Genomic DNA, 57,671 nt, shown 5'->3' with positions numbered 1-57,671 from the left:
GTGATCACGGATCACGAGGCCCGGGCCCGCGCCCTGGCGGGCAAGGATCCCATCGGTTTTGGCGTCGTGTTGCGGTTGTTGCCCCAACCCCGTCAGAATTTTTTTCGTGCCCTGGATGCGGCCCGTCGCGGGGATGCGACGTTGGTCACGCTGCTGGCCGGCATGACCCTGACTGCGACCGAATCCCGGGAGGTATGGCGGGAGCGGTTCGACCTGTTGCAAAAACAAGGAGCCCAGACCCGCCTGCTGGAGATGCTTACCGGTCGCGAGGGGGGGGAACTGGCCCCGGAGGAGCGTCACAAGCTGCGCTATTGGCTCGGGCGGCAACTGGTCTTTTCCAAGCAGGATTATCAGACCGCGTCCCGACTGCTGGAAGAAAACGTGCGGGAAAAGGGCGGGGCTTTGGAGGATTCCGCGTGGCTGGCGGGCTGGAGTGCCCTGAACCTGGGTAACCGGGCGCGGGCCGGAGAGATTTTCCAGATCATGGCCAACGAGGGGGCGACTTCCGCGGGTCGCGCCCAGGGGGGGTATTGGCTGGCGCGTCTCACCACGGATCCGCAACGCCGTCAACAGGGACTGGAGACCGCCTCCCGTCATCTGGATACCCTGCACGGTCTGTTGGCCCGGGAAGAGTTGAGCGGATCTTTGCCCCGTCTGGATGATCCAGATCCCACCTGCCCGGATCAAGGCCCACAACCCAAGATCACCGCGGAGGATCTGGAGGGGTTGCGGCTGTTGCAACAGGTGGGACGGGATTGGTACGCCGGTCCGGAGATCATCAAGCTCGGGGACAAGGCGGGGCTTTCTTCCGAGGAGCGGCTTTGTCTGGCGTTGCGTTTTGGGGCGGCGGATCTGGCGCTGAAATTGGCTGCGGAGTTGCAACGCAAGGATCGGATTTTCTGGCGGGGTTTGTTTCCCATTCCCCGCTGGGTGCCGGATGGCGGCTGGCAGCTTACCCAGGCTCTGATCTGGGGAACCTCGCGGCAGGAGAGCCAATTTTTTCCCCGTGCCGAGTCTTCGGCCAAGGCCTTTGGGGTGATGCAGTTGATGCCTGAGACCGCCCGCATGGAAGCGCGTCTCTCCCAGTTCCCCGAATCCACCCGGATGCGTCTTCAGACTCCGGGCTACAACATCTCCCTGGGACAGGCCTACATGCGACGCATGCTCAAGCAGTTCGATGGCGATGTGGTGCTGGCCCTGTCGGGTTACAACGCCGGGCCGGGCCGGGCCAAACAGTGGCGGGAAAAACGACTGCGGGAAGATCCCATGACCTTCATCGAGGGGATTCCCATTTCCGAAACCCGCAATTATGTCAAGCGGGTGCTGACCGGAATGGGTATCTATCAGTTGTTGCTGACAGGAACCGCTTCGATCAAGGCCGACATGGCGGTGGGAGGACCGGGTGAGGCGGTGTTGGCGCCGTTGGCCATCAAGAGTACAGGGGGGGTGGAGGGGAATGCGCCCTGACCGACACAGCAAAGATGGGCATCCCGGGGAATCCGATCGACTTCCGCGGGTTGTGGGTTGTGATCTTTCCGGTGTGTGAAAGGGTTGCGTATTCAAAGAACATGGCACAGAATCGTCTTCAATTCATGGATGGCGCACTATGACTGGCGAAAGGATTGGGTGAGCATGAAAAACGAATTCCACAACAAGTTGCTTTCCAGCATGGTGGATGTTGGCGAGCCGCGCTTCAATCTGTCTCATGAGAAGCTGTTTCAGATCATTGTGGATGCGGACGAAATCCTGGGTCTGGCCGCCACGGGTGAACGGATGCTCAGTCAGAATGAGTGGGAATCCCTGTCATCGGTGTGTGACGAGTTGATCGCGTATGCGAAGGTCCATTTCGCCGAGGAGGAGGAGACTCTCATTGCCCGCAATTATCCGGAGCTCGTACGTCACAGGACCATTCACAACACGCTGATCGAACAGTTGAACGAGTTCCAGAAGAAGGTGTCGGAAGGCAATGAGAAAGACTTGAAGGAGTTGCGCCGCTGGATGTTGGAATGGCTGTTGAACCATGTCAATCACGAAGATTACGCGTATGCTCAGTATTTCGCCGCATTGAAGAGTGGGTGATCCGATCCGTCGACTCCTCCTCCTCTGGCTTGTCTCCAGGTCACCCGGCAACGGGGCATGGGGCTGGGTGCAAGCCGGGGAGCGTCTTGTGCCAAGAAACGGTGAGGTTTGTTGTTTTCAGGCGGATTCTATCTGTCTTCTGATTCGATTTTTTAATTCGGCAATCGATAGATGGTCGGGGCGGTCTGCACCACCGGCACTTTCAGATTGTTGAGGGTCTCGGAGTGGCCCACGAAGAGATATCCCCCGGGGGAGAGATAACGGCAGAACTTGTTGATCAACCGTTCCTGAGTGGGGCGGTCGAAATAGATGATCACATTGCGACAGAAAATGATATCCATTTTCTCCCGCAATCCGAAGTCCGCATCCATGAAGTTCAGACGGCGGAAATTGACCATGGCGCGGATATCCGGGGCGATGCGCACCAGTTTTTTGGTGGGATCCTTGCTCTTGAGCAGATATTTGCGTTTGAGTCCCAAAGGCACCGGACCCACCTTGTCCATGTCGTAAACCGCATCTGAAGCGGTGCGCAATACCCGGCTGGAGATGTCGGTGGCCAGGATGCGTGCGCGGAAATTGATCCCCGGATAGTGCTGGGCAAACTCCCGCAACACCATGGCCAGGGTATACGGCTCCTCGCCGGTGGAACAGCCCGCGCTCCAGATCATCAGTTCCCGCCGCACCCCGGCCCCGGAGGTCTTGATCAACTCCGGAAGGGCGGTTTGGGCCATGAACTCGAAATGGGTGGGTTCCCGGAAGAAGTCGGTCTTGTTGGTGGTGACGATGTCGATGAACTGAATCAACTCCTCCCCCGAATGGGCCGGATCCAGCACCCAGTCGATGTACTCCTTGAAGGAGTGCATGCCCACCTGTCGCAACCGTTTCTGGATGCGGGCGGTGAGCATGGTTTTTTTGCTCGGGGGCATCATGATGCCGCACTGGGCATAGATGAACTCGCTCAACCGTTGGAAATCCTTGTCGGAAATTCCCGAGTGGTGATCCTGGTCGGCGGAGAAAGAGGTGTTCATGCGCTCCCATCCTTAGATGCAGACAATTGATTTCCAGCTTTTTGAGTTATCCACACAGACGCAACACCTCGGCGGCGATTTTGTCGAGGGGTTTGATCAGGTCGACCCCGCCGTGTTTGATCGCCTCTTTCGGCATGCCGAAGACCACGCAGGATTGTTCGTCCTGGGCGATGGTGGCGGCTCCGGCGTTTTTCATTTCCAGCATGCCCCGGGCGCCGTCATCCCCCATGCCGGTCATGATCACGCCGACACAGTTTTTGCCGCCATAGCGGGCCGCGGAACGAAACAGCACATCCACCGAGGGGCGGTGACGGCTGACCAGGGGGCCATCCCGTACCTCCACATAATAGCGCGCGCCGCTGCGTTTGAGCATGGTATGTTTGTTGCCAGGGGCGATCAGGGCCCGTCCGCGTACCACCGAATCGTTGTCCGCCGCCTCTTTGACCGTGATCTGGCACAAGGTGTTGAGCCGGTCGGCGAAGGCGCGGGTGAAGTTTTCCGGCATGTGCTGCACGATTACGATGCCGGGGGCGTTGGCGGGCAACGCCTCCAGAAAGACCCGCAGCGCCTCGGTTCCGCCGGTGGAAGCCCCCACGATGATGAGTTTTTCCGTGGTCTGGCTCATGGCGCGGGAGCCGGGATCCAGGGGAGGCAGCATGGCGTCGGCGGTCAGTTTGGGGGCCACCTTGTGGATCAGGGGATTGCCGCCACCCGCAGTCGGGGAGGACGAAGCCGGGGCGCCAGTCGCAGCCGATGGGGTCGTTGCAATCGGACGCACGAACGTGCGGTTGCGGACGTTGGTGAAGGCCGCCGCCTTGACCGCGTCGCAGATGCGGATGCGGGACTCTTCCAGAAACTCTTTGGTGCCCATGCGCGGCTTGGTGATGATTTCGACGGCGCCGTATTCCAAGGCGCGCAAGGCGGTTTCGGTCCCCTCGCCGGTGAGCGAGGAACACATGACCACAGGAATGGGGTGTTGGGTCATGAGTTTCCGGAGAAAGGTGATCCCATCCATCCTGGGCATTTCGACATCCAGGGTGATGACATCCGGAATCAAGGTTTTGAGCTTCTCGGCGGCGACAAACGGATCCTGGGCTTGGCCGACAACGCGTATATTCGGATCGGATTCCAGAATGGAGGTCAGGGTCTGACGCACGACAGCGGAATCATCCACGATCAGGACAGTCACGGGTTTGGAGGAATGGCTCATGAGTGTGGCATCCAATAAATGTGATAAACCTCACCAGTATGCCTTGATTCAAGGCTCCACGTCAATGCGGGGTTGAAAAGAGGAATGCGCATTTTGAAAACGGATGAGAAATGACTTGACGTGGAAAAGGTGAACGGTTAATAATGTAGACTGTACAGTACAGTCTATTTTTTTGGATTTTACACAATGTCAGAATCGTCACCACAGGCCGCACGTCGCGCGGAGATGCTTCAGGTGGCCCGTCGGGTCTTTCTGGAGCGGGGTATGGGGGCCAGCATGGAGCAGTTGGCCTGCGAAATGGGCATGGCCCGTCAGACCCTCTACAACCATTTCGAGAGCAAGGATCGGCTCTATGCCGAGATGATCCGGGCCACGGGGGAAGGGTTTCTTTTCTCGTTGCGGGAAGATGACACGGATTTTCGCGAATACCTGATCCAGTTCGGTTTGAACATTCGCAAGACCCTGTTGGCGGACGAGGGGTTGGGATTGTATCGCCTGATGGTCGCCGAGACGGGACGCAGGCCGGAGTTGGCCGGGATTGTGTTTCACTCCGGACCGGGCAACACCTTGACTCAACTGACCCAGGTGATGGAGTCGGCCATGGCCAAGGGGACCATCCGGGTCGTGGAACCGGATTTCGCCGCGGAGATGCTGCTTTCCATGGTGCTGGGCGTCGAGCAGGTGTTGCGGTTGCTGGGGCGTCCGGAGCGTTCCGCCGAGGCGGAACGTCGGCGGGTGGTGGAAATTGTGGAGAGTTTCTTGCGTGCCTTTGCCCCGGATGACGGATCCGGGATCCCTGTTGGCGAGGAGTGATCATGAACGTTCGAGGATGGGTTGCTTGGATCGTTGTGCCTGTGGTTTTGGTTCTGGCGGGTTGCGAACGGGGAGAGACTCCGGCTGGACCGGCCAAGGCCCCGGAGGCCAAGGCGCCACCTCCCATGGAGGTGGAACGGGTGGCGGCGGTCCGCAAGACCCTGTCGCTGCGCCAGGAGGTGCCGGGACGGTTGCAGGCGGTCCGCACCGCCGAGATTCGCGCCCGGGTGGAAGGGATCGTCGAGCAACGTTTGTTCTCCGAAGGCAGCGAGGTGAGTGCCGGGGCGCCCTTGTATCGGCTGGATGCCCGCGCCCTGGAGGCACGGGTCAAGTCGGCTCGCGCCGCGCTGGATCGAGCCGGGGCGGAACGCCTGTTGGCCAAACAGACCGCGGATCGTCTGAAAGGTCTGGTGGAAAGCGATGCGGTCAGCCGTCAAGAGTATGATCAGGCCGAAGCCCAACTCAAAAAGAGCGGAGCCGAAACCCTCGCCGCCGAGGCGGAGTTGACCCGCGCCCGCATTGATCTCGAATACGCCTCCATTGCCGCCCCCATCGCCGGTCGGGTGGGCCGCACCCGGGTTACCGAAGGGGCGTTGGTGGGCAAGGGCGAAGCCACCCATTTGACCACGGTGGAACAACTCGATCCCATCTGGGTCAACTTCACCCAGTCGGGACCGGATCTGTTCCGCATGCGCCGTTCCATTCGTCAGGGGGGAGCCAAGCCCATCGAGGAGGTCGAAGTCCATCTGATCCTGGAAGACGACGTGGAATATACCTTGCCGGGCAAATTGCAGTTCACCGACATGGCTGTAGATCCCCAGACCGGTTCCGTGGCGTTGCGCGCCGAATTTCCCAATCCGGACCGGATCTTGTTGCCGGGACAGTTCGTGCGGGTGCGTCTGGCCATGGTCACCTCCGAGGGGGTCACCATTCCGCAACGCACGGTGCAGACCTCGCCCCAGGGACAGATCGTGTTGATGGTGGACGAAAACAACAAGGTGGTGCCCCGTCCCATCAAGACCGGCGGCTTTTCCGGTCAGGACTGGATCGTGCTGGAAGGGCTGAAAGAGGGGGAAAAGGTGATCGGCAACGGCGCGCAGAAGGTGCGTCCGGGATCCGTGGTCACCCCCAAGGATGCCGAAACCCCGGCGGCGGCCCCCGGCGCCAGTGGCTCGACGGCTCCCAAATCCGCCTCCTGATCTCTCCTGCACCCTTGGAATCGTGCCATGTTGCCGAGATTCTTCATTGATCGACCGATTTTCGCCTGGGTGATCGCCCTGGTGATTCTGCTTGCCGGCGGGCTTTCGTTCAACAAATTGCCGGTGGCCCAATATCCGGATGTGGCCCCCCCCGCCATCACCGTCAGCGCCGTCTATCCGGGCGCTTCGGCCCAGGTGGTGGAGGATACCGTCACCGCCCTGATCGAACAGGAGATGAATGGCCTGGAACGTCTGCTCTATATGGAGTCTTCCAGCGACTCCCAGGGAGCCATGACCCTGACTTTGACCTTCGAGACCGGGACCAACCTGGATATCGCCTCGGTGGAGGCGCAAAACCGCATCAAGCGGGTCGAGGCCCGTCTGCCCGAAGAGGTGCGCCGTCAGGGGGTCACGGTGGCCAAGTCCCGGCGCAACTTCCTGATGTTCATCACCATCTTCTCCCCGGATCAAAGCCAGGACCACATCGCCCTGGGCAGTTACACGGCGGCTTCGGTGCTGGAGCATCTGCGTCGGGTGCAAGGGGTGGGTGAGGCCATGCTGTTCGGTACCGAATACGCCATGCGCATCTGGCTGGATCCGGTGCGGCTGACCGAGTTCGGCATCTCCCCCGGCGAGGCTTTGCGGGCGGTACGTGCCCGCAATACCCAACTGGTCACCGGCGAGTTGGGTCAACTGCCCGCCCTGCCGGGTCAGGAGATCAATGCCCCGATTCTGGTGCGTACCCGTTTGTCCAGCGCCGAGGAGTTCGGCGACATCATTTTGCGCTCCGATCCCAATGGCGCCACCGTGCGCTTGAAAGATGTGGCCAAAGTGGAGTGGGGTGCCCAGGAGTACACCATCCGGGCACGGCTCAACGGTCAACCCACCGCCGCGGTGGGCATCAAGGTGGCGCCGGGGGCCAATGCCCTGGAAACCGCCGACCGGGTGCGGACCCGCATGGCGGAGTTGGCGAAATTCTTTCCCGCCGGCACCGCGTGGGATATCCCCTATGACACCTCCACCTTCATCAAGATTTCCATCCATGAGGTGCTGGTCACCCTGGGCGAGGCCATGGTGCTGGTCTTTTTCGTGATGTACATCTTTTTGGGCAATCTGCGGGCCACCTTCATTCCCGCCATCGTGGTGCCGGTGGCTTTGACCGGCGCCCTGGTGGGGATTTATCTGCTGGGCTACTCCATCAATGTGCTGACCCTGTTTGCCATGGTGCTTTCCATCGGCATCGTGGTGGATGATGCCATCGTGGTGGTGGAAAACGTCGAACGGGTCATGTCCGAAGACCATCTGCCCCCCCGCGAGGCCACCCAGAAGGCCATGACCCAGATCTTCGGGGCCATCATCGGCATCACGCTGGTGCTGTGCGCCGTGTTCATCCCCATGGCCTTCTTCAGCGGCAGCGTGGGGGCCATCTATCGTCAGTTTGCCGTGACGCTGGTTTTGACCATGCTCTTTTCGGTGCTTATGGCCCTGACTTTGACCCCGGCCCTGTGCGCCACCCTGCTCAAAAGTGTGCATGGCGAGGGGGGAACGTCGGCGCTGGGTTGGGGACCCATCGCCCTTTTCACCCGTCTGTTCGCCCGTTCCACGGTGGGTTATCGGGGGTCGGTGGGATTCATTCTGCGTCGTCCATTTTTTTTCATCGTGCTGTATCTGGCCGTGGCCGGGGTGGCCGGTTGGCTGTTCGTGAAGTTGCCCAACGGCTTTTTGCCCGAGGAGGACCAGGGCTATTTCGTCACCATCATGCAATTGCCCCCCGGCGCCACCCAGGAACGCACCCTGGAGGTGCTCTCCGAAGTGGAGAAACACTATCTGCAACAACCGGGTGTGGCCAAAGTGGTGGGTGTGGCGGGCTTCAGCTTTTTCGGACGCGGCCAGAACGCCGCCATTGCCTTTGTGCGTTTGAAGAGTTGGGATGAGCGGGTCACCCCGGAGTTGGGAGCTACATCGCTGGTCATGCAGGCCAACATGGCCCTGTTCCGTATCAAGCAGGCACTGATTTTTGCCATCAACGTGCCCCCCATCCCCGAATTGGCCGCGGTCGGCGGGTTTGACCTGCGGTTGCAGGATCGGGCCGGTCTGGGTCGGGATCGTCTGCTCGATGCCCGCAACCAGTTGATCGGCATGGCCTCCCAGGATGCCACCCTGGCCGGGGTCCGACCCGAAGGCCTGGAGGCCGGCCCCCAATTGCTGTTGACCGTGGATCATCCCAAGGCCAACGCCCTGGGGATCGATCCCTCCGAACTCAACGAAACCCTTCAGGTCACCCTGGGTTCGGCCTACATCAACGACTTCACCAAGGATGGCCGCATCCTGCGGGTGCAGATGCAGGCCAATGCCGCCTCTCGCGCCCAGAAGGAGGAGATTCTGTCGGTGCGGGTGCGCAATCGGGCCGGCAAGCTGATTCCTTTGTCGGAGTTTATCGATACCGAGTGGATCACCGGTTCTCCCAAGCTGGACCGCTACAACGGCATGCCCGCCATGAAGCTTTCGGGCAATCCCGCACCCGGTCGCAGCACGGGTGAGGCCATGGCCGCCATGGAACGCTTGACCCAACAACTCCCGCCGGGCTTTGGTTTCGAGTGGTCCGCCACCTCTTTCGAGGAGTCCTTGTCCGGCGCCCAGGTGCCCATGCTGTTCGGATTGTCGCTGCTGGTGGTGTTTCTGTGTCTGGCGGCGCTTTACGAAAGCTGGTCCATTCCGTTTGCGGTGATGTTGATCGTGCCGGTGGGTCTGTTCGGCGCGGTGCTGGCGGTGTTGTCCATCGGCATGCCCAACGATGTCTATTTCAAGGTGGGTTTGGTGGCCATCATCGGACTGTCGGCGAAAAATGCCATTTTGATCGTGGAGTTCGCCCGTACTCTCGCCGCCGATGGCAAAACCTCCCTGATCGATGCCACCCTGGAGGCGTGTCGCATGCGGTTTCGGCCCATTGTCATGACTTCGGCGGCCTTCATTCTCGGGGTGATGCCCTTGGCTGTGTCCACCGGCGCCGGAGCGGCCAGTCGGCGCGCCATCGGCACCGGGGTGATGGGGGGCATGTTGTCGGCCACGGTGCTGGGACTGTTTTTCATCCCGGTGTTGTTTGTGGTCATCCGTCGTCTGTTTCCGGAATCCCCCTCGGTCCAGGCCGTGGTCGCAGAGTCCCGCGAGGAGAGTCGTCATGTTTGATCGTCGTTTGACCTGGATGGTGGTGTTGCCCTGGCTGGTCGGCTGCTCTTTGAATGCTGAGCTGTCCAAACCCGCTCCCGGCATTCCCGGACAATGGCCGGGAGAGTCGGCGGCGCAGGCCGGAAGCGCAACCATCGAACCCCACCCGGTACCCTGGCGGGAATTTTACACCCATCCCCTGCTGCGACGGATGATCGATGCTTCGTTGGAAAACAACCGGGATCTCCGGGCGGCGGCGGCCCGCATGGAAAAGGCGGCGGCCCTGCTGGGTCTGGCGGGATCCGCCGGTCTGCCCACTTTGCAAGCCGATGGCGGTCATCAGGCCTCCCGCACCCCGGCGGATCTCTCCTCCACCGGTCAGGCGGCGATCTCCCATCGGGAGGATATGGGGCTGTCGTTGCCCGCCTTCGAGCTGGACTTGCGGGGCAGACTGGCGAGTCTGGAGGAGTCGGCCCGGGCCAATTATCTGGCCAGCAGTGAGGCCGCCTATGCGGTGCGGGTGGTGTTGATCTCCCAGGTGGTGGAGACCTACATCAGTTGGCGGGAGATGGTGGAGCGGAGCGTTTTGGCTCAGGCCGCGTTGTCGATTCAGCAGGAGTCCCGGGATTTGGCCCGGAAGCGGGTGGGGGCGGGTGTGACCCAGGCCCAGACCGATTTGCGCGCCGCCATGGTGCTGGAAGGGATGAGGGCCGATCTGGCCGAGTCCCGCCGTCAGGAATCTTTGGCCTTCAACGCGCTGCGGCTGTTGACCGGAACCGAACCCGATCCCTCCTGGACCTGGCCGACCCTGGCGGAGTTGGATTTGATGGGACGGATGCGTCTGGCGTTGCCGGATCGGGTATTGACCTTGCGTCCCGACGTGCGCGCCGCCGAACAGCGTCTGCTGGGGGCCAACGCCAACATCGACGCCGCCCGCGCCGCCTTCTGGCCCCGCATTTTGTTGACCACCTCGGTGGGCAGCGCCAGTCAGGCCTTGGGCGGCCTGTTCGGATCCGGTTCCATGGCCTGGAGTTTCGTGCCCCGGATCGATCTGCCGATTTTCGATTTTTCCCGCCGCCAGAACGAACTGGCCGCTGCCGAGGCGGAACGCAAGGCCTTGTTGGCCGAATACGAAAAAGTGGTGCAACAATCCTTCCGGGAAGTGGCGGACGCTTTGACCTCCCGTGGCGTGCTGGAGGAGCGTCTGAAGGCGCTCACCGCCACCCGCGACGCCCAGAAAGGACGGGTGGTGTTGATCGACAAGCGTTATCGCGCCGGTCTGGACAGCCGCCAGTCCCTTCTGGATGCCCAGCAGGAGTTGCACGCCAACGAACAGCAGTTGTGCATGGCCCGGGCGCGGTTGTTGATCAATCAGATTCAGTTCTTCAAGGCGTTGGGGGGTGGGGTGTCATAACCGGGACCAACGTTCCTGAATCCCCTCACATTGAGGGGGCAAGATCATTGAGGCCAGTGGCGGCCCCGGTCTTTAAGAGGCGAACACCTCATCCGCCGAATTGGCAAAGACGAAGTTGTCGCTCCACACCTCGATCTGCTCCAGGCTGGCAGACTTTACCGTTTCGGTCACCCAGTCTGGGGTGGAGCCGAATTTGCGATACATCTGTTTGAGAATCATGGACGCGGCTTCTTCCTGCCGACCTTTCTGCCGGCCTTCCTGCCGGCTGTCCAGTTACGCCTTCATGAACAACGGTCGCAGCACGTCGTTTTCCATCACATTGAATGTCAGTGACATTTCTTCAGCCTCCGCAGTCTGGACAAAAGGATCAACTTGGTCAGAGCATCGGCTTTGATTTTGGGCGTAGGACATCAGCATTCGCCAGTCCATGAGTTCGGAGGAACTTTGCAATTCCAGGTGAAGAATCGAGCCGTCATCCAGCCGGAATACCAGATCGGGAATTCTTTTTTGGGTTGACGCGAACTCCACGGGAAGCAATGCGACAGCCCGGCGTCCAATCAGAATCTGCAGAAGCGTTTGCGGGGGTTGTTCAAACAGATCCTTCAGGGTGGTATCGTATTTTTCTTCCGTCTCACTCCGGTTGGGCGGGGATCCGGTAGATTTCGGTCAGTTTGTCGATGCCCTGGTTGACCGTGGATGGGTCGGCGACCAGTTTTTTGATCTCTTTCAATTTTTTGAAGGCCTCACAATCCTTGCCTTTGCATTTTTCGCATTTTTTGGGCTTGAATTCGTGATGGTGCATATTGGGGAGATTGTCGAAAATCCAGAACACGTTGTGGCTGAATTTTGATTCGCCCGAAACCTGGGTCAGGAGTGAAACCTTGATGGCAAGCAAGGTGTCGTGTTCATTCTTGCACAGCATGCCGTGTCGTTTCGGTTCCTTGGCCATTTTCCTTACCCCCTCCAGGGATTGTTTTTCCATTCGTGGTGTGTATGATAACCAACTGATTCAATGATAGATCAGGATGATTGGTTTTGCAAATAAGTTGGTGCAAATTGAGGACCGGAATCATCATCCGGTGGGGTCGGAGACTTGACGCCAGATGGCTGCGATCCCTTCGGCGCCTCCCATGGCCAAGGCCACGTGGGGGGTGCCTGGAACCGTGTGGTCTTGTGGATTGATGCGGATCAGGGTGGCGGCGTGGCGGTTGGCGAGGGATTCGGAGCTGTGGCGGATGGTGGGGACTGCGTGACCGGCACCGATTTCGATGATGGTCAGTTGTGCGCGGGAGGCTCGCAGCCCGGACAGCCAGTGGTTGAGCCGTGTTTCCTGAAGGGCGCTGCGTTGTTCCAGCCAGTGGCCGTCGGAAAACATCAAGATGTTGGGACGGGCCAGGGCGCCGCAGTCGGGACAGGTGGGCAGAGCGCCCACGGCGCGAAAGGTTTTCGGATCGACGGAGACTGCGGTCTGTTCCGCGCTCCAGATTTTTTCGGAGCAGGGATGGGTACATTGCAGGTGATGGATCGAACCATGGCATTCGACAACCCGATCGGGATTCCATCCGGTCCGCTGGAAATGGCCATCCACGTTGGAGGTGAGGACAAATCCGCCTGCCGGTTTGTCTTGTGTGAGTGCCAGCAGTTGGGAAAAGCCCGCATGGGGGGGAATGCGTCGGTACAGTTCCAGCCGATGGCCATAAAAGGCCCAGGCCAGCCGGGGATCCCGGTGGAACCAGGCGGGATTGGCCATCTGGGGGAAGGAGAGACCCAGTTTGGCAATGGCCGGATAGGCCCGCCAGAATCCGTTTTGTCCCCGGAAGTCCGGCAGTCCCGAATCCACCCCCATCCCGGCCCCCGCCGTGACCAGCAGGGCGTCCGCCGCGCGGATCGCATCCGCGGCCTGGATCACGGCAGGGGGGGATGAAGGGGGCATGGGTCGGGACTTCAGCCTTGGGACTCTTCGGCGAGCAGGGCGTGCAAGCGGGCGATCATGGTGGCCACGGCTTCGCCGACCGGGGCCTGAATGGGATCTCCTCCCTTGCGCACCTGGATTTCCACCTTGCCCTCTTTCAGGGCGCGGCCACCCGCCACCACCCGCAGGGGACAGCCCAGCAGGTCGGCATCCTTGAACTTGATGCCGAGCCGTTCATCCCGGTCATCGAGCAGCACTCCGATTCCCTTGGCGCGCAGGTCGGCATAGAGGGTTTCGGCGGTCTCTTTGGCCAGGGGATCGTTGGGGTTGGCCAGCAGGATCTCCACTTCAAAGGGGGCCAGGGCCACGGGCCAGATGATGCCGTTGTCGTCGTGGTTTTGCTCGATGGCCGCGGCCACGATGCGGGATACCCCGATGCCGTAACATCCCATGATCGGGGTGCGCTCCTTGCCTTCCTGATCCAGCACCGCCACACCCAGGGCCTTGGAGTATTTCTCCCCGAGTTTGAAGACATGTCCTACCTCGATGCCCCGGTCCAGGGCGAGCCGTCCTGCGGTGCAGCGGGGGCAGGGATCGTTCGGGACTACGTTGCGCAGATCCGCGAAACGGGGACGGGGCAGATCCCGATCCCAGGTGACGCCGGTGAGGTGGTGATCCAGGATGTTGGCGCCGCAGATGAAAGCGTTGGAGCCTTCCAGGGCGCTGTCGGCCAGCACCGGCAGGGCGGTACCCACCGGCCCGAGGAATCCCACCGGCAGACCTCCGGTCAATTCGGCGATGCGTCCCGGTTCCGGCACCCCCAGTTGATGCACCCCCAGAGCGGCGGCGGCCTTGATGGGGTTGAGTTCGTGGTCGCCGCGCACCAGCAACAGATAAGGTTGACCATCCCCTTCCACCACCAGGGTCTTGACCAGTCGTTCGATGCCCACCTGCAAGAAGGCGCTGACATCCTGGATGGTCTTTTTGCCCGGAGTGGCCACCTGGAGCAGGGGTTGGGGATCGGGCGTGGTCGTCTGAGCCGTCAGGGGTCCACTGGCGGCTTTTTCCAGGTTGGCGGCGTAGTCGCAGTGGGAGCAGGAGGCGATGACATCTTCTCCCGAGGAGGCCAGGACATGGAATTCATGGGAGGCGGAACCGCCGATGCTGCCGGTATCCGCTTCCACGGGGCGGAAGCGCAGGCCGCAACGCCGGAAGATTCGTCCATAGGTTTCGTACATGCCCCGATAGGTGACTTCCAGTCCGGCGGCGTCCATGTCGAAGGAGTAGGCGTCCTTCATCAGGAACTCCCGACCCCGCATGATGCCGAAACGGGGACGGATCTCGTCGCGGAACTTGGTCTGGATCTGATAGAAATTGATCGGCAGTTGCCGATAGGATTTGAGTTCGCGCCGGGCCAGATCGGTGATCACCTCTTCGTGGGTGGGGCCGAAACAGAACTCCCGTTCGTGGCGGTCGATCAGGCGCAACAGTTCCTTGCCATAGAAATCCCAGCGTCCCGATTCCCGCCACAGTTCCGCGGGCTGGACCGCGGGCATGAGCACCTCCTGGGCGCCGGCGGCATCCATCTCTTCCCGGACGATGCCTTCGACCTTGCGCAGAGATTTCAGTCCTAACGGCAACCAGGTGTAGATCCCGGAACCCAACGGACGGATCAGACCGGCGCGCAACATCAGGCGATGGGAGGCGGTATGGGCCTCCACCGGGGCTTCTTTGAGGGTGGGAATCAAACTGACGCTGAATCTCATGGTGAGTCGCTCTCCGGGCCGCTTTGAATGAAGGCATAGGCCGAATGGTTGTGAATGGATTCAAAATTCTCCGCCGCCACCGAAAACCAGGAGATGCGGGGATCGTTTTCCAAGTCTGCGGCCACCGAACGCACCATGTCCTCGACGAAGCGGGGGTTGTCGTAGGCCATTTCGGTGACATATTTCTCGTCCGGTCGTTTGAGTACCGGATAAAGCTGACAAGAGGCGTTGGCTTCCACCCGTTCGATGATCTCTTCGACCCAGACGAAGCGGTTGAAACGTACCCGCACCGTCACGTGGGAACGTTGATTGTGGGCGCCGCGTTCCGAGATTTCTTTCGAGCAGGGGCACAGGGTGGTCACCGGAACCATCACTTCCAGGATCATCTGGTAGTTTTCTCCCTGCATGGTGCCGACGAAGCGTACCCGGTAGTCCATCAACGCCGCCGCTCCCGATACCGGGGCGGACTTGCGCAGGAAATAGGGAAATTCCAGTTCGATGTGGGCCTCTTCGGCGGTCAACCGCTTCCGTACCTTTTGCAGCAAATCCGGCAGGCTGTCCACGGAGATGGCTTCATCGTGTTCGGCCAGCACCTCCAGGAAACGGGACATGTGGGTGCCCTTGAAGTGGTGCGGGAGATTGACATACATATTGATCGATGCCACCGTGCGTTGTTTGCCCCGGCTGCGATCCTTGACCACGATGGGATAACGGATCCCTTTGACACCCACCTGATCGATATCCAAACGTCGATCATCGGGTTGTGACTGCACATCCAGTAAAGGTTCCATTCACGACTCCGTTCAAGTGAACCATGGCCCCACTCCGGCTCTTTTGCCTGGGGTGATAACGGCGTAAATTATCAGTGTAAGACGAACCTCCGGGCCTGAGCAAGAGTTGGGAACCGGATTGGGGCTGTCCTGGGTTCAACCTTAATCTTCTCGCCACAATGCAATGGACATGCGACATATTGGCATCATCACCAAACGATCCGAGCCTCGTGCCCTGGAGGCCACCCGACTGCTTGCCGAATGGCTGGTGGAACGGGAACGCACCGTGACCGTGGTGAATGAAATCGCCTCGGCAGCGTCGATACCAGAGGGGTGCGCCGCACGACGGTCACAAGAGCGTCTTCCGGAAGGACAGGATCTGGTGGTGGTGATCGGCGGAGATGGCACGTTCATCGCGGCGGCCAGAGCCGTGGAAGAGGTGGATGTGCCATTGATGGGGGTCAACATGGGACGGCTGGGATTTCTCACCGATACCTCCCGGGATAGCATGTTGGCGGCCATGGAGCGGGTGTTGGCCGGAGAGTATCGCATCGAAGAACGGATGCGTCTGTCGGTGCAGGTGGTGCGTGACGGCAGGATTCCGTTGATCTGTCGGGTTCTCAACGATGTGGTGGTCCACAAGGGGGAGTTGGCCCGCATGATGGAGTTCGACGTGGCCATGGACGATCAATTCGTTTTTTCCAGCCGGGCCGATGGCCTGATCGTCGCGACTCCCACCGGTTCCACGGCCTATGCCTTGTCGGCGGGAGGCCCTATCGTGCATCCGGCCTTGAACGCCATTCTGCTGGTGCCGATCTGCCCCCACACCCTGACCAACCGCCCCATCGTGGTGCCGGGAACCGGTACCGTGCGGATCACCGTGACCGCCAATGGGGTGGACCGTCTGTTGACCCTGGATGGTCAGGCGGGTTTTCCCTTGACCGACGGCGATCAGATCCTGGTGCGTCGTTCCAGCCACACGTTGCGGGTGATGCATGCGCCGGATCGCAATCATTATACGGTGTTGCGGGAAAAATTGCGGTGGGGGGAGTAGGGCTTGCCGGACTGGCTGGATGTTCCCGGTCCGTCGGATGACGGGTTGAGACCCACTACGACCCGTTGGAAGGTCCGTTCCGAGGCTGCTCCGATCCCCGTTCCGAGGCCCGTCGTTTTGACAGGCGGGTTGAACGGAGGGGTTGTTCGTTGGCTTTCCCCAGCAGGGTGACAAACGGCTCCACCCGACATTCGGTGCCATGGGCCTGGATCCGTCCTGCCGACGGGGTACGGGTCGGCGGAATGGGCGAGGGGTTCCCTATCGGCTCCACGGGCCGCGTTGCGGTGGAGAGGATGTCGAAGAGGGTAGTCATAATGGAATAATTATGCATTTTGTATGCCATATTGCAAGAATGATCTTTTTTGTCATGGCACGGTTATTGATTGGGCCTGGATATTGGTCTGTTTGACATCTCCTTTGGCATCGCTTCGGCAGGGGCGAAACACCATGAAAATCGTGACTTGTCTTGGGGTTGGCGTTGGAGTGATCGGTTTTTTCTTCTCCTCGTGGACCTGGGGGGAGTCCCGTTTTTTCCCTTCTCTCGGGGAGTTGACGCAGCGTTCCGACGCCAAAGGGGCAAATGTTTCCACACCTCCCGAACCCGCGATTGGATCCCGCAGCGAAGTGTCTTCATCCTTGAAGTTGCAAGAGGGGGTTGCGCTGACCGGATGGATCGATTCCGAGGATCGATCCGCGGCCCGGTCCTGTACTCCCCAGAGCGAACCGGATAAAAACAACAAGTACATGATCGGCCTCCGCATGTCCTGGTAGGGATGCGAGGCCTGGACCAGCAGGGGTTCCGATCGGGGTTTCCCACGCTCACGGGGTGGCCGGGTGGTCCATCAGGTGGGGGCTTGGTCAGGAGAGCGGCCCGTTTTTCTTGTCGTGTGACCAGTGTGTCGCGACAGGGAAAACGGGCCGTTTTGTATGGCGGATCCGAGGATGGCCTTATCGGGTGTGTGTGGCCATGGCTCTGAGAGCCTCGGGCTTGCAGCACTCTGTGAGTTGCACGTAGACCTTGTCCACAATGGCCAGTAGGCGGCGCAGTTCGGATTCCGCCAGTCGATGCAGGGCGGCCATCTGTTCCAGCAACGCCAGTTCCGTGTCGCTCAGGCGGCCCAGAATCCGTTTGAATTCGTTTTCGGTCAATCCCAGTTGTTCGATTTTGCTCATGGTCTCATGGATGCGTTGTCTCATTGGAGGCTCCGAGGCGGATGGTTCATGGCCTGTGTTAAAAGATTCGGGTGGTGCGGGGGGCACCGTTGAACGAAGATAAGCAAGAAGCAGACCATCCGCGATGTGGGGCGTTGGCAGTCTATGGCGGGCTTGAATCAAATGACACCTTATCGATCTTATCGGCGGCTTGTTCCTTTGAGATGAGTTGAAAATCATCCTGGGATGAAATTTTCTTCGCATGGGCTGCGATGGGGGCGTTGTGGGGTGGTGTGGGCCGGTTGCCGAATCTGGCGGGGGGAGGTGGGCGGTTGTTGCGGTGTTAATTTGTTGAAAATGAAGAAAATATTTTTTTACAAAACAAGGTAAAAATTAAACCTTATCGGTATTATCGGTTGAACCTGATTTGGACTTGAGAGAAAAGAAATACTATGCATTATACTGAAAAAATCAACCAACCTGGAAGAAATCAACCCTGTCAAGTTGATTTCTTCTGATAAAATTGTCGAAGATGTGCATTTTTTACTTAAGATCGTCTTGTTCTGTGTCGATGATGATGGCAACAGGAACGGGACCGGGGTGGGAGTGGTCTGAAGAAATCAACTCGCCCCGTGCGCATCTTTGATCTATTATGTCGTATCAGCTTTCATGGGAGTCTTGTGTCATGACCATTTCCATCAATACCAATATCGCCGCGTTGCTGGCCGCCCGTAGCGTGCAGTCCTCCAGCAGTGCGTTGAGTCAGAACATTCAGAGATTGTCCAGCGGGTTGAAAATCAATTCGGCCAAGGACGATGTTGGGGGATTGGCTGTGGCCACCCGGATGATGACCCAGATCCGCAGTTTGAACGTGGTCAAACAGAATGCCAATGAGGGGGTGTCGGTGACCGATCTGGCCTACACCGCTTTGGAAGAGACCACCAATGCCATCCAGAGCATCCGGGACATCGCCGTGGAAGCCCGCAGCGACAGTCGGTCGAGTTCCGACCGGGAGGCGTTGCAACTGACCGTTTCCGAGTTGCTCTCCGAGATCCAAAGAATCGCCACCGCGACCGAATACAACAACATGACCCTGCTGGATGGCGACTTTACCAACAAGTCGTTCCAGATTGGACCCAATGCCGGTGAGGTCATCACGATCACCATCGCCACCGCCAGTCTGGCGGGATTGGCCATGGGCACCAATGGCGTATCGGTGAATGTCAGCACCGCCGCATCCGCCAGCCACACCATCGACATCGCCGACAGCGCCTTGGATGCGGTCAATACCATCCGCGCGCAACTGAGCGGCATCCAGAGACGGTTCGAGTCGATCTACAACACCTCGACCGCCACCGCCGACGCTTATACCACCGCCCGTTCCGGCATCATGGATACCGATGTGGCCATGGAAACCACCTATATGGCTCAGAACTCCATTATCCAGCAGGCAGGCATTTCGGTTCTGGCGCAGGCCAATCTGCAACCACAAATGTTATTGAAACTTCTGGAACGATAAGGGGAGCGTCGCATCCGTGCCGGGGCAGGCGGCTCCGGCACGGATGGATTCAATCGGCAGAGGGAACGGCGAGGGGATCCTGGGCGCGGACGCGGGCCAAAGCCTCTTCGGCTTCGTTTTCTTGGGCCTCGATGGTCAGGGAAAGCTCTTCCCATTGGGTCATGGCGGCGTGCAGTTTGCTTTCCAGTTGACCCAGGCGGGCCACGTTGGTTTTCAGGGTGTCCCGGGAGTCGCTGGCATAGGCGTCGGGTGCGGCCAGGATGGCTTGCAACTGCTCCCGTTCCGCTTCCAGGGTGGAAATGGAGTGTTCCACCCGATTGAGTCGCTGGCGGGTTTGTTGGGTCTCCTGGCGCAACCGGTCCCGGATCTGGGCCGTGAGACGTCGGATCTCTTTGGGATCCCGGGGGGATGGGGAGGTGGTCGGGGTGGCTGTGGAGGGCGAAGGGGTGGGGCCGGAGGAGTCCTCCCGCACCGCCTGCTCCAGATAACTTTCCAGGGTGCCTTCCCAGGACACCACATTTTTGTTGGCCACCACCCAGAGACCATCACAACTGGCTTCCATCAGATCCCGGTCGTGGGTGACCAGGATCACGGCCCCCGGATAGTCGCTCAACGCCTCTTCCAGGGCGGCGCGGGCCGCCATGTCCAGATGGTTGGCCGGTTCGTCCAGCAATAGCAGGTTGGCCCCGGAAAGAAACAGATGGGCCAGGGCCAACCGGACCCGTTCGCCTCCAGACAGATCCGCCACCCGGGTTTTCACCGCCTCTCCGGTAAAAAGCAATCCCCCCAGAAGCGCCCGCAACGCGGTGTCGCCAAAATGTTCCGGAGCCGCCGAGGCGGCGGATTCCAGCACGGTTTGACCGGGTTGCAGGGTCTCCAGGGCGTGTTGGGCAAAACGGGCCACCCGTACCCGTTCGCCGATGGCCACACTGCCGGAGTCGGGTTGCAGATCCCCGGCGATCAGTTTCAGCAAGGTGCTTTTGCCCGCGCCGTTGATGCCCACCAGTCCGGTTTTCTGACCCCTTTTGAGTTCCAGGTTGACCTCGGAAAGGATGGTTTTGCCCTCGTAGCTTTTGGAGAGGCGTTTGGTCTTGATCACCTCCTGGGCGCAGGTGGGTGGCGTGGGAAAACGGATCCGGGGGGGGCGACCCGATGGGGCGGATTGGGGAACCGGTTCCATCCGTTCCAGGGCCTTGACCCGGCTTTGCACCTGTTTGGCCTTGGTGGCCTTGGCGCGAAACCGGCGGATGAAACACTCCAGTTCCTCCCGCTTGCGACTCAGGACCGCCGCGGTTTTTTCCTGGCTTTGCAGATTGGCGGCTTTTTGTTCCAGCCAGGCGTCGAACGGCCCGGAGTAGCGGGTGAGCCGTCCGTTTTCCAGCTCCACCGTGACGTTGGTGGTGCGGTTGAGAAAGGATCGGTCGTGGGAGACGATGATCAACGCCTGGGCACCGGCGTTTTTCTTCAAATGGCCCTCCAGCCAGGCGGCGGACTCCAGATCCAGATGGTTGGTGGGTTCGTCCAGCAACAGCAGATCGGGTTGGGAAAAGAGCAGTCGGGCCAACTGGGAGCGCATGCGCCATCCCCCCGAAAAGGTGCTCAAGGGCCGTTCCAGGTCGTCGGAGGCGAAACCCAGTCCCGTGAGAATGGTCGCGGCCCGTCCTTCCGCGGAATAGGCGTTGATGGTGGTCAGACGCAGATCGATTTCCCCCATGCGGGCCACCTGGGCGTCGTGATGAGGGTCGGGCACGTTGGACAGCAGACGGGTTTCGATGGCCGTCCGTTCCTGGCGCAAGGCGGTCAGTTCCGCGTCGCCGGCCAGGGTTTCGGCCATCAGGGTCTGTCCGCTGTCGCGAATCTCCTGGCGCAGCAGTCCGGCCCTGGCCCCGCCCCGCAATAAAATCGCACCTGCGTCGCTGTCCACCTCCCCCAGAATCATGCGCAACAGCGTGGTCTTTCCCGAACCGTTGGCACCGATCAGACCCACCCGTTCACCGGGATGAATCATCAGTTCCGCCTGGTCCAAAAGACGTTTCCCTCCAAGGTTTTTGCTTATTTTATCAAGTGTCAACACCAGTCCGGTCCCTGTTGGACAAAAGTTGCGGATTCATTTTTTTGTTCTGTACAGGTTATATCATTTATGGGATGCTTGAATCCTCTCTACCACAGCGAAGCTACACTGCTCGATCTTCATAAAAGTCCAGTCAAGATCGTTTCCGACAAGGCGTGCGTGTGCCAGACTCTTTTTGGCATGCCTTGAGGCGCGGATGCAAGGGTGAGTCGTTCCGGGGGGGGAATGGGGGATGAAAATCGATCGATGGATACGGCAACGGTATCCCATGGTCCGATCCGCTGCCGAGCGGCTCGTTGCGGCCAAGGAGATGTCGGAACACGGTTTCGTGGTGGTATTCCGGCAGGAGGGATTCGCCGGCATCCTGACCACCGCGGACGTGAAGGCTGGGCGCGGCTTGGCGGCGGGACCACCGGTCCATCCGGGGGAGGAGGTGGAGGCGGTCCTGGAACGGATGACCCAAAATCAACGTCCGGTGTTGCCCGTCCATGAAGGCGACCGGTTTGTCGGGGTGGTGATTCGCACCGACCTGGAAAATCATACCCTTGCTGCCGTCGGGAACGCTCCCCAATCCCGCAGCAAGGGTGGCAGGTCCAAGGGCCACCACGGGGCTGCCCCCGAGCCGGAACCACACCATCGGGATCTTCTGGCTGAAGTGGAGGCGTTGCGTCGTCAGATGCAACGCCACGAACGCACCGCCCAATCCCGTCTGGCCATCAATACCCTGCTGCAAACCGCTCTGGAAGCCCTCTCCCTGGAAGAACAGCTTCACAAGGCCCTGGAAATCATACTCAACATCCCGTGGCTGGCGGTGCAGGCCCGGGGGGCGATTTTTCTGGCGGAGCCCCCCACCGGTCGGTTGATCCTGCTGGCGCAAAAGGGGCTTTCCGAGGGGTTGTTGTCCCATTGCGCGGTGGTGGAACCGGGTTATTGTCTGTGTGGTCGGTCGGCGCAGCAGGGCAGGCTCATCTTCGCGGATCGGGTCGGCCCGGATCACGAGGTGCGTTATCCGGGCATGCAGCCTCATGGCCACTATTGCGTGCCGATCATCTCCCGGGGGGTGGTGTTGGGGGTGTACAATCTGTATCTGGGGGTGGGGCATGTGCGGGCGCCGGAAGAAGAGGCCTTCCTGGAAGCGGTGGCCAACACCTTGGCGGGTCTCATCGAGCGCAAACGGGTGGAGGCGGATCTGCGTCAGGCCAAGGAGGATGCGGAAAGCGCCAATCGGGCCAAGACCGCCTTTTTGGCCAACATCAGCCATGAAATTCGTACCCCGCTGAACGCCATCGTCGGGTTTTCCCGGATTTTGCTCAAACATCAAAGCCAGATCTCCCCCCGTTTCATGCGCTACCTGGAAAACATCCGGGTCAGCGGCGACAATCTCACCGAAATCATCAGCAATGTCCTGGATCTGGCCAAGATCGAGGCGGGCAAGGTCGAACTCGACAAAGAGGACATCGACATCACCTTGCTGGTGCAAAGCCTGTATCAGGTCTCCAAGGACCGGGCGGCGGAAAAAGGGGTTTTGCTGCATTACGCCATCGATCCGGAACTGCCCAGACAGGTCCACTCGGACCGGACCCGCATCAATCAGATCCTGATGAATCTGGTGGCCAACGCCATCAAGTTCACCCCCAGGGGCAAGGAGGTCTCCATCCGGGCTGCCCGGGATGGGGGATTCATGATGTTCGTGGTGGAGGATCAGGGCATCGGCATTCCCCGGGATCGTCTCAACGCCATTTTTGAGCCTTTCGAGCAGGCCGACGGCTCCACCACCCGCCGCCATGGGGGGACCGGATTGGGTCTGTCGATTGTGCGCAGTCTGACCGGCATTCTGGAAGGGAGTGTCTCGGTGGACAGCCGGGAGGGGGAGGGATCCACCTTCCGGGTGCGTCTGCCCCTGGAGGAGGCGGCTTTGCCGGCCAGTACCGACGATGGTTGCAGCTGGCGGAATATGCGCTTCGATCCCCAGGCGCGTCTGCTGCTGGTCGAAGACAACGCCATGAACCGGGAGATGCTGTTGGCGGTGTTCGACGAGGTGGGCTTGACCGCCCTGGTGGCCGAAGACGGACGCCAGGGGGTGGAGATGGCCAAAGCCACCCGGCCCGACATTATTCTGATGGATCTGCACATGCCGGTCATGGATGGATTGACCGCCACCCGGTTGTTGCGCAAACATCCCGAAACCGCCGCCATTCCGGTGATCGGGCTGTCCGCGGACGCTTTCGTGGAGCGGGAACGGGAGGCCAGGGAGGCGGGAGTGGACGATTTTCTCACCAAGCCGGTGGATCTGGCCCGGTTGATTCCGCTGCTGGCCAATCATCTGGCCCACCATCAGGGGCAGGCCGCCCCGGCTGCCATGGGGGGGAAACGGCCTTTCCTGCCTGACGAACTGGCCGAACAGGTGCGCGCCGGCATCGTCGAGATCGCCGCCATGCCCTTGTATGAATCGGGTCGGATCATCGGCCTGTGCGACTCGTTGACCGCTTTGTGCCATGCGTATGACTCCCCTTGCGAAGGGGTGTTGACTCGCATCCGGGAGGCGGTTTTTTCCAGGAACTCGAAACGGATTCCGGGGATCGTGCGCGAAGCGGAAAAGGATTGGTCCGCGGGCATGAAAGAGACGGCGAAATGATCCGGGCTTTGAAAGGATCATGCCCCCCGGTTTTCAGCGTCTGCCGAAGAGCTTTTCCAGATCCTTGAGGTCGAGTTCCACATAGGTGGGGCGACCGTGACCACACAGGCCCGCGTGCAGGGTGGATTCGATCTGACGCAACAAGGCGTTCATCTCGTCCAGGCTTAAGTGGCGGTTGGCCCGCACCGAGCCATGACAGGCCATGGTGGCCAGCAGGGGTTCCAGACGGGCGGTCAACGCTTCGCTGGAGCCGTAACGCTCCAACTCCGTGGCCAGATCCAGCACCAGGGCGCGGGCCGGGACGTGGGCGATCATGGCCGGCAGTTCACGCACCGCGAAATCGTTGCCACCGAAAGGCTCCACCCCCACCCCCAGACTTTCCATCGCCTCCAGATGGGCCGTCACCAGCCGGGCCTCCCCGGGCGCGAAGCTCACCACCTCGGGCACCAGCAGCATTTGACGGGGCAGATTCTGCTGCAATATCGCCTTTTTCAATGCCTCGTAGACAATGCGTTCATGGGCCGCGTGTTGATCCACCAGCACCATGCCACCCGGAGTCTGGGCCAGGATGTAGGTGCCGTGCAGTTGTCCCACCGCCTCCCCCAGACAGACCGGAGCGGGTTGGGGAATGGAGATGGGTGCGTCATTGTCGTCGTGGAGGGGCGGCAGGGGGGATGCGGGGGTCTGAAGAGGATCCAGAGCCAGAGCGGAGGACGACGGCCAGGCCGATCCTTCCCGCACGCCGGTGAAAGCTGCCGGGGTCGATCCGCCGGGACGCCGATAACCGCTGTTGGTCGGATAGGGGGTTGATGGGGTGCGGGGCAGGGGGGCGGAGCGTTCCCAGTGGACCGGCTGGGAGACCGCCTCGGGCAGGCGCACGCTGTCGGGTGGGACATCATCGCTCATCCAGGCCGGGGGAGTGGGTCCGGAGGGTGGCGCGAAGGGAAGCGCGGCCCGGACCGTGCGTGCGCCCATGGAGTCCAGGGCGTTGCCCAGGGTGTTGCGCACCAAAGAGTGGATGAAATCCCGTTGGTTGAAGCGCACCTCCTCCTTGGTGGGGTGGACGTTGACATCCAATTCGTCCGGGGGCAGATCCAGAAACAAGGCGATGGCCGGATAGCTCTCCTTGGGCAGCAGATCCCGATAGGACTCCCGCACCGCGTGGGTGATGAGCTTGTCCCGCACCCAGCGTCCGTTGACGAACAGATGAATGGAGTTGGCGTTGGAGCGGTGCAGCGCGGGCAGTCCCAACCAGCCGGTCAGGGTGGCCTGATCGTGCTGGCCATCGAATTGTACGCAGTTTTCGACGAAATCCCGACCCAGCAGGGCGTTCAGTCGGGCTTCGAGATGGCGCGACTCATCGCCGGCGCGCAGATCCAGGGTTTCGCTGCCGTTGACCAGTAGTTTGAAGCCCACATCGGGACGGGCCAGGGCCAGTCGTTGCATCAGATCCGTGACGTGACCGTTCTCGGTGCGTTCCGCGCGCATGAATTTCAGGCGTGCCGGGGTGTTGAAAAACAGATGACGAATGGTGATGCGGGTGCCGGGAGCGGTCACGACGCGGCTTTCCTGCCAGTCGGCGCCACCGGTCAACCGCAGACGTACCCCATCCACCTCTTCGGCCACCCGGCTTTCCATCTCCAGATGAGATACCGACGCGATGGCCGCCAACGCCTCGCCGCGAAATCCCAACGTGCGAATGGCGAACAGATCCGCCTCGGTGGCGATTTTGGAGGTGGCGTGCCGTTCCAGGCTCAAGCGGGCCTGTTCGGCCACCATGCCGCAACCGTTGTCAACCACCTGGATCAACCGTTTCCCCCCCGCCTCGATGCGCACTTCGATGCGGGTGGCTCCGGCGTCCAGACTGTTTTCCACCAACTCCTTGACCACCGACGCGGGACGTTCCACCACCTCCCCGGCGGCGATCTGATTGGCCAGTACTTCGGGAAGACGGCGGATCAGGCGGGGAGGGGTCTGTTTGGGAGATGGGATCAATGCCATGGCTTTATTCATGAAAAGCGGTTGAAAGGGGGAAGGGATGGGATCCATGGCGGGCGGGTTCCGGGTTGCGTCCGCAGGGTTGGGGATTGTGGCGGTTTCCCCTGTGTGGCATGGGGGAAACCGCCTGCCCCGGGCAGATTGCCCACTAAGATGCCTATGGCAGCGCCTTGCGGACACTGATGGCACCCCGGATTTGTCCTTCGGAGTAGCCGGTGGCCTTGTCGTTGGGATAGTGCTGGCTCAAGGCCGCTTTGACTTCGGGCGTGAGTTGATCGGGCTGACCGTGACATCCCAGGCACACCGCCTGCACCGGAAGGGCCTTGACGTAGCGGTACTCCGAGCCGATCTGCGCCCCTTTTTCCAGCTTGGCCGGGGATTCTCCGGCGGCGGCGCGTTGGTCGAACTCCACCAGAGCCGCTTTTTCCCACTCGTCCGGAATCGCACGGGATTCGTTGCGGGTTTTCAGGCTCACCCGTTTGATTTTCCAGCCGGTCTGTTTGGAGACCTCCCCCGCGACTTTGGGCGCCATCTCTTTGCAAACCGGAATCGACCCGGCAAACCCGGATTTGCCGATCTCTTCTTGCAAGGTGGCCAGCAGCTTGGGTGGCAAGGTCATGGCCACCTTGCGGGCCTCATCCAGCAGCGCGGCCTCGTCGGCTACGGCCAGGGGAACGGCCAACGGGGCGATCAACAGCGTGGCGGCAATCCAGGTTCTTTTCATGCGAGATTCCTTTGACGGGTTGGGTGGGTGGTGGAGCAGGGGCGCATCGTGTGTGTCTCTTCGCTGGTTGCAGGGGTGTTGTGGAGGCCGATAGTGAGGCATGGACCCACCGGGCACCCCGCGCACCGGGGTTGGGCGCGGCAGTAGGTTTTGGCGTGTTCCACCAGCAGGGCGTGCATCTCTCCCAGGATGTGGGGATCCGGGGGCAGGGCGGACATGACGAGTCGTTGCAGGTCGTCGTATCCCGCCTGGTCGTCACACCAGCCCAGACGGCTGAAAATGCGGCGGGTGTAGGCGTCCACCACGAAGATCGGGCGTTGGGCCGCGTAACACAGAATCGAGTCGGCGGTCTCCTTGCCCACGCCATGCACCCCCAGCAAGGCGGCCCGCAACGGGGGGGTCTCCTGTTGGAACAGGCGGGTGTGATCGTGGTCGAATCCGGCCATGAACCCGGCCAGCGCCTTGAGCCGCCGGGTCTTGACCCGGAAATAACCCGCCGGACGGATCAACGCCCCGAGGGTTTCATCCGGGGTTTGCAGCAGTTTGGACCAGGAGTCCAGCAGTCCCGCCTCTTCCAGCCGCGCCACCGCCTGAGACGCGCCGGTCCAGGTGGTGTTTTGCACCAGCATCGCTCCCACCATCATCTCCGGCACGGTACGCGCCGGCCACCAGTGGCGGGGACCGTAGGCGTGCAGCAGGGTGTCGAACAATCTTCGCACCGCGCCGGGATGCTTTTCTTTTACCATCAGCGGGGATGGAGTTCCACCCGGTTGTTTTTGGTCTGAGCCGCCGCGTTCTTGGGGTTGACCGCCGGTTTGGTGGCGCCGAAACCCAGCACGATCAGGGATTCGGGCTTCACGCCCCGATAGATCAGATAATTCGCCACCGCCTGGGCTCGGCGTTTGTCCAATCCCGGATAGACCGACTCGCTGGCCAGATGGTCCGTATGGCCCTGAATCTCCATTTTCGCGGATCCCTGACGCAGCAGACAGGCCACCCGATCCAGTTGGGTATGGGGGGTGGGTTTGAGTTCCGATTTGCCGGCCTCGAAGGGAATGGAGAGTTTCAGAATCCAGCACCCTTTGGCATCCACCTTCACCCCCGGGGGTGTGCCCGGACAGCGGTCCAGGTAGTCCGGCACCCGGTCTTGATCCTCGTCCAGCGGACATCCCAGGGCATCCACCGCCACCCATTTGGGGGTGTTGGGACAGCGATCCCGATCATCCGCCACCCCATCCACATCCCGATCCGGCGGGCAGACGATGCCGTTGATGGTTCCCCCGGTGGGCAGACCGGCGCAGATCTCCTTGGGCTGGGGGGGGAGATCCCGGGTGGGATTCGATGCGTTTTGTTTCGGCGCGCAAATGTCTTCCGCCAGCGCCGGAACCGTGACAACCATCCACAGGATCATCAAACAACCGGAAACGATGTGATTCACGGGAATACTCCCTGATGGCGGTGGAAAGCCATCCATCTGAAATGTGAATTATCGAACCAAAACCCAGTTCATCAATCGCGCCACTTCGCTGCGTGCCAAATAGCGCCAAGCTCCCGAGGGGGTCTCTCCCAGTTCGATGCCGCCGTAGGAGATCCGGATCAGCCGGGCCACATCCATATCCACGGTGGCGAAAATGCGGCGGATGATGCGGTTGCGTCCCTCTTTCAAGGTGATGTTCAACCAACTGTTGGCCCCCACCACCCGTTCCAGCACCACTTCCAAAGGTCCGGTGGGGCCGTCGTCCAGCATCACCCCGGCCCGCAATTTCGCCAGCAGGGTGTCACCCACCCGGCCATGCACCCGTACCCGGTAAATCCGCGGCACCTCGTTGCGGGGATGGCTGAGACGATTGGCCAGATCCCCGTCGGAGGTGAACAACAGCAACCCTTCGGAGTTGTAGTCCAGCCGTCCCACGCTCACCAGTCGCGCCCCCGAGCCTTCCACCAGGGGGTAGACCGAAGGCCGACCTTCCGGATCGTGGCGGGAACAGATCACCCCGACCGGCTTGTTGAGGGCCACCACCACCCGCAACGTGCTTTTCTTGAACTCCACGGGTTGGCCATCCACCGCCACCACCGCGTCCGGGCCCACCTGCACCCCTTGTTGGGTGACGATCACGCCGTTCACGCTCACCCGACCGGCTTCGATCCAGCGTTCCCCTTCGCGGCGGGAACACAATCCCGCTTCGGCCAGCCATTTTTGTAGACGCATGGCGCTCATGAGCGCCCCTGGGTCGGTCCGAAACGGCGTGGATTCAAGGGCAGTCCCAAAGCGGACAGCACCCGTTTCATCGTGGTTTCGGCCCGCTCCATGGCCTGCTCCGCGCCTCGGGTCAACACCCCTTCGAGTTCAGCCGGATCGGATCTCAGCTCCGCGAAACGCTGGCGCACCGGATCCAGCAAGTCGATGACCGCTTCGGCGGTTTCGACCTTCAGGCGACCGTATTGATTGTGGGAAAAATGGGTCAACGCCTCCTCCATCGAAGCCCCACGGGCCGCACGCCAGATGTTGAGCAGATTGACCACGCCGGGTTGGTTGGCCTCGTCGTTGCGGATGCTCCCCAGTCCGTCGGTCACCGCTTTTTTGAATTTTTTCAAGATGGCGTCGGGTTCGTCCAGGATCATCACCTTGGCCAGATCCGCTTCGGCGCTTTTGGACATTTTCTTGAGGGGATCTTGCAGATCCTTGATGCGCGCCGCTCCGCCTCCGGTGACCAGGGGTTCCGGCACCACGAAAATCGGACCGTGCAATCCGTTGAAACGCACCGCCACATCCCGGGACAGCTCCAGGTGTTGTTTTTGGTCTTCGCCCACCGGCACCTTGTGGGTGCCATACAGCAGGATGTCGGCGGCCATCAACACCGGATAGGTGAACAGTCCCGCGTTGACGTTGTGGGCATGGCTGCGGGCCTTGTCCTTGAACTGGGTCATGCGGTCCAACTCGCCCATCATCGTGAAGGTGGACAGCAGCCAAGCCAACTCCGCATGGGCCGGGACATGGCTTTGAATGAAGATCACGCTTCTTCCCGGATCGATGCCGCAGGCCAGATAGAGAGCCGCCAGATCCAGGATCCGTTCCCGGAAGGCGGCGGGATCCTGGCGCACGGTCAGGGCGTGCAGATCCACCACGCAAAAGATGCAGGTGTGGTCGTGTTGCATGGCGGTCCACTGCCGCAATGCGCCCAGATAGTTGCCCAGGGTCAACTGACCGGTGGGTTGGGCGCCGCTGAAGACAATCGGTTGATTCATGGTTGTTTTGTTCACCAATTTTTAAAGAAGATGCCGGATCAGGCGAGTCCCGCCACCTGAAGATAGAATTGATTCAAGAGATTCATGGCCGGGATCAGGAGGTGGTTCATCATACCCGAAAAGGCCAGCACCAGCACGATCGGCATGCCGAACCGTTCCACACCCGCCAGATAGCCGTCCCAGGGATGGGGCAGCAGGGCGCCGGCCATGCGTCCGCCGTCCAAAGGTGGAATGGGCAGCAGATTGAAGACCGCCAGCAAGACATTCATCTGAATGGCCGCCACCAGCATGTTGGCCATCGGCACCATGAAATAGCTCGGCAGCAAGGTCACGGCCCGAAAGGCCAGAGCGCACAGCAAAGCCAGAAACAGGTTCATCAGCGGTCCGGCGGCGGAAACCCAGAACATGCTCACCCGGAACGACTGGCCCTTGCGGATGAAATAGCGGGGATCGATGGGCACCGGCTTGGCCCCGCCGAAGACGAACGGACTGCCGGTGGTGAGCAGCGAGGCCAGCAGCATCACGCCGGGAATGACGATGGTCCAGGCCAGATCGATATGGGGAATGGGATTGAGGGTCAGGCGTCCCATGAGTTTGGGCGTGGGGTCACCAAAATGGGTGGCCATGCGCCCGTGTGCCCATTCGTGCAGGGTGATGGCAAACAGAATGCCCGGCGCCCAGATGATGATGCTTTGCAGGATTTCGTTCACGCCAGGGACTCTCCCCCGTGAGGCTCTTCGGTCAGCACCCCTTCCACCAGATGCAGACGTCGATCCAGGTCCACGGCCAACTCCGGGTTGTGGGTCACCATCAGGCAGGCCAGCCCCCGTTTGGTATTCAAGGCGCGCAGAATGCGGAACACCTCCAACGCGGTCTTGCGGTCCAGATTGCCGGTGGGTTCATCGGCCAGCAGCAGTCCCGGATCCGTCACCAAAGCGCGGGCGATGGCCACCCGCTGCTGTTCGCCACCGGAGAGTTGTCCGGGGCGATGGTCGATCCGGTGGGCCAATCCCACCTCCTCCAGCAATACCGCCGCTTGCGCCGCCGCCTGTTTGCGGGGGGTGCGGGCGATCAGCAGGGGCATCATGACGTTTTCCAAGGCGGAAAACTCGGGCAGCAACCGGTGGGATTGATAGACAAAGCCAATGCGCCGGTTGCGAAACTCGGCGGCCCGGTTGGCCGACAACGCGAACAGATCCTCCCCATCCACGCAGACCGTTCCTTCGCTGGGCCGGTCCAGTCCGCCCATGATCTGCAACAAGGTGCTTTTGCCCGATCCGGAGACCCCCAGCAGCGCGGCCATCTCGCCACGAAACAAGGTGAACTCCACCCCCTTGAGCACCTCGACCCGTTGGGAGTCGGGGCCGAAATATTTGCGGAGGCCCTTGGCTTCCAGCAGTGGCGCGGGATTATTCATAGCGCAACGCCTCCACCGGATCGACCCGCGCCGCCCGCCAGGCCGGATAGAGGGTGGCCATCAGGGTGATCACCAGACTCATGCCCGTGATCCACAACACGTCGGAGGTCAACACCTTGGCCGGGACATGATCGATGAAATAGACCTCCCCGGAGATCAGTTGAATGCCGAAGATCTTTTCGATGGCGCGCAAGGCCCGTTCCAGGTTCAAGGAGAGCAGCAGCCCCAGTCCGGTGCCCAGCGAGGTTCCCACCACCCCGATCACCCCGCCGTTGATGATGAAAATGGCCATGATCCCCCCGGAGCGGGCGCCCATGGTTTTGAGAATGGCAATCTCCCGTCCTTTCTCCATCACCACCATGATCAGGCTGGAGATGATGTTGAACGCCGCCACCAGCACCACCAGCAGCAGAATCACGAACATGACCGCTTTTTCCATTTGCAGCGCGCGGAAGAAGTTGCGATTCATCTCCATCCAGTCTTGCACCCAGAATCCCTTGCCCAGACGTTGCCGCAGATCCTTGCCCACGGTCAGGGCGGTTTCGGGGGTGACGGTCATCACCTCGACCCCGGTGACGGTCTCTTCCATGCGCAGCAGCCGTTGGGCGTCTTCGAGCCGGATGTAGGCCAGGGCGTTGTCGTATTCGTACATGCCGGAGTCGAAGATGCCCACCACCTTGAAGCGTTTCATGCGGGGCAGGGTGCCCACGGCGGTCACCGAACCCACGGCCACCATCACGGTCACGGTGTCGTCAAGCTCCACATACAGATGCTGGGCCAATCGTTTGCCCAGGATGATGCCGAACTCCGGCATGCCCGCCAGCTTGCCTTGTTTGATGTTGGTGGCCAGGGAGGAGACCTTGGGTTCCAACTCCGGATCGATTCCCCGGAGCATCACCCCGGCGGAACGGGCCTGCACCGACACCATGGCCTGAATGGCGATGTAGGGAGCCACCGCCGTGACTCCGGGCACCTTGGCGGTCTGGTCCATCACCTTGGCATAGTTTTCCAGGTTGCCGGAGACGGAACGCACCGTCACATAACTGGTCACCCCGAGGATCTGGCGTTGCAACTCCTCGCGGAAACCGGTCATGACCGCCAACACGGTGATCAGCGCCGCCACTCCCAGGGCCACGCCCCCCATGGACAAGAAAGTGATCACGCTGATGAAAAATTCGGAACGCTTGGCCCGCAGATACCGCAAGCCGATGATCCATTCGTATCGCTCACCCCACAACATCGAAACCCGGCCCTCCCGGCGGCAAGATGGATGATGAAAATCGACTATGAGCGCAATACCGGAAACAGTATCACATCACGAATGGCCGCCGAATTGGTCAGCAGCATGGTCAACCGGTCGATGCCGATCCCTTCTCCGGCGGTGGGGGGCATGCCGTATTCCAAGGCCTGGATATAATCGGCGTCGAAGTGCATGGCCTCCAGGTCACCGCGTTCCTTGGCCGCCACCTGGGCGCGGAACCGTTCCGCCTGATCCGCCGGATCGTTCAACTCGGAGAAGGCGTTGGCGATCTCCCAGCCGCCGATGAAGAGTTCAAAGCGTTCCGCGATGTCGGGATTGTGGTCCGAGCGCCGCGACAGAGGCGACACCGAAACCGGATAATCCACCACAAACGTGGGCCGGATCAGTTGGGACTCCACCAAAGCCTCGAACAGCTCCAGTTGCCGTTTGCCCACATCCCACGCCGGATTGGACTTGACGTGGTGTTTTTGGGCCAGTTCTTCCAGGTATTCCGGATCGGTGATGCGCTCCGGATCGGCTCCGGCGTGTTGCACCAGGGTTTCGGCGGGGGTCAGGCGGGGCCAGGGAGGGGTGAAATCGATGGTGCGGCCCTGATGCTCGATCACCAGGGTGCCGTGAATCTCTTGCACCAGACCGGTGATGAGGGTTTCGGTCAACTCCATCAACTCCCGATAGTCGGCGTAGGCCTGATAGAACTCCATCATGGTGAATTCGGGATTGTGGCGGATCGACAGCCCTTCGTTGCGGAAGTTGCGATTGATCTCGAACACCTTCTCGAAACCGCCCACGATCAACCGTTTCAGATACAGTTCCGGGGCGATGCGCAGATAAAGATTCCGGTCCAAGGCGTTGTGATGGGTCACGAAAGGCCGGGCCACCGCACCGCCCGGAATCGGATGCATCATCGGGGTTTCCACTTCCAGGAATCCCCGGGCTTCCATGAAACCCCGGATCAGATGAATCAACCGGGAACGCACCCGGAACACCGCCCGCACCTCCGGGTTGACGATCAGATCCACATAGCGTTGCCGATAGCGGGCTTCCACGTCTTCCAGGCCGTGCCATTTCTCCGGGAGGGGACGCACCGCCTTGGAGAGCAGTTGAAAACGGTTCACCCGCACGGTCAGTTCACCGGTCTGGGTGCGAAACAGTCCCCCCTCCACCCCCAGGAAATCCCCCACCTCGATTTTGCGGAACACCTCCCGATAGAGTACTTCCCCCACCTCGTCGCGCTGCACCGCGATTTGCAGCTTGCCGCTGTCGTCGGTGAGGGTGGCGAAGGTGAGTTTTCCGAAGTTGCGCAGCAGCATGATCCGTCCCGCGCAGCGTACCTGGACGGCGGACAAGGCTTCGGAGTCGGTGAGATCGCCGTGTTGCTCCCGGATGCGACCCAGAGAGTCGGCGGGTTTGAAATCATTGGGATAGGGGTTGACCCCCGCTTCGATCAGCGCCGTCAGCTTGGCCTTGCGCGCTTCGACCAGGGGATTGTCGTCCTTGGACATGCTTTGTATTCCCACTCCTGAAAAACCGAACATGGCCTCCGTGATCCGGAGCCGATCTTGTTGAGGTATTGCCACACGGTGGATTCGTTGCGGAATTGGTGTGTGCAACATCTGTAGACGATCCAGGATAACACAGAGCGGGGGCGGGCGTCACTGTTTGCGTTGGCAGGGTTTGCGTTGGCAGGGGCAGGAGGCGGGGTGCGAGCCTCCTGCCCGGAATGGGTCAGAAACGATAACTCCAGTTGACTTCCATTTCTAACTGTTTCATGTCCAGCGATCCAGTCTGAAAGGGGGTGTTGGGATTGGAGCCGTAGACACGCTGATCCAGGGCGTGACTGGCGGACAGATCGATGCTGCTGTTGGCGGAAATGGTGCGGCTGACTCCAAGGGTCACATGTTTGGTCACGGTGGCGGGGGCCAGAATGTTGAAGAGTGCCTGTTGGCCCGGCACCACCTGATTGGCCAGACTGAATCCGGAACGTAGGGTCCAATCGTCATTCGCCTTCCACTGCACGCCGGTTTTGTAGATGGTCATGTCCCGCCAGCCGAAGCCCAGGCCATTGTCGGTTCCCAAAGAGATGCTGCCGGGAGTCAACAACAAATTATTGGAGTTGCCGACGGAACGGATGTCGCTGAAGAACAGTTTCTGCATATCCAGCAGGGCGGTCCAGGCGGGAGTGGGTTTGTAGGCCAAGCCGATCTGGAACGTCGGGGGAATATCGAAATCTCCTTGTTCGGCGAACAATCCGGCATAGTGATCGAATCGGGTCATGTACAGGCGGCTCTGATACGAAGAGCCGATGGCCAGTTGATCGCTCGGCTGCCAATACCAGCCCACTTTCAGCCCTCCGCCATACGAATAATCATAGCCATTGTTGGTCACGGCATTCGGCGTGGCGGACAATCCCATGAAAGGCTGCAACCCTTCGACCTTGATGCGTTGTCCGGCCAGAATGGGCGCAATGCCGATGGTGTGTTCCTGGTTGAGTTTCTTGGCGTAGTTGAGGCCCACAAACAGTTGCGCCATGTCGATGCTGGTTGGCGCGGTGGTCATGCCCGGAGGTGCGAAGTTGCCGAAAACCGCCAGATCGTATTCGGTGTTCATGCCCCCGTTGCCGCCGATGCTCAAGCCGATGGTGCTGGTGGAATCCAGGGGCCGATTCCAGCCGATATGGGGAATCAAGAAAAAATCATCCGTCTTTTCAAATGTGCCGGTGGGAATGAAGGGAACCCCGGGAGGAGTGGCGGACGGGGTGTCGGCGGTGAAACCCCGATCCGGTTTGAACCAGGAGACCCCAAGATCCACCCGATGGCCCACATGCGCCATCAACGCCGGATTGACGGCGGTTCCCATGGTGTCGGTGGGCATGGCCACGCCGGCCCCACCCATCCCTTTGCTGATGGTTCCGAACCCGTAAGCATAATAGCCATTACTGGCTTGCGCCGGTGCCACGATACTCAATGCGGCCAGCAGGGAGCCTGCACCCATCCACCATACTTTCATTCGGTTTCTCCTGTTTATCGGTTGTCGTCGCCGTCACTCCCTTTTGGCTCGCTTTAACCGTCAAGACAGGCGTACAGTCTTTCAAAGTTGAAAGCGATCTTTATTAGACATCCGTTTTGCAGGATTGTTGCATATTTCTTTGGGATTGAAGAGATTTCTACCGGATTTTAATGGATGAGCGTTCCGAAAAGAGTGGATGCCTGTGAATTATTCATCACAAGCATGCTTCCGGAGTCGAAGCGCTGTTGGATTGGTACTGGCTGGAAGGGGCGTTGATTGCCGTCGTGGCAGACGTTCTGAAAGCCGCCAAGCCCCGGGCATCCCGGAGCTTGGCGGCTTGGCGTCATTGTCCTTCGCCGATCCTCTGGGAGAGGGCGGCCTTGATGAAGTCGTCCAGGTCGCCATCGAGGACCGCGTCCGCCGCGCCTTTTTCCACGCCGGTGCGCAGGTCTTTCACCATGCGATAGGGGTGGAGGACATAGGAGCGGATCTGGCGACCCCAGCCGATTTCGCTTTTGGAGTCGTTGACCTGTTTGGCCTCTTCGGCCCGTTTGTCGAGTTCGAGTTGATACAGACGGGCCTTGAGCATGCTGAAGGCTTCGTCTTTGTTGCGGTGCTGGGAGCGGCCATTCTGGCACTGCACCACGATCCCGGTGGGAAAGTGGGTGATGCGGATGGCCGAGCTGGTCTTGTTGACGTGCTGACCCCCGGCCCCGGAGGCCCGGAAGGTGTCGATGCGCAGATCCTTGTCTTCGATCTCCACCTGGATGCTGTCGTCGATCTCCGGGTAGACATAGACCGACGAAAACGACGTATGCCGCCGCGCCGAGGCGTCGAACGGACTGATGCGCACCAGTCGATGCACCCCACTTTCGGTTTTCAGACGGCCATAGGCGAACTCCCCTTCGACCCGCAAGGAGACGGATTTGCATCCGGCCTCGTCGCCGGGCTGGTAGTCGTTCATCTCCACTTTCAGGCCGTGGGACTCGCACCAGCGCAGATACATGCGCAACAGCATTTCCGCCCAGTCCTGGGACTCGGTGCCTCCGGCGCCGGGATGGATCTCCAGAAAGGCGTTGTTGATGTCCGCCTCTCCCGACAGCATGCGCGCCAGTTCCAGCGCCTCGACCCGTTCCAGCATGGCCACGGATTGTTTGGCCACATCGGACAGCAGTTCGGTCTCCTGCTCTTCCAGGGCCATGGCGTGCAGCTCTTTGGCGTCTTTCAGCTCCCGCTCCAGATGGTCCCATTCGCCGATGGTCTTTTCCAAAAGGCTTTTTTCCCGCATCACCTCTTTGGCACGGGCGGGCTGGTTCCAAAGGGCGGGATCCTCGGAAAAGGAGACCAGCTCTTCCAGGCGTTTCTTGCCGTGATCGTAGTTAAAGATGCCCCCTTAGGAGAACCAATTTCTCCCAAATCGCGTCGAAGTTTTTTTGTATGTTTTCATCCATGGTTTTTGGGTGCTCCAGGTGATATTGGGCGTTGCGATAGAATCGAGCAAGAATAGCACAATCCAGGGGCGGGCGTCACTGTTTGCATTGGCCGGGTGTGTTTGGGGAGTTCTTAAAGACCGGTGGAATCTGTCGGTTTTTCAGTCGGCGTTGTCCGGGGCGAAATAACGGGATTCGATTAATCCGCACAGGATATGTCCCACCAGAATGTGACACTCCTGGATGCGGGCCGTCACCTTGGACGGGATGCAGATGCAGTCGCACAGGGATTTCATTCGGCCTCCCTCCTGTCCGGTGAGTCCCACCATGGTGATGCCCAGGCGTTGACCCGCTTCGATGGCGGCCAGAATGTTGGGGCTGTTGCCGCTGGTGGTGATGGGGATGAACAGGTCTTCCGGGCGGGCGATGGCGTGCAGTTCCCGGGCGAAGACCTGTTCGTAACCGTAATCGTTGCCGATGGCGCTGATGGCGGAATTGTTGGCCCCCAGAGCCAGGGAGGGCAGGGGCGCCCGGTCGATCTGGAAACGGGCGGTCAGTTCGGCGGACAGATGCTGGGCGTCGGCGAAGCTGCCGCCATTGCCCGCGAACAGAATCTTGCCCCCGGAGCGCAGGGAATGCAGACATTTTTCGGCCAGGGTCTCGATTTGGGCCAGAATGTGGGGATCGTTCAGCACGGCCTGTTTGACCGCGATGGACTCCTCGATAAGCTGGCGGATTTCAGTGCTCATGGCAAGGATGGCCTGAAAGCAGGGGTTGCCGCGCTCCTTGTGTCGCAAGGATCGCAGGGTAGCATTTTTGTGAAAGAGGTCGGGGATCCGGTGCGCGGCGCGGTCACGGATCGAACACCAGTTTGGCCACCTGGGGATATTTTTGCACGAAGTGGACCGTGAATCCTTCACGGATGTGGTCCGGCACCTCTTCGTAGCTTTTCCGGCAGGCTTCCGGCATGATCAATTCCCGGATGCCCACACGCCGGGCGGCGATCACCTTTTCGCGGATGCCGCCCACGGCCAGCACCTGACCGGTGAGGGTGATTTCTCCGGTCATGGCCAGACGGCGGTTGATGGGTTGGTTCTTGGCCAACGACAACATGGCGGTGGCCATGGTGATGCCCGCCGAAGGACCATCCTTGGGGGTGGCCCCTTCGGGAACGTGCAGATGGACCGGGTGGTGGGTGAGCAGTTTGGGATTGCCCCCCAGGCTGACACAGTTGGACGAGATATAGCTCAAGGCGATGTGGGCCGACTCTTTCATCACGTCTCCCAGGGCGCCGGTCAGGGTAAGGCCGGGTTTTTCGCCGCCGGGGTTGATGGCTTCCACGTCCAGGGTGGCACCCCCCATGGCGGTCCAGGCCAGTCCCGTCACCACGCCGATGCCGTGGAAGGGCTGTTCGTCCCGGAATCCCGGTTTGCCGAGGAAGGTTTCCACCTGATCCTTGCCCACCCGGATCGGGATGGTGGCGTTTTCTTCCAGGATTTTCACCGCGGCCTTGCGGACGATGGCGGCGATTTTTTGTTCCAGACGGCGCACCCCCGCCTCACGGGCATAACCGTCCACGATCACCCGCACGGCATCGTTGCTGATGCGCAACTGGGAGTATTGCATGCCGTTTTTTTCGTACTGCTTGGGAATCAGGTGGTTGCGGGCGATCTTGATTTTTTCTTCGGTGATGTAGCCCGACAGGCGGATGATCTCCATGCGGTCCAGCAGGGGCTGGGGGATGGTATCCAACTGGTTGGCGGTGCAGATGAACAGAATCTTGGACAGATCGAAACGCACGTCCAGGTAGTGATCGAGGAATTCGTTGTTTTGTTCCGGGTCCAGCACCTCCAGCAGGGCCGAGGCCGGATCGCCGTGATAGCTGGCGCCGATCTTGTCCACCTCGTCGAGCATGATGATGGGATTGGCCGACTCGGTGCGCCGCAAGGCCTGGATCATCTTGCCGGGCATGGCGCCCACATAGGTGCGGCGATGGCCTTTGATTTCGGCTTCGTCCCGCATGCCCCCCACGGAAAACCGAAAGAATTTTCGACCCACGGCCCGGGCCACGGAACGACCGATGGAGGTTTTTCCCACGCCCGGCGGACCCACCAGCAGGATGATCGATCCCCCGATCTCTCCTTTGAGTTTGCCCACGGCCAGGAATTCCAGGATGCGTTCTTTCACGTCGTTGAGGGCGTCGTGATCCTTGTTGAGCACCTGACGGGCGCGGCTGATATCCAGTTTGTCCTTGGTGTGGACCCCCCAGGGGAGGCTGGTCAACCAGTCCACATAGTTGCGGGTGACCCCGTATTCCGAAGATCCGGTCTCCAGGATGGAGAGTTTGTCCAACTCCTCTTCGATGCGTTTTTTGGGTTCGTCCGCCAGGGTCAATTTTTGCAGACGCTCCCGGAACCGCTCCATGTCGGCGGTGCGATCGTCCTTGGTGATGCCCAGCTCTTTTTGAATCTCCTTGAGCTGCTCCCGTAGAAAGAACTGGCGTTGATTCTTCGAGATGCCCTCTTCCACCTGCCGGGAGATCTTGTCTTGCAACTTGACCATTTCCAGCTCTTTTTTCAGCAGAGCCAGCACTTTTTCCAGCCGTTCCCGGATGTTGAGGGTCTCCAAGACCTCTTGCAGCTCTTCGCGTTTGGAACTGGTCATGGAGGCCACGAAGTCCGCCAGACGATCCGGCTCCCCGAAGTTGTGGCGCGACAGGAACATTTTGACCTGTTCCTGATACAGGGAGTCGAATTTCAGGATCTCCTTCAAGGCGCTGATCACCGCCATGGTGTAGGGCTTGAGGGCATCCAGGTCCAGATTGAGGGAGAGCTTGTCGTGATGGACCACCCGGGCGATGATCGGCGGACCGGGCTGGACGATCTCCAGGATTTCAAAGCGGGAGATGCCTTCGGCCAGGAGCTTGATTTGTTTGTCCTCTTCGTTGATGGCCGCCTCCATGATGCGGGCCACGGCCCCGAAGCGGTACAACTTGCTGGACTCGAACACCTCGTCTCCATCTTCGGCATGGCTCAAGACGATGCCGAACATTTTGCCCGGAGAGTGCAGGGCGTATTTGATGGTGTCGTAGTAGGGGGAGCCTTCCACCTGAATGGGGGTGAGCATGCCGGGAAAAAACGGGCGCCCCCCCAAGGGATAGATCACCAGTTCCGAAGGCAACAGATCCTCCACCCGCGCCGGTGGGGCGGAATCGGATTTGTCGTCAGGTTTGTCGTCGATCATCTCTTCCAGTGGCGGTTGCGCGGCGTCCACCGTGGACGCCGAGGGGAAGCTGGGATCGTCGTTTTTGGGTTGGTCGTCGGCCATGGTTCATCCCTGTCCACCGGGAAAATGGATCGGTTTGAGTGAATTGGGTTTCTTTTGAAACAAAACCGGATTTTGATGGAAGATTATATGGGATCCGTAGGGCGCGGATGCAACCGGCAAATGCCATTTTTTGGCAAATGCCAGGATTTTTTTCATCCGCGCCTTTATTGGTCCGGAATCAGGCGTTGGAACATCCGCCCATGGAGTTGGGGGTGAAGGACTGACCACAACCGCAGGAACTGGCGGCATTGGGGTTGCGGATGACAAACTGGGCGCCGGAAAGGTCTTCCACGTAATCGACTTCCGCACCGGCCAGATAGTTGAGGGAAGTGGGATCCACCAGCACCTTGGCGCCATGGGATTCGACCAGAAGATCGGCCTCTTCCTGGGTGTCATCGAAGGTGAAGCCATACTTGAAACCGGAACAGCCTCCCCCGGAAACGAAGATGCGCAGCTTGGTTTGCGGGTTGTTCTCTTCTTGCAGCAGTGCGCTCAATTTGTTGGCGGCACTGGGGGTGAGGGTGATGGACATGGCGAATGGGACTCCTTGGTGAAAGGTTGGGACATCAGGCGGGTGAAACGTTCAACTGCGACCAAAGCGTGCAGAACCTGCAGAAAACCTGATTTTCCTCGTTGAAAAATGGAACGGTTGAGAGGATAATGGATCCATGCTGAAATATCAATCATTAGGATCATTTTTCCGCAGGTTTTGCTCCCATGGAATGGAAAAAATATGGATTTGGGCAATGAATCGTCCATGATGGACGCATCGCAGGGTACGGATGGCGTGCTGCGATTGCCCGCGCGCGCGACCATCCGTGAAGTTGCCGCTGTGCGCGAGGCTGTGCTGGGCCTGCTGAATCAAGGCGTGCCGGTGGTGCTGGACTGTTCCGATGTGGTGCAGACCGACCTGTCCATGGTTCAGATGATCATCGCCGCCCGGCGTTCTACCGGTGGTGACGAGTTGGCCTTGAGGGTGGTTCTCCCCGGGATGGGCGTTATGGCCGAGCAGATCCGACTGGCTGGCCTGGAACACGAATTTGAGGAGTTGTGGAACGTCTGATGACCAAAATGATTCTGTGTGTCGATGACTCCCCCAGCATGCGTCAGACCATCAAGCTGACGCTGGCGGTGCGGGGATATCGGATCATCGAGGCGGTGGACGGTCTCGACGGCCTGGAAAAAGCCAGAAACACCACCGTGGATCTGGTGATCACCGATCTCAACATGCCCCGCATGGGAGGGCTGGAGTTCATCGACGCCCTGCGTCAGCTATCCGAATACAAAGGGGTTCCGATCCTGTTCGTCACCACCGAAAGCGATGAGGCGTTGCGCGCTCGGGCCAAAGAGGCCGGCGCTACGGGTTGGCTCACCAAGCCTTTCGCTCCCGAAGTGCTCCTCAAGGTGACCCGGCGGTTGTTGGAATGAACATTCTCTCCGGCGATCCCTCCGACATTTTTCGCCAGGAGGCCGACGAGCTGTTCATTCAGCTCGAAACCGCCCTGCTGGACCTGGAAACCGCTCCGGAAGACAAGGAGACCATTGCCTCGGCTTTCCGCGCCTTGCACACCATCAAGGGTTCCGGGGCGATGTTCGGTTTCGAGGCGTTGGCCAAATTCACCCATCATGTGGAAACGGTCTTCGACCGGGTGCGCAATGGGGAGGTGCCTGTCACTCCCGCCCTGGTGGGCGTCACCCTGGAAGCCAGGGACTACATGCGTTTGCTGATCGACGCCCCGGGTCAGGTGTCCGCCGGAGCGGGTGATGCCATTCTGGCCCATCTCGACCGGGTGGTGCGTGGCCAGGGAGATGCGGCGCCCAGACGGGTTCCCCCCCCTGAGCCCAGGGCCGCCGCTCCCAAACCTCCGCCGCCACCCGTGCTCTCCAACGGGTATCGCATCCGGTTCATCCTGCCGGAGAACGCTTTTGTTCTGGGGTCCAATCCGGTCACGATGATTCGTGAAATGCTGGAGATGGGCACCGGCAAGGTCCGTTGCGACGCTTCGGATGTGCCGGGTCTGGATGCCTTGGATCCGGATCGGTGTTACCTGCGCTGGGAGCTTGAACTCGTCACCGGCCAACCGGTGGAGGCCATCGAGGATGTCTTTTTGTTCATCCGCAACGAAACCCGGCTCCACATCGAACCCTTGTCGGCCACGCCGGATCCGGCCCCTCCGAAGCCGGAAATGGGGTCCGTTGAGCCGGTGGTCCAGTCGGTGGATTCTTCGATGGTGGATTCCCGGCCTGCCGCGTCCCTGCCGGTGCAACCCGTTCCAGCCGTCTCCTCCCCCGCTGGCAAGCCGACTATCGAAAGTGTGGTCAAGGTCAACTCCGACCGCATCAACGGCTTGATGAATCAGGTGGGCGAACTGGTGATCGTGCAATCCCGTCTCAAACAGATCGCCCATTCCAGTACCGAGGAGTTGTCGGTTGTTTCGTTGCGGGCCGTGGTGGAGGAGATGGGGCGCCTGGTCTCGGAGTTGCGCGAGACCACCAAGGGCATTCGCATGGTGCCCATCGGCTCGTTGTTCAGCCGGTTTCGCCGAGTGGTGCGGGATCTCTCCCGGGAACTGGGAAAACAGGTACGTCTGGATACCCGGGGGGAGGAGACGGAACTCGACAAAACTATGGTCGAAAGCCTGAACGATCCCCTGGTGCATCTGATCCGCAACGCCATGGATCACGGCATCGAGTCTTCCGAAGCGCGGCTGGCCGCGGGAAAATCCCCAGAGGGCACCCTGCTTCTGACCGCCACCCATGTGGGTGGACAGGTGCTGATCACCGTGGATGACGATGGCAAAGGGTTGAACCTGAACCGCATTCGGGCCAAGGCCGAGGAGCGTGGTCTGCTGGCTCCCGGCAGCGACATCTCCGATGGGGATCTGGCCCAGTTGATTTTTCATCCCGGTTTTTCCACGGCTCAGGCGGTGACCGGGATCTCCGGTCGCGGCGTGGGCATGGATGTGGTGAAAAAAAGCATCGACGCCCTGCGTGGCAGTGTGGAAGTGTTCAGCCAGTCCGGCGAGGGATGCCGCGTGGTGTTGCGTCTGCCGTTGACCCTGGCCATCATCGATGGCCTGCTGCTCAAGGTGGGGGAGGAGCGCTATATCGTACCCTTGTCCAATGTGGACGCCATCGTGGAACTGGCGGATGCCATGGTGGAGCATGCCGGGGGGGATGGAAACAATTTTCTCTTTATTCGCGATGAGCTGGTGCCTTTTCTGCACTTGCGGGACCTGTTCGCGGTGATGGGGGAACCCCCTCCCCATGAAAAGGTGGTGATCGTGGTGGTGGGCAAGCGGCGGGTCGGTTTGGTGGTGGATCAGATTCTGGGGGACCATCAGACCGTGATCAAATCGTTGAGTCGCGTCCATGCCGACGTGAAATCCTTTTCCGGAGCCACCATCCTGGGGGATGGTCGGGTGGCCTTGATTCTGGAGATCGATCACCTGATCGAGTTCGGACAGCACCGGGAGGAGCGCTTGCGCGAGGCGTTGCATCCGTCGGGTAGGAGAGTGGGTCATGAAACCCTCGTCCGATAGTCTCAAAAGCTTGATCATCGGGGTGGCCGGGGATCTGTTCGCCATTCCGGTGCATGTGGTGTGCGATATTCTCGATCTGTTGCCGGTCACCGGAGTGCCCACGGCCCGTCCGTTTGTCAACGGCCTGATCAATGTGCGGGGTCGGGTTGTGCCCTTGATGGATCTGGGCATGAAAATCGGTCTGACCGGTGCCATCACCACTCCGGACAGCCGCTTTGTGGTCATTGAGCAAGAGATCGACGGAGAAGAGACTCTGGTGGCCTTGCGGGCCGACAAGGTGCATGAGGTCGCGGAGTTCGAGTTGGTGATGTCCGAGGAGATCCCGCGTATCGGCATGCGTTGTCGATCGGAGTTCATTCGCGCCGTAGGGCGGCGTCAGGGTCGGTTTGTGATGGTTCTGGATTTGGAGCGGGTCTTCGCCTCGGATTGATCCGACGAAGGATGCAACGTTAAAACGAACGAGGATGAGGGTAACCTGATGCGTGTTCTGATCAAGTTCAAATTGGCTATGGCGTTTCTGGTATTGATTCTGATGGCGGCCGCCATTGCCGGGGTGGGGCTGTGGCGTCTTGGCAATCTCAATCATGCGACCCATGAACTGGTCAGCGTGCAATCCGTGGCCCGATCCCATGTCAACCAATTGCTGTTGCGCTCTTCTCAATACTCCCGACGGGAACGGGATATCATCATTGCCCCCACGGACGAGTCCAAGGCCGATTTCGTCGAACAGATGAAGAAAATCAATCTGGAGATCGAGGAATACATTCACAAGCTTCCCCCGCTGTTGAACGAAAAAACCCGTCCCAAGCTGGATATGTTCGTGACAACCTGGAAAAAATATATCGAGGTGTCCGAGCAGGTGCGGAAAATGAGCCTGCAGAACAGCAACAACAAGGCCCGCAACATGTCGATGGGTGAGGGACGCAAGGCGGCGGATGCGGTGGTCGCCTCCCTGAATGCGATTCTTTCCTTGAAAGCAGATCCCAAAAGCGCATCCTCCGGTCAGGAGTTGGTTCTGGCCAGTCGTATTCTTGCCAATGTGTTGATGATTCATCGGGCGGAGAAAAATATCATTCTGCTTGACAGCGAACAGGATATCGCCAAACAGGTGCGGGATGTCGATGGGTGGCGTGAGGAGATCCGGCAACATCTCCCCGAATTGCGTGTGTTGCTCAAGGGAGACCAGTCCCATTTGTATGACAGCATGGCGGACAATTACCGCAAGTTTGATCAGATTGCCGAGCAGGTGCGTATCATTGGTGCCATCAACAGCGACATCAAAGCCTTTATGTTGCTCAGTGGTGAGGGCCAAACGTCTCGGGTGGCGGCGGAAAACAGCTTGAACGAGTTGATCGCTCAGGTGCGGGAAGATGGCAAAACCGTGGAGATGGATGCGGAGGAGAGCTATCAAAGTGCCCGTGTGGTCATGATTATGCTGCTGATTGTCGCGCTGATCATCTCCATTTTGGTGGGTTCCTGGATCTCTTCGACCATCAGTACCAATCTGCGTCGGGCTGTGGATCTGGCCAACGCCGTGGCCAAAGGGGATCTGTCCAGCAATATCGCCGCCACCACCAACGACGAAATGCGGGATCTGGTGACCGCCCTCAACCTCATGTCGGCCAATCTCAAGGTGACCGCCGGTCTGGCCGACGAGATTGCCAAGGGCAACCTGACCGTCAAGCCCAGCCGTTTGTCCGAGCAGGATGTGTTGGGCATCGCCCTGGAAACCATGGTGGAGCGGTTGCGCACCGTGGTCACCGACGCTTTCACCGCTTCCAGCGCGGTCTCCATGGGCAGCCAGCAGTTGGCGGCCAGTTCCGAGCAGTTGAGCCAGGGGGCCAGCGAACAGGCGGCTTCGGCGGAGGAGGCTTCCTCGTCCATGGAACAGATGGCCTCCAACATCAAACAGAACGCCGAAAACGCCGGTCAGACCGAGCGTATCGCCGCCAAGGCCTCCGAAAGCGCCCAGCAGAGCGGTGAGGCGGTCGCCAAGGCGGTGTCGGCCATGCAGACCATTGCCGAAAAGATCACCATCGTGCAAGAGATTGCCCGTCAGACCGATCTGTTGGCCCTCAACGCCGCCGTGGAGGCGGCCCGCGCCGGAGAACACGGCAAGGGCTTCGCGGTGGTGGCCAGCGAGGTGCGCAAACTGGCCGAACGCAGCCAGACCGCCGCCGCCGAAATCGGTGCCTTGTCCACCAACACCCTCAAGGTGGCTCAGGCCGCCGGCGACATGCTCACCCGTCTGGTGCCGGACATCAAGAAAACCGCCGCGTTGGTGGAGGAGATCTCCTCGGCCTGTCGCGAGCAGGATATCGGAGCCTCCCAGATCAACAGCGCCATTCAGCAGTTGGACAAGGTGATCCAGATGAATGCCGCCGCCGCCGAACAGATGTCCACCACCTCGGAGGAGTTGACCGGGCAGGCGGAACAGTTGCAACACACCATCTCCTATTTTCATTTGGACGATAGCAGCCGGGTTCCCGCCGCGATCCCGACAGGTTGGATGCATCGACCCGAAAGGGCCTTGCCCGCTCCGGGGCGCACGAGTGGTCGGAGAGGCGCGGGCAAGGAGAGTGGGCGTAAATTGTTGTCATCGGGGGGTGGCAAATCCAAGGGGTATACGTTGGATCTCGACGATGACGATGAACATTTCCAGAAATACTGAGTCCGACCACCGGGTTCTCCCCGTGGGGAAAGGCCCATGAAAGCCGCTGGCCAGGATGTCCCGACGCACAGTTATGTCACCTTGGGCATCGATCAGGATGTGTTCGCGGTGAGCGTGACGTTGGTGCGGGAGATTCTCGATTGTCAGCCCATTGCCCGTCTGCCCCATGCCCCGCCTTATTTGTTGGGGATCATCGATGTGCGGGGATTGACGGTTCCGGTGATCGATTTGCGGCGCAAGCTGGGATTCCCGCAGGGACAGGCCACCCAGGCCAGTCGCATTCTGGTGCTGGAATTTCTGGTCCGGGAGCGGCGCATCATGCTGGGCTTGCAGTGCGACCGGGTGTTTGACGTGGCGGAACTGGTCACCGTGGACCTGGAATCCGCCCCGGATGTCGGAGTGGCCTGGAAATCCGAGTACATCCGCGCCATTGGTCGCTGGCGTAACGGTTTCGTGATCATTTTCGACATGGAACGGCTTTTCACCCATGATGAATTCGCCTATCTGGACGGGTTGATGTGATGGAGTCGAGACCGGCTGGCAAAAAGATTCGGGTACTGATCGTCGATGATTCGGCCAGTGTGCGGGTGACTTTGACCGAGATTCTCAATTCGGATCCGGATATCGTGGTCATGGGGGCGGCGGCGGATCCTTACGCGGCGGCGGCGATCATTCAGAATGAAGTCCCGGATGTCATCACCCTGGACATCGAAATGCCCCGCATGGATGGCATCGCGTTTTTGCGCAAGTTGATGGCCCAGCGTCCCTTGCCGGTGGTGATGTGTTCCTCGCTGGTCTCGGAAGGCTCCCAGGCCCTGATGGACGCCCTGGACGCCGGCGCCATCGAGGCGATCCTCAAACCCAAACTCGGCTCCCGTCAATATCTGCTGGATTATCGGGTGCGCATCTGCGAGGCGGTGAAGGCGGCGGCGGTGGCCAAGGTTTTGCCCCGTCGGGTGCGTCCGTCCTATCAGGTGCAGCCCAAGTTGAGCGCCGATGTGATGCTGCCTCCTCCATCGGAACGTCCGGTGCGGGCCAATACCGAGAAAATCATCTGCATCGGGGCTTCGACGGGTGGAACCGAGGCGTTGCGGGTGGTGCTGGAGGATCTGCCCGCCGACGCGCCGGGTGTGGTGGTGGTGCAGCATATGCCGGAGTCGTTCACCGCCAGTTTCGCCAGGCGTTTGGATTCGTTGTGCCGCGTGGAGGTCAAGGAGGCCGAAGACGGGGATTGGGTGATGAATGGTCGGGTGCTGATCGCTCCGGGCAATGAGCATATGTTGCTGCATCGCAGCGGTGCCCGCTATCGGGTCGAGGTGCGGGAAGGGCCTTTGGTCTCCCGTCATCGTCCGTCGGTGGATGTTTTGTTCCGTTCGGCGGCGCGGGTGGCCGGCGCCAATGCGGTGGGGGTGATCCTGACCGGCATGGGGGATGACGGCGCCCAGGGCATGTTGGAGATGCGTCAGTCCGGCGCCTTCACCATCGCCGAGGATGAGTCCACCTGCGTGGTGTTCGGCATGCCCAAAGAGGCGATCAGTCGTGGCGCGGCCCAGGCGGTTTTTCCCCTCGACCGGATCGCCGGGGAGGTGCTGAAACGATGCGGCTGAAGCGGACATGAGTGATGAAATTTTCCGTATCGTGGTGATCGACGATAGCCGCAGTGTCCTGACCCTGCTGGCGCGTCTGATTCAGACCGTGGACGGCTGTGAACCGATCCCTTTCACCGATCCTCTCCAGGCGTTGGCGTGGTGCGCCGGGGAGGAGGCGGATCTGGTGATTGTCGATTACATCATGCCGGTGATGAATGGGTTGGGTTTCATCGAAGCCTTCCGCGCCCTGCCGGATCGGGGGGAGATTCCCATTGTCATGGTGACGGGTTCGGATGCCCAGACCGTGCGTTACATGGCGTTGCAGGAAGGGGCCACCGACTTTCTCAACAAGCCCATCGATAATGTGGAGTTCGTCACCCGGTTGCGCAATCTGCTGGTGATGCGTCAGCATTTCAAGGAGACCCGCAAGCGCGCCGAGATTTTGCGTCAGGCCAAGGAAGAGGTGGATCGGGCTTTCGGCGAGTTGCGCATCACCCATGCGGAGCTGGAAAAAACCCGGGACAGTCTGGCTGAAGCCTTCGGGGTGATCGAGGAGAGCATTCTTTACGCCAGCAACATTCAGCGTTCGATTCTGCCCAATCCGGAGATTCTGATCCGGATCTTCGAGGATCATTTCATTTTCTGGGATCCCCGGGACATGGTAGGGGGGGACATCTACTGGTGCCGCCCTTGGGGCGACGGCGTGCTGTTCGCCCTGGGGGATTGCACCGGCCATGGCGTTCCCGGAGCCTTCATGACCCTGATCGTCACCGGTGCCTTTGATCGGGCGTGCAGCGAGATTCCCCCCGGTGAATTGGGTCGACTGTTGTCCCGAACCCACCAGTTGGTGCAGATCACCTTGAAACAGGATACCGCTTTGGGCGAGTCGGATGATGGTATGGAGCTGGGGCTGTGTTACCTGACCCGAGGTCAGACCCGTTTGCAGTATGCCGGTGCCCGGTTTTCCCTGTTTGTCTGTCCGGTGGGCGGCGCGCCTTTCGAGGTGAAGGGGGACAAGAAGGGCATTGGTTATCGTCGGGTGCCGTTTGCCCAGGAGTTCGCCCAGGTGGATGTGGAGGTGACTCCGGGTATGCGTTATTATATGAGTTCCGATGGGTTGATCGATCAGGTGGGCAGCGCAGTGCGTCGAGGTTTTGGCAAGGTGCGTTTGCTGGAATTGCTGGGTCGGATTGGCGAAAAAGCCATGGAAGAACAAAAAGCGATGATTCGTAAACATCTCCTGGAACATCAAGGCGAAGAGTCGCGACGTGACGATGTGTCGGTGGTGGGGTTCCGGTTGCGTATGGATCCCATGGGGTGTGAAACGGATGCGATCAGGGGCGAGGCGTGACAATGGAATCCAGGGAAATCCTGCTGCTGCGTCAGGAAATGATTCGGGGTGGTGTGCTGTTTTATTATTGTGGTTATGTGACGGAAAAGGTGCTGTCCGCCATCGGCGATACGGTGATGGACAAGCTGGAGCTGGACAACACCGAACGTCCGGTGGCCCGTGGTCTGTTCAGCCTGTTTGTCGAGCAGGTGCAAAACATCATCCGCTACTCTGCCGAAAACCAGGAAGGGTGTGTGGATGAGCGTCCGGTGGATCTGCGCCATGGCATGCTGGCGGTGGGTCGGGGCGCGGAAGGACACTATGTGTTGAGCGCCAATGCCATCAAGCGTCGGGATGTGGAACGGTTGCGTCAGGGACTCGATCACATCCGGGGTCTGGACCGGATGGGACTCAAGGCCATGCACAAAGAGATCCTGAAAGGTCAGGTTCCGGAAGGCAGCAAGGGGGCCGGGGTCGGTTTTGTGGATATCGCCCGGATGGCCTCCCGGGGATTTGAATTTGATTTCCTGGAGATCGATCAGGAACTCTCCTATTTTGTCTTGAAAGCCCACCTATAATACGATTGGAGCTGTCTATGGAAAATATCAAGATTGAACCCACCAAGCGTTCCCCCGGAATCGATTTTGACTTTGCCGCCGGGACGTTCAGCATTGTCGGCGAGTCTTATCCGGAGGATGTCAACAAGTTCTTTGGGCCGTTGATCGGTCAGTTGAAGGAGTATCTGAGTGGCGCCCAGGGGGCTACCATCCAGTTCAATTTCGACCTGATCTATTTCAACAGTACCACGGCCAAGATTGTCATGGGTCTGTTCGAGATGCTCGACGAGGCCGCCGAGGCGGGCAATACTGTCACCATCGGCTGGTTTTTCGCCCCCGACGATTCCAACATGGAGGAGTTGGGCGAAGAGTTTTCCGAGGATCTGGAACATGCCACGTTTGTGATGATTCCCAAGGAATAATTTTTGCTTTTGATCGGGATTGGTCATGACGCAACCGTTTGATGCTTTTTTGGAAGAGAGTCTCGCGCTGCAACAGGCGGAGCGGGTGTTGGCCGGGGCCGGGGAGTCGGTGGAACGGGAGGCGTTTGAGTCTCAGGTCAAGGCTTATCGCAAGCTGTTGAAGTCGTTGCAACGCCTGACCCGTCACAGCGACCGCAACGAAGAGCGCATCAAGCTGGCCCATGACCAGATCCAGCAACAGCAATCGGAGCTGGAAAAAGCCCATCAGACTTTGACCCAACACGCCGACATGCTGGATCTGAAGGTTCAGGAACGGACCCGGGAGTTGAGTTGGGAACGGGCCAAGCTTGAACAACTGGTTCAGGTGGGGATTGGGCTTTCCAACGAGCGCAACGAGGATCATCTGTTGGATCTGATCCTGACGGGAGCCATGGAAATCTCCGGGGCGGACTGGGGCATGCTCTATGCCCGCACGCCGGACAATCGGTTGATCATCAAGATCATTCGGGTCAAAAGCCTGAACATGTTCCTTGGGGGCGAAAGCGGTCGTCCGATTGTGTTTCCCGGTCTGTCGATGGTCAAGGATGGGCAACCCAATCTGGACCACATCGTGACCCGGGTGGCCCACCAACGGATCACCATCAACGTGGCGGATGTCGTCGCGGAAACCGATCCCCAGTTTGCCACCATCCGTCGTTTCGACAAGGCGGTGGGTTACGAGTCGCGTACCCTGCTCATGGTGCCGCTGTTGCCCCGTGGGGAGGAGGTGGTCGGGGTGCTGCAACTGATGAATGCCCGGACCCCGGGTGTGGACGAAGTGGTGGCGTTCTCCAAAGAGAGCCAATCCTTTGTCGAGGCGTTGGCTTCCCAGGCGGCCATCGCCCTTTCCAATCAGCAGCTCATTTCGTCGCAACGCAAGTTGATGGACTCTTTTGTGGAGGTCATCTCGGTTGCCGTGGATGCCAAATCCCCCTATACCGGGGGCCACAACGCCCGGGTCAACGTGCTGGCCCAGATGCTGGGACAGGCGGTCTGCGACCAGAACGAAGGCCCGTTTGCCCATTTCCGTTTCGCCGACGAGGAGGAGTGGCGGGAGTTTCGTTTCAGCGCCTTGCTGCACGACTGCGGCAAAGTGACCACTCCCGAGGCGGTGGTGGACAAGGCCACCAAGCTGGAGACGGTCTACAACCGCATTCACGAGGTGCGTACCCGCTTCGAGGTGTTGTGGCGGGATGCGGAGATTCACTACTGGCAACAGCGGGCGGCGGGAACCGTCCCGGTGGAGCGGCTGGATCAAGAGTTGGCCTCTGCCCGTCAGACCCTGCAAGAGGAGTTCGCCTTCGTGGCGGAGTGCAACGTGGGGGGCGAGTTCATGAGCGATCAGCGGGTGGCCCGCCTCAAGGAGATCGCCCAGCGACGCTGGATGCGCCATTTCGACGACTGGCTCGGCATCTCCCAGGAAGAGGCGTTGTTGCGGCAACCCCATGGCAGACAGCCGCCGCCGGTGGAAGAGTGTCTGCTGGCCGACCGTCCGGAGCAGGTCATTCCCCGTGGCGATGCCAATCCGTTCGGGGACAATCCCATGCAGTTCAAGATTTCTGTCCCCGAGGCGTTGTACAATCGGGGCGAGATTTACAATCTGGCCATCTCCCGCGGCACCTTGACCCCCGAAGATCGTTTCAAGATCTCCGACCATGTGATCCAGACCTATCAGATGTTGAACCGTTTGCCTTTTCCCAAGGGTTTGCAGCGGGTGCCCGAATATGCCGGATCCCATCACGAAACCCTCAATGGCAAGGGTTATCCCCGGCAGTTGACCGCCGCACAGATTCCGATTCCGGCCCGCATCCTGGCGGTGGCGGATGTCTTCGAGGCGTTGACCGCCTGTGACCGTCCCTACAAGAAGGCCAAGACCTTGAGCGAGGCGATGAAGATCATGTCATTCATGGTCAAGGATGGCCACATCGATCCGGATCTGGTCGCGTTGTTGCAAAACAGCGGCGTGGGTCAGGAGTATGCCAAGCGTTACCTGTTGCCGGAACAGCTCGACAACGTGGCGTGAAGACCGAAGAGAATGCCACCAGGGCCGGGGAGTGTTTGTTTCTCCTTGGCCCTGGTGTGTAGTCGTCGGTTACGTGTGGGCGCGCAGGAAAGGATATTGGCGCACGAAACGATCCATGTCCAGGAGCAGGACCGGTTTTTCCGGCACTTTGCTTTCGGTTTTTCTGTGCCCGATGGAATGAATGAAATCATATTTGTTGCCTTTGATTTCGTCCGGGGCGAGTTTTTCGATGGGATCCAGGCGGCCAAAGAAGTTGATCTTGTCCGTTGCCAGGGCGAATTGCGTCTCCCCGACCCCAAAAATGACGGTATATTCCAGCAGATATTGCTTGACCTGTTCGGCCACCCCGTCGAACAGTTCCACCAGTCGCAACAAGGTGCCTTTTTCGGTCAGATGGATCAGGCTTTTGGCCTCTTCGAGGCGTCCTTGCTCCATCAAGGTCGAGGCTTCTTCGGCAATGCGATGGATCTGCCGGTGGGGATCGTCGAAATGCTGCATATGGGCGTTGAGATTGAGATTGTCGGTTTTGAAATTTTTGTACCACTGGCCGAAGGCGCACAGTTCCGGGTTGGTTTGCACCGTGATGGCCTTGTTGCTGAACACCTCGAACTTGAGTTGCGAAAGCCAGTTGATGTGATCCTGTTTGCGTTGGATCATGTTTGCCACCAGTTCCTGGGTCTCTTGCAGGCGGGTTTTCTCTCCGAAACAGACCCGCAGATCGAACAAAGGGATGCTGCGCCCCTGATGGACAATCAATCCCCGCACTTCCGGGGGCATGCCGGGCATGTCGGTGTGTTCCGGCACATCGATGATGGCCACCACCGCGTGATGCGCAACCCCGTACCGGCCTTGATTGGCGGAAAAGACCAGATATTCGGTATCCCCTCGGGCCAGGTCAGACATGGGGCGTTATCCTTGAATGCGTTGCGATGAATGGTGTTGTTGTCGTATTGATGGCGATCATTGGTTATGGGTTTCAGTTCTGGGCGGGGGACTGGATGAGCGCATCGAACAGTTCGGCCAATCGTTTGGCCTGGATGCGACGGGAGTAGCCGGAGACGATATTCTTGTCCGGCAGTTCCGCCTCCCCGGCGCGCAATTGTTCGAGAAAATGCATCAGGGCCGGGAGCATGATCGCTTCGTCTTCCAGGGGAATGATGGTATTCAAGCCCGCCTCACGCAAAATCCGCGCCGAGTCGCCGTGTTCGCCGGTCAGGGCGAGGATGGGGCGGTGGGCCCGCAGGTATTCAAACAGCTTGGCCGGAATCAGATGGTTGAAGCTTTCCCCCTGGAACAGCAGCAGCCCATCCGCCTGAAACATCTCCTGAATGGCTTGCAGGTAGGGCAAAGGGGGTTCGGTGGAGACCATGTCGCTCAAGGCGCGTTTGCGGATCATGGCGTTGATGATCTCGTCGTGGCTGGTGGCCCGCAGGATGATGCGCAGGCCGATCCGTTCCGGGCTGTTTTCTTCCGGGGCGCCGATCCGCCCCTGCTTGCGCAGCAGGGCCACCACATTGAGCAACGGGCCGGGATTGCGTTCTTCCTTGCCGGTATACAGGGTGCCTCCGTGGACCAGGGTGAGGGGACCGTGGGGGTTGGGAGGGGTTCGGGCCAGATGATCGAAACGTCGAAAGGTCTTTTCGTCGAAGCCATTGGGCAGCATCACCCATTTTTCCGGGGGGGGATCCGGGTGGCGGGCGGTCAGGAACCGTTTCAGGCCTGGCGTGCTGACCACGACCCGGGTACAGCGTTGCACGGTTTTGCGTTCCAGATTGCGGAAGGTTTTTTGCAACAGGGGATCGGTCGGGTATTGACCTGTCACCAGGGGATCCCGCAGATCCGCCACCCAGGGTAGGCCGGTGAGGCGGTGCAGGGTGTGGGCGATCATCAGGGTGGTGGGGATGGGATAGGTACTCCAGATCACCTGGGGACGGTGCCGCAGGATCAGATACAACCCCCAGGCCACCGCGCCGGGATACCAACTGGCCCAGCGATCCGGCCAGGCGGTCAGGCGGGAATAGCGACCCCGGATCGCCAGATGGCGTCCCGCGTCCAGGGCCATGGCCCGTTGCACCAGAATATCCGGGGGAATGTCTTCCAATTGGGCGGCGTCAAGTTTTTCGTGGGCCATGGCGTGGGTGGTCAGGATCATGGGTTCCCAGCCGAACTCGGGCAGATCCCGGGAGAAACTCAAGGCCCGATGTGTGCCGCTCGCCAAGGCCGGAGGGTAATGAAAGGCCACCATCAAGACACGTTTATGCACTGTTTTGATCCTTCCGCTTTTTCTCAAGAAAAAATTCCGGCTTCCCGCCGGGAGTGGGGTGCGACTCGCGACCGTATCATGCAGCCGGTTCCCCCTGTTGTTTGCTCTCCTGCCACAACGCTTCCAGTTCGTCCAGGGATGCGTCGGTGGGGGAACGGTCATTTTCCCGCAGCCGTTGTTCCATGTGCCGAAAACGGGCCTGAACCTTGCGGGTGGCCCGACGCAGGGCCATCTCCGGGTTGATGCGGTAGTGCCCCGCCAGATTGACGATGGTCAACAGCAGATCCCCCAACTCCTCTTCCCGGTTGTCCGGGGTCGGGGCGATCCGCAGTTCTTCCAGTTCCTCCCGGACCTTTTCCATCACCCCTTCCGGGCCATCCCAGTCGAAACCCACCTGGGACATCTTGCGTTGCACCTTGGCGGCCCACAACAGGGCGGGAAGGCGGCTGTTGACATCGTCGAACAGGGAGGGCGGTCCCTTGGCCGCGGATTTTTCCTGGCGTTTGATCTCCTCCCACTGACTCACCACCTGATCCGGCTGTTGCAGGGCCTCCCCGTCCGGGGCGAAGACGTGGGGATGGCGTCGGGTCATCTTGTCCACGATGCCGGTGATCACGTCGGAAAGGGTGAAGGCTTCCTCCTCCTCGGCGATGCGGCTGTGAAACACCACGTGAAACAACAAATCTCCCAGTTCGTCTTTCCAGGCGGCGGTATGGCGGGTTTCCACCGCCTCCGCCACCTCGTAGGCCTCCTCGATGGTATAGGGAAGCAGGGACTGCGGGGTTTGCGCCCGGTCCCAGGGACAGCCTTCGGGTCCCCGCAGCCGGGCCATCAGGTTTTCCAGAGCCGTCATGGCGGTTGAGGCTGAGTTGTGTTTTTCGATCATTATCGTACCTTTGGGGCCGCCAAGGAGTCAACTTTGCCCGCCGTTCGGCAGCAACTGCCACGGTTCCGACGCCGGATCCGGATGGAAAGGGAGGCGAATGCCGGTTCTAACCCTGCGAAGCCGCACGGAAAATGTTTTGGAATGAACAGGATTGGATGGGGTGGCATGCCTGTTGCTTGATGGAATCCGAAGCGTGAAATGTCTGTATGAATCGAATCGGGTTGTTTGACCATTGGGAGCGTATCATCCATGGACAGTGGAATTTATGCCGCGGTAAACGGTGCCTTGCGTACCGAAATGCGTCTCGACGTGCTGGCGAACAATTTGGCCAACGTCAACACCAACGGGTTCAAGGAAGGCAACATCACCTTTGAATCCTATATGACCAAACCCGGCCTGGAGCAACATCCCCTGCCTGGTGATTCCTTCATGGGTCACAAGGGGCCGATGGAATTGCCATATCCCTTTATCAACCCCGCGTCAAGCGCTTACAGCATGTCCTATCCGGCGGCGCCGAGTACCACGACCGATACCACCCAGGGCGCGCTCAAAGGAACCGGCAATCCATTGGACGTGGCCATTGATGGGGAGGGTTATTTCGTGATCGAAACCCCGGAAGGCAGACGTTATACCCGAGACGGTTCGTTCCAGATCAACGAGCGGGGCGAAATGGTGACCAAGGATGGTTACCCGGTGCTGGGCAGCGGCGGAGCGCCGTTGACCATCGGCACCCAGGGGGTGGAAATCAGTCAGGATGGCACCGTGGCCAGTTCGGCGGGTCAGTTGGGTCAACTGATGCGGGTGGGATTGCCCAAGGAAGGCTTGAAGCGAATGGGACACAATCTCATCGCCGCTCCCGCCGGCAGCGAAACCGCCTTGACCGGTGCGCGTGGCGGATTCAAGCAGGGATTCCTGGAAGCCTCCAACACCAACACCGTGCGTGGCATGACCCAGATGATCGAGGCCAACCGCAATTTCGAGAACTATCTGAAGATCATCCAGACCCTGGATGGCATCGACGGACAGGCCAATCAGATCGGTCATCTGAGCAGTCAATAGAATCTAGTCATACAACAGGAACGAGTGTAAGGAGAACCATGCTATGATGCGTGCATTGTGGACCGCGGCCACCGGGATGTCTGCCCAGGAGCGCAGTATCGATGTGATATCCAACAACCTAGCCAATGTGAATACCTCGGGATTCAAGCACTCCCGGACCCATTTCCAGGATCTTCTGTACGCCAACATGCGTCCGGCGGGCAGCGAAACCTCGGATACCGGCACTCAGGTTCCGGTGGGCATCCAGTTGGGACATGGCGTCAAGGTGGTGGCCGTGGCCAAGGAGTTCAGCCAGGGCAGCGCGGTTCCCACCAGCGAAGCCCCGTTCAACGTGGACATGATGATCAGCGGTCAGGGATTCTTCCAGGTCGAAATGCCCAACGGCGATGTGGCCTATACCCGGGATGGTCACTTCGAGATCAACAAGGATGGCAACATCGTCACCGCTGACGGCTATCCTTTGAAAGGTGGCGCCGTGGGTGTGGATCCCACCAAGCATACCGGAATCACCATCGAAAGCGGCGGGTCGGTGGGTTTCTCCACCAACACCTCCCCCGGTTTCGTGGCCGGTCAGGGTCAGATTGAATTGGCCCGCTTTGTGAATCCATCGGGATTGACGGCCATCGGCAACAACCTGTTCGTCGAGAGCGCCTCGTCCGGCACGCCGCAGGTGGCCAAGCCCGACAGCGACGGTATGGGTGCGTTGCGTCAGCATGTGTTGGAGCAGTCGAACGTCAATATGGTGACTGAAATGGTGGACATGATCGCCACGCAACGGGCCTACGAGATTGGCACCAAGGCGATTCAGACCGCCGACAACATGTTGAGCCAGGTGGCGCAGTTGAAGCGTTGACGGGATTGATCGGGTTGGATCACGAGAGGGCATGACCATGGCCGTTGAGGAACGGGTAAGCGTGAAAGGATGGGTGTCGGGGCTGTTGATGGGCCTGTTGACCTTTTCCGCGTCTTTTTCCGCACAGGCCCAGGTCTTGCAACGTTCCGATGTGATCCGGGAGAGCGAGCAGCGGATCAAGGCGTTGCTCGATCAGGAAAACGGAGGGGTGCGGCTCGAACGGGTCTTTTACCGCGACGAG

Annotated in this window: 51 protein-coding genes (2 of these 51 cut by a window edge); 23 read left to right on the top strand and 28 right to left on the bottom strand. The window is 60.0% G+C overall.

Annotated features, from left to right (window positions below; translation table 11 throughout):
- Together HQL98_09215 and HQL98_09210 are read left to right on the top strand one after the other, a co-directional pair.
- Positions 1-1,467, top strand: partial view of a lytic transglycosylase domain-containing protein gene (locus HQL98_09215; protein ID MBF0272228.1) — the 3' portion only. The gene continues 516 nt to the left of window position 1, outside the view; 1,467 of the gene's 1,983 nt are visible here — the last part of the coding sequence; the start codon falls outside the window, past its left edge; it ends in the stop codon at positions 1,465-1,467.
- A gap of 165 nt (positions 1,468-1,632) precedes the next feature.
- Complete coding sequence (locus tag HQL98_09210; protein ID MBF0272227.1) at positions 1,633-2,079, top strand: hemerythrin family protein; 447 nt, start codon at positions 1,633-1,635, stop codon at positions 2,077-2,079.
- A gap of 152 nt (positions 2,080-2,231) precedes the next feature.
- Here the strand turns inward: HQL98_09210 and HQL98_09205 are convergent, their stop codons facing one another.
- Together HQL98_09205 and HQL98_09200 are read right to left on the bottom strand one after the other, a co-directional pair.
- Positions 2,232-3,107: a protein-glutamate O-methyltransferase gene (locus HQL98_09205; GenBank protein ID MBF0272226.1), complete on the bottom strand. Its 876-nt coding sequence runs from the start codon at positions 3,105-3,107 to the stop codon at positions 2,232-2,234.
- A gap of 46 nt (positions 3,108-3,153) precedes the next feature.
- Complete coding sequence (locus HQL98_09200; protein ID MBF0272225.1) at positions 3,154-4,317, bottom strand: chemotaxis response regulator protein-glutamate methylesterase; 1,164 nt, start codon at positions 4,315-4,317, stop codon at positions 3,154-3,156.
- Positions 4,318-4,503: 186 nt separating this feature from the next.
- Between HQL98_09200 and HQL98_09195 the strand changes: the two genes are divergently transcribed.
- From HQL98_09195 to HQL98_09180, 4 genes are read left to right on the top strand one after another with little or no spacing between them, the layout of a single operon-like run.
- On the top strand, positions 4,504-5,130 hold the full coding sequence (locus tag HQL98_09195; protein MBF0272224.1) for a TetR/AcrR family transcriptional regulator: 627 nt from the start codon (positions 4,504-4,506) through the stop codon (positions 5,128-5,130).
- A gap of 2 nt (positions 5,131-5,132) precedes the next feature.
- Positions 5,133-6,329 (top strand): efflux RND transporter periplasmic adaptor subunit, encoded by a 1,197-nt coding sequence (locus tag HQL98_09190; protein MBF0272223.1) that lies wholly within the window; start codon positions 5,133-5,135, stop codon positions 6,327-6,329.
- A 30-nt stretch (positions 6,330-6,359) separates the two neighbouring features.
- Entirely contained in the window at positions 6,360-9,515 is a 3,156-nt protein-coding gene (locus HQL98_09185) for a multidrug efflux RND transporter permease subunit (GenBank protein ID MBF0272222.1), read from the top strand.
- Positions 9,508-10,908, top strand: a complete 1,401-nt coding sequence (locus HQL98_09180) for a TolC family protein (GenBank protein MBF0272221.1) — start codon at positions 9,508-9,510, stop codon at positions 10,906-10,908. The genes HQL98_09185 and HQL98_09180 overlap by 8 nt, the downstream gene beginning before the upstream one ends.
- A 72-nt stretch (positions 10,909-10,980) precedes the next feature.
- Here HQL98_09180 and HQL98_09175 read toward each other — a convergent pair whose 3' ends face one another.
- The 5 genes from HQL98_09175 to HQL98_09155 form a co-directional block, all read right to left on the bottom strand.
- Complete coding sequence (locus tag HQL98_09175) at positions 10,981-11,127, bottom strand: hypothetical protein (protein MBF0272220.1); 147 nt, start codon at positions 11,125-11,127, stop codon at positions 10,981-10,983.
- A 412-nt stretch (positions 11,128-11,539) separates the two neighbouring features.
- Positions 11,540-11,857: a hypothetical protein gene (locus HQL98_09170; GenBank protein MBF0272219.1), complete on the bottom strand. Its 318-nt coding sequence runs from the start codon at positions 11,855-11,857 to the stop codon at positions 11,540-11,542.
- A gap of 123 nt (positions 11,858-11,980) precedes the next feature.
- Entirely contained in the window at positions 11,981-12,841 is an 861-nt protein-coding gene (locus HQL98_09165) for an NAD-dependent deacetylase (GenBank protein ID MBF0272218.1), read from the bottom strand.
- An 11-nt stretch (positions 12,842-12,852) separates the two neighbouring features.
- A complete protein-coding gene (locus HQL98_09160; protein MBF0272217.1) occupies positions 12,853-14,586 on the bottom strand; it encodes a proline--tRNA ligase in 1,734 nt (577 codons plus the stop codon).
- Positions 14,583-15,377 (bottom strand): GTP cyclohydrolase I FolE2, encoded by a 795-nt coding sequence (locus tag HQL98_09155; protein MBF0272216.1) that lies wholly within the window; start codon positions 15,375-15,377, stop codon positions 14,583-14,585. The genes HQL98_09160 and HQL98_09155 overlap by 4 nt, the downstream gene beginning before the upstream one ends.
- A 169-nt stretch (positions 15,378-15,546) precedes the next feature.
- On the opposite strand from HQL98_09155, the gene HQL98_09150 reads away from it, so the two are divergent.
- The gene (locus HQL98_09150; protein ID MBF0272215.1) at positions 15,547-16,410 is read left to right on the top strand and encodes an NAD(+)/NADH kinase; all 864 of its coding nucleotides are present in this window, start codon (positions 15,547-15,549) and stop codon (positions 16,408-16,410) included.
- Positions 16,411-16,465: 55 nt separating this feature from the next.
- Here the strand turns inward: HQL98_09150 and HQL98_09145 are convergent, their stop codons facing one another.
- Both HQL98_09145 and HQL98_09140 read right to left on the bottom strand, forming a co-directional pair.
- Positions 16,466-16,741, bottom strand: a complete 276-nt coding sequence (locus HQL98_09145) for a hypothetical protein (GenBank protein ID MBF0272214.1) — start codon at positions 16,739-16,741, stop codon at positions 16,466-16,468.
- A 617-nt stretch (positions 16,742-17,358) separates the two neighbouring features.
- Positions 17,359-17,607 (bottom strand): hypothetical protein, encoded by a 249-nt coding sequence (locus tag HQL98_09140; protein ID MBF0272213.1) that lies wholly within the window; start codon positions 17,605-17,607, stop codon positions 17,359-17,361.
- A gap of 640 nt (positions 17,608-18,247) precedes the next feature.
- On the opposite strand from HQL98_09140, the gene HQL98_09135 reads away from it, so the two are divergent.
- Entirely contained in the window at positions 18,248-19,081 is an 834-nt protein-coding gene (locus HQL98_09135) for a flagellin FliC (protein ID MBF0272212.1), read from the top strand.
- Positions 19,082-19,130: 49 nt separating this feature from the next.
- Here HQL98_09135 and HQL98_09130 read toward each other — a convergent pair whose 3' ends face one another.
- Positions 19,131-21,089, bottom strand: a complete 1,959-nt coding sequence (locus HQL98_09130; protein ID MBF0272211.1) for an ABC-F family ATP-binding cassette domain-containing protein — start codon at positions 21,087-21,089, stop codon at positions 19,131-19,133.
- A 295-nt stretch (positions 21,090-21,384) separates the two neighbouring features.
- Here HQL98_09130 and HQL98_09125 point away from each other — a divergent pair, with 295 nt between their 5' ends.
- On the top strand, positions 21,385-23,787 hold the full coding sequence (locus HQL98_09125) for a response regulator (GenBank protein ID MBF0272210.1): 2,403 nt from the start codon (positions 21,385-21,387) through the stop codon (positions 23,785-23,787).
- A gap of 33 nt (positions 23,788-23,820) precedes the next feature.
- Here HQL98_09125 and mutL read toward each other — a convergent pair whose 3' ends face one another.
- From mutL to erpA, 15 genes are all read right to left on the bottom strand, one after another.
- Entirely contained in the window at positions 23,821-25,788 is a 1,968-nt protein-coding gene (gene mutL, locus HQL98_09120) for a DNA mismatch repair endonuclease MutL (GenBank protein MBF0272209.1), read from the bottom strand.
- A gap of 154 nt (positions 25,789-25,942) precedes the next feature.
- Positions 25,943-26,509 (bottom strand): DUF3365 domain-containing protein, encoded by a 567-nt coding sequence (locus tag HQL98_09115; GenBank protein ID MBF0272208.1) that lies wholly within the window; start codon positions 26,507-26,509, stop codon positions 25,943-25,945.
- The gene (locus HQL98_09110; protein MBF0272207.1) at positions 26,506-27,255 is read right to left on the bottom strand and encodes an endonuclease; all 750 of its coding nucleotides are present in this window, start codon (positions 27,253-27,255) and stop codon (positions 26,506-26,508) included. Before HQL98_09110 ends, HQL98_09115 begins: the two co-directional genes overlap by 4 nt.
- Complete coding sequence (locus HQL98_09105) at positions 27,255-27,947, bottom strand: OmpA family protein (protein ID MBF0272206.1); 693 nt, start codon at positions 27,945-27,947, stop codon at positions 27,255-27,257. Before HQL98_09105 ends, HQL98_09110 begins: the two co-directional genes overlap by 1 nt.
- A gap of 48 nt (positions 27,948-27,995) precedes the next feature.
- Entirely contained in the window at positions 27,996-28,727 is a 732-nt protein-coding gene (locus tag HQL98_09100) for an rRNA pseudouridine synthase (protein MBF0272205.1), read from the bottom strand.
- Positions 28,724-29,755: a tryptophan--tRNA ligase gene (trpS, locus tag HQL98_09095; protein ID MBF0272204.1), complete on the bottom strand. Its 1,032-nt coding sequence runs from the start codon at positions 29,753-29,755 to the stop codon at positions 28,724-28,726. The genes HQL98_09100 and trpS overlap by 4 nt, the downstream gene beginning before the upstream one ends.
- A 38-nt stretch (positions 29,756-29,793) precedes the next feature.
- Positions 29,794-30,465, bottom strand: a complete 672-nt coding sequence (locus HQL98_09090) for a site-2 protease family protein (protein MBF0272203.1) — start codon at positions 30,463-30,465, stop codon at positions 29,794-29,796.
- Positions 30,462-31,172, bottom strand: coding sequence for an ABC transporter ATP-binding protein (locus HQL98_09085; GenBank protein MBF0272202.1), 711 nt, complete (start codon positions 31,170-31,172; stop codon positions 30,462-30,464). Before HQL98_09085 ends, HQL98_09090 begins: the two co-directional genes overlap by 4 nt.
- On the bottom strand, positions 31,165-32,412 hold the full coding sequence (locus HQL98_09080; protein MBF0272201.1) for a lipoprotein-releasing ABC transporter permease subunit: 1,248 nt from the start codon (positions 32,410-32,412) through the stop codon (positions 31,165-31,167). The genes HQL98_09085 and HQL98_09080 overlap by 8 nt, the downstream gene beginning before the upstream one ends.
- 44 nt (positions 32,413-32,456) lie before the next feature.
- Entirely contained in the window at positions 32,457-33,968 is a 1,512-nt protein-coding gene (gene lysS, locus HQL98_09075) for a lysine--tRNA ligase (GenBank protein ID MBF0272200.1), read from the bottom strand.
- A 190-nt stretch (positions 33,969-34,158) separates the two neighbouring features.
- Positions 34,159-35,439, bottom strand: coding sequence for an outer membrane protein transport protein (locus HQL98_09070; protein MBF0272199.1), 1,281 nt, complete (start codon positions 35,437-35,439; stop codon positions 34,159-34,161).
- Between the two features lie 343 nt (positions 35,440-35,782).
- Positions 35,783-36,890, bottom strand: a protein-coding gene (gene prfB / locus HQL98_09065) for a peptide chain release factor 2 (protein MBF0272198.1) whose coding sequence is annotated in 2 segments (ribosomal slippage) — positions 35,783-36,820 and positions 36,822-36,890 — 1,107 coding nt in all. Because the reading frame shifts where the segments join, the coding sequence is not laid out codon by codon here.
- A gap of 140 nt (positions 36,891-37,030) precedes the next feature.
- Positions 37,031-37,618, bottom strand: coding sequence for an SIS domain-containing protein (locus tag HQL98_09060; GenBank protein MBF0272197.1), 588 nt, complete (start codon positions 37,616-37,618; stop codon positions 37,031-37,033).
- A gap of 103 nt (positions 37,619-37,721) precedes the next feature.
- Positions 37,722-40,196 carry an endopeptidase La gene (gene lon, locus HQL98_09055; protein MBF0272196.1) on the bottom strand — a complete coding sequence of 825 codons (2,475 nt, stop codon included), beginning with the start codon at positions 40,194-40,196 and terminating at the stop codon, positions 37,722-37,724.
- Positions 40,197-40,374: 178 nt separating this feature from the next.
- A complete protein-coding gene (gene erpA / locus HQL98_09050) occupies positions 40,375-40,728 on the bottom strand; it encodes an iron-sulfur cluster insertion protein ErpA (GenBank protein ID MBF0272195.1) in 354 nt (117 codons plus the stop codon).
- Between the two features lie 201 nt (positions 40,729-40,929).
- Here erpA and HQL98_09045 point away from each other — a divergent pair, with 201 nt between their 5' ends.
- The 11 genes from HQL98_09045 (at position 40,930) to HQL98_08995 (ending at position 52,369) form a co-directional block, all read left to right on the top strand.
- A complete protein-coding gene (locus tag HQL98_09045; GenBank protein ID MBF0272194.1) occupies positions 40,930-41,259 on the top strand; it encodes an STAS domain-containing protein in 330 nt (109 codons plus the stop codon).
- Positions 41,259-41,624 (top strand): response regulator, encoded by a 366-nt coding sequence (locus tag HQL98_09040; protein ID MBF0272193.1) that lies wholly within the window; start codon positions 41,259-41,261, stop codon positions 41,622-41,624. Before HQL98_09045 ends, HQL98_09040 begins: the two co-directional genes overlap by 1 nt.
- The gene (locus tag HQL98_09035; GenBank protein ID MBF0272192.1) at positions 41,621-43,738 is read left to right on the top strand and encodes a chemotaxis protein CheA; all 2,118 of its coding nucleotides are present in this window, start codon (positions 41,621-41,623) and stop codon (positions 43,736-43,738) included. The genes HQL98_09040 and HQL98_09035 overlap by 4 nt, the downstream gene beginning before the upstream one ends.
- The gene (locus HQL98_09030) at positions 43,719-44,168 is read left to right on the top strand and encodes a purine-binding chemotaxis protein CheW (protein MBF0272191.1); all 450 of its coding nucleotides are present in this window, start codon (positions 43,719-43,721) and stop codon (positions 44,166-44,168) included. Before HQL98_09035 ends, HQL98_09030 begins: the two co-directional genes overlap by 20 nt.
- Positions 44,169-44,216: 48 nt before the next feature.
- Positions 44,217-46,409 carry an MCP four helix bundle domain-containing protein gene (locus HQL98_09025; protein ID MBF0272190.1) on the top strand — a complete coding sequence of 731 codons (2,193 nt, stop codon included), beginning with the start codon at positions 44,217-44,219 and terminating at the stop codon, positions 46,407-46,409.
- Positions 46,410-46,445: 36 nt separating this feature from the next.
- Positions 46,446-46,931: a purine-binding chemotaxis protein CheW gene (locus HQL98_09020; protein MBF0272189.1), complete on the top strand. Its 486-nt coding sequence runs from the start codon at positions 46,446-46,448 to the stop codon at positions 46,929-46,931.
- Positions 46,931-48,016, top strand: a complete 1,086-nt coding sequence (locus tag HQL98_09015) for a chemotaxis response regulator protein-glutamate methylesterase (protein ID MBF0272188.1) — start codon at positions 46,931-46,933, stop codon at positions 48,014-48,016. The genes HQL98_09020 and HQL98_09015 overlap by 1 nt, the downstream gene beginning before the upstream one ends.
- A 7-nt stretch (positions 48,017-48,023) precedes the next feature.
- On the top strand, positions 48,024-49,349 hold the full coding sequence (locus HQL98_09010; protein MBF0272187.1) for a response regulator: 1,326 nt from the start codon (positions 48,024-48,026) through the stop codon (positions 49,347-49,349).
- Positions 49,350-49,351: 2 nt separating this feature from the next.
- Positions 49,352-49,906 (top strand): hypothetical protein, encoded by a 555-nt coding sequence (locus tag HQL98_09005; GenBank protein MBF0272186.1) that lies wholly within the window; start codon positions 49,352-49,354, stop codon positions 49,904-49,906.
- A 17-nt stretch (positions 49,907-49,923) separates the two neighbouring features.
- Positions 49,924-50,307: a DUF1987 domain-containing protein gene (locus tag HQL98_09000; GenBank protein ID MBF0272185.1), complete on the top strand. Its 384-nt coding sequence runs from the start codon at positions 49,924-49,926 to the stop codon at positions 50,305-50,307.
- A 289-nt stretch (positions 50,308-50,596) separates the two neighbouring features.
- Positions 50,597-52,369, top strand: coding sequence for a GAF domain-containing protein (locus HQL98_08995; protein ID MBF0272184.1), 1,773 nt, complete (start codon positions 50,597-50,599; stop codon positions 52,367-52,369).
- A gap of 69 nt (positions 52,370-52,438) precedes the next feature.
- On the opposite strand, the gene HQL98_08990 is transcribed toward HQL98_08995, so the two are convergent.
- The 3 genes from HQL98_08990 to mazG all read right to left on the bottom strand — a co-directional run bounded on the left by HQL98_08990 (position 52,439) and on the right by mazG (position 55,518).
- Complete coding sequence (locus tag HQL98_08990; protein ID MBF0272183.1) at positions 52,439-53,272, bottom strand: chemotaxis protein CheW; 834 nt, start codon at positions 53,270-53,272, stop codon at positions 52,439-52,441.
- 73 nt (positions 53,273-53,345) lie between these two features.
- Complete coding sequence (locus HQL98_08985) at positions 53,346-54,632, bottom strand: glycosyltransferase (protein MBF0272182.1); 1,287 nt, start codon at positions 54,630-54,632, stop codon at positions 53,346-53,348.
- 76 nt (positions 54,633-54,708) lie between these two features.
- Positions 54,709-55,518, bottom strand: a complete 810-nt coding sequence (mazG, locus tag HQL98_08980; protein ID MBF0272181.1) for a nucleoside triphosphate pyrophosphohydrolase — start codon at positions 55,516-55,518, stop codon at positions 54,709-54,711.
- A gap of 249 nt (positions 55,519-55,767) precedes the next feature.
- Between mazG and flgF the strand changes: the two genes are divergently transcribed.
- The 3 genes in view from flgF to flgA are tightly spaced (at most 43 nt apart) and all read left to right on the top strand, a layout consistent with a single transcriptional unit that may run on beyond the window.
- Positions 55,768-56,577 carry a flagellar basal-body rod protein FlgF gene (gene flgF / locus HQL98_08975; protein MBF0272180.1) on the top strand — a complete coding sequence of 270 codons (810 nt, stop codon included), beginning with the start codon at positions 55,768-55,770 and terminating at the stop codon, positions 56,575-56,577.
- A 43-nt stretch (positions 56,578-56,620) separates the two neighbouring features.
- A complete protein-coding gene (gene flgG, locus HQL98_08970; protein MBF0272179.1) occupies positions 56,621-57,430 on the top strand; it encodes a flagellar basal-body rod protein FlgG in 810 nt (269 codons plus the stop codon).
- Between the two features lie 31 nt (positions 57,431-57,461).
- Positions 57,462-57,671 carry the beginning of a flagellar basal body P-ring formation protein FlgA gene (gene flgA / locus HQL98_08965; protein MBF0272178.1) on the top strand. The gene runs 531 nt beyond the window's last position, so the window shows 210 of its 741 coding nt (coding positions 1-210); it begins with the start codon at positions 57,462-57,464; its stop codon lies off the right edge, out of view.

It is taken from the genome of Magnetococcales bacterium, from assembly GCA_015231755.1.
Taxonomy (GTDB): domain Bacteria; phylum Pseudomonadota; class Magnetococcia; order Magnetococcales; family Magnetaquicoccaceae; genus Magnetaquiglobus.
This window is presented reverse-complemented; position numbering and strand designations above follow the sequence as displayed.

What these genes read in the sequence shown, in the direction of transcription:
- lon (MBF0272196.1), bottom strand. Translation starts at nt 40,196, where the DNA reads ATGGCCGACGACCAACCCAAAAACGACGATCCCAGCTTCCCCTCGGCG.
- HQL98_09010 (MBF0272187.1), top strand. Translation starts at nt 48,024, where the DNA reads ATGAGTGATGAAATTTTCCGTATCGTGGTGATCGACGATAGCCGCAGT.
- HQL98_09160 (MBF0272217.1), bottom strand. Translation starts at nt 14,586, where the DNA reads ATGAGATTCAGCGTCAGTTTGATTCCCACCCTCAAAGAAGCCCCGGTG.
- flgF (MBF0272180.1), top strand. Translation starts at nt 55,768, where the DNA reads ATGGACAGTGGAATTTATGCCGCGGTAAACGGTGCCTTGCGTACCGAA.
- mazG (MBF0272181.1), bottom strand. Translation starts at nt 55,518, where the DNA reads ATGATCGAAAAACACAACTCAGCCTCAACCGCCATGACGGCTCTGGAA.
- HQL98_09110 (MBF0272207.1), bottom strand. Translation starts at nt 27,255, where the DNA reads ATGGTAAAAGAAAAGCATCCCGGCGCGGTGCGAAGATTGTTCGACACC.
- HQL98_09195 (MBF0272224.1), top strand. Translation starts at nt 4,504, where the DNA reads ATGTCAGAATCGTCACCACAGGCCGCACGTCGCGCGGAGATGCTTCAG.
- HQL98_09000 (MBF0272185.1), top strand. Translation starts at nt 49,924, where the DNA reads ATGGAAAATATCAAGATTGAACCCACCAAGCGTTCCCCCGGAATCGAT.
- HQL98_09155 (MBF0272216.1), bottom strand. Translation starts at nt 15,377, where the DNA reads ATGGAACCTTTACTGGATGTGCAGTCACAACCCGATGATCGACGTTTG.
- HQL98_09070 (MBF0272199.1), bottom strand. Translation starts at nt 35,439, where the DNA reads ATGAAAGTATGGTGGATGGGTGCAGGCTCCCTGCTGGCCGCATTGAGT.
- HQL98_09170 (MBF0272219.1), bottom strand. Translation starts at nt 11,857, where the DNA reads ATGGCCAAGGAACCGAAACGACACGGCATGCTGTGCAAGAATGAACAC.
- flgG (MBF0272179.1), top strand. Translation starts at nt 56,621, where the DNA reads ATGATGCGTGCATTGTGGACCGCGGCCACCGGGATGTCTGCCCAGGAG.
- HQL98_09040 (MBF0272193.1), top strand. Translation starts at nt 41,259, where the DNA reads ATGACCAAAATGATTCTGTGTGTCGATGACTCCCCCAGCATGCGTCAG.
- HQL98_09005 (MBF0272186.1), top strand. Translation starts at nt 49,352, where the DNA reads ATGGAATCCAGGGAAATCCTGCTGCTGCGTCAGGAAATGATTCGGGGT.
- HQL98_09190 (MBF0272223.1), top strand. Translation starts at nt 5,133, where the DNA reads ATGAACGTTCGAGGATGGGTTGCTTGGATCGTTGTGCCTGTGGTTTTG.
- HQL98_09200 (MBF0272225.1), bottom strand. Translation starts at nt 4,317, where the DNA reads ATGAGCCATTCCTCCAAACCCGTGACTGTCCTGATCGTGGATGATTCC.
- HQL98_09125 (MBF0272210.1), top strand. Translation starts at nt 21,385, where the DNA reads ATGAAAATCGATCGATGGATACGGCAACGGTATCCCATGGTCCGATCC.
- HQL98_09180 (MBF0272221.1), top strand. Translation starts at nt 9,508, where the DNA reads ATGTTTGATCGTCGTTTGACCTGGATGGTGGTGTTGCCCTGGCTGGTC.
- erpA (MBF0272195.1), bottom strand. Translation starts at nt 40,728, where the DNA reads ATGTCCATCACCCTCACCCCCAGTGCCGCCAACAAATTGAGCGCACTG.
- mutL (MBF0272209.1), bottom strand. Translation starts at nt 25,788, where the DNA reads ATGGCATTGATCCCATCTCCCAAACAGACCCCTCCCCGCCTGATCCGC.
- HQL98_08995 (MBF0272184.1), top strand. Translation starts at nt 50,597, where the DNA reads ATGCTGGATCTGAAGGTTCAGGAACGGACCCGGGAGTTGAGTTGGGAA.
- lysS (MBF0272200.1), bottom strand. Translation starts at nt 33,968, where the DNA reads ATGTTCGGTTTTTCAGGAGTGGGAATACAAAGCATGTCCAAGGACGAC.
- HQL98_09115 (MBF0272208.1), bottom strand. Translation starts at nt 26,509, where the DNA reads ATGAAAAGAACCTGGATTGCCGCCACGCTGTTGATCGCCCCGTTGGCC.
- HQL98_09165 (MBF0272218.1), bottom strand. Translation starts at nt 12,841, where the DNA reads ATGCCCCCTTCATCCCCCCCTGCCGTGATCCAGGCCGCGGATGCGATC.
- HQL98_08990 (MBF0272183.1), bottom strand. Translation starts at nt 53,272, where the DNA reads ATGTCTGACCTGGCCCGAGGGGATACCGAATATCTGGTCTTTTCCGCC.
- HQL98_09030 (MBF0272191.1), top strand. Translation starts at nt 43,719, where the DNA reads ATGAAACCCTCGTCCGATAGTCTCAAAAGCTTGATCATCGGGGTGGCC.
- HQL98_09205 (MBF0272226.1), bottom strand. Translation starts at nt 3,107, where the DNA reads ATGAACACCTCTTTCTCCGCCGACCAGGATCACCACTCGGGAATTTCC.
- HQL98_09025 (MBF0272190.1), top strand. Translation starts at nt 44,217, where the DNA reads ATGCGTGTTCTGATCAAGTTCAAATTGGCTATGGCGTTTCTGGTATTG.
- HQL98_09175 (MBF0272220.1), bottom strand. Translation starts at nt 11,127, where the DNA reads ATGATTCTCAAACAGATGTATCGCAAATTCGGCTCCACCCCAGACTGG.
- HQL98_09140 (MBF0272213.1), bottom strand. Translation starts at nt 17,607, where the DNA reads ATGAGACAACGCATCCATGAGACCATGAGCAAAATCGAACAACTGGGA.
- HQL98_09020 (MBF0272189.1), top strand. Translation starts at nt 46,446, where the DNA reads ATGAAAGCCGCTGGCCAGGATGTCCCGACGCACAGTTATGTCACCTTG.
- HQL98_09150 (MBF0272215.1), top strand. Translation starts at nt 15,547, where the DNA reads ATGCGACATATTGGCATCATCACCAAACGATCCGAGCCTCGTGCCCTG.
- HQL98_09035 (MBF0272192.1), top strand. Translation starts at nt 41,621, where the DNA reads ATGAACATTCTCTCCGGCGATCCCTCCGACATTTTTCGCCAGGAGGCC.
- HQL98_09145 (MBF0272214.1), bottom strand. Translation starts at nt 16,741, where the DNA reads ATGCATAATTATTCCATTATGACTACCCTCTTCGACATCCTCTCCACC.
- HQL98_09210 (MBF0272227.1), top strand. Translation starts at nt 1,633, where the DNA reads ATGAAAAACGAATTCCACAACAAGTTGCTTTCCAGCATGGTGGATGTT.
- HQL98_09045 (MBF0272194.1), top strand. Translation starts at nt 40,930, where the DNA reads ATGGATTTGGGCAATGAATCGTCCATGATGGACGCATCGCAGGGTACG.
- HQL98_09100 (MBF0272205.1), bottom strand. Translation starts at nt 28,727, where the DNA reads ATGAGCGCCATGCGTCTACAAAAATGGCTGGCCGAAGCGGGATTGTGT.
- HQL98_09015 (MBF0272188.1), top strand. Translation starts at nt 46,931, where the DNA reads ATGGAGTCGAGACCGGCTGGCAAAAAGATTCGGGTACTGATCGTCGAT.
- trpS (MBF0272204.1), bottom strand. Translation starts at nt 29,755, where the DNA reads ATGAATCAACCGATTGTCTTCAGCGGCGCCCAACCCACCGGTCAGTTG.
- HQL98_09060 (MBF0272197.1), bottom strand. Translation starts at nt 37,618, where the DNA reads ATGAGCACTGAAATCCGCCAGCTTATCGAGGAGTCCATCGCGGTCAAA.
- HQL98_09130 (MBF0272211.1), bottom strand. Translation starts at nt 21,089, where the DNA reads ATGATTCATCCCGGTGAACGGGTGGGTCTGATCGGTGCCAACGGTTCG.
- HQL98_09080 (MBF0272201.1), bottom strand. Translation starts at nt 32,412, where the DNA reads ATGTTGTGGGGTGAGCGATACGAATGGATCATCGGCTTGCGGTATCTG.
- HQL98_09085 (MBF0272202.1), bottom strand. Translation starts at nt 31,172, where the DNA reads ATGAATAATCCCGCGCCACTGCTGGAAGCCAAGGGCCTCCGCAAATAT.
- HQL98_09135 (MBF0272212.1), top strand. Translation starts at nt 18,248, where the DNA reads ATGACCATTTCCATCAATACCAATATCGCCGCGTTGCTGGCCGCCCGT.